We start from the raw sequence: 41,830 nt of genomic DNA, 5'->3' as shown, positions 1-41,830 counted from the left end.
GTGGAATTCGAGCGCTGGCGGGTCAACTGTCCGGGCTGCGGCGGCGTGCACGTAGAGCGGCTGGACTGGCTGGCGAAGAACCCGCGCTACACCGGTCGCTTCGCCCTGCACGTGGGCAACCTGTGCCGGAGCATGACCAACAAGGCAGTGGCCGAGATGGAGCGGCTGCACGACAGCACGGTCAAGGACCTGTCCAAGCTGTACATGGCCGAGCAGGTGCGTCGGGCCGGGATGCCGGCGCCGCGGGCGTTCGGCATCGACGAGATCGCCATCCACAAGGGGCACGACTACCGCGTCGTGGTCAGCGACCTGGAGCGCAGACGGCCGATCTGGTTCGGCGGCAGTGGCCGCACGGAAGCGGACATTGGCCAGTTTTTCGCCGATCTTGGGCCGAAAAAGAGCGCTCGCATCGATTTGGCGGTGATGGACATGTGGCGCCCGTTCCGCACCTCGGTGGGCAAGAACGCGCCCAACGCGGCCATCGTGTTCGACAAGTTCCACATCATGCGCCACCTGTCCGACGCGCTCGACCAGGTGCGACGGGACGAGTGCAAGCGTCTGCAGGGCCAGGATCGCAGCTACATCAAGGGCCAGCGCTACACCCTGCTATCCAACCGCGAGAACCTCAGCCTGGATGGGCGTAAAGCACTCAAGAAGCTGTTGGCGGCCAACAAGCGCCTGAGCACGGCTTACCTGCTCAAGGAATCCTTCGGCCAGTTATGGAGCTATCGCACCGAGCGTGGCGCACGGGCGTTCTTCGAGCGCTGGAAGCAGAGCCTGCGCTGGCAGCGGCTGGTGCCGTACCAGAAGTTCGCGCGAATGATCGAGCGGCACTGGGATGGCATCGCCGCCTACTGCACACCCGGCAACAAGGTCAGCCTTGGCCTGGTGGAAGGACTGAACAACAAGATCCGTGTCATCCAGCGCAGCGCCTACGGCTATCGCGACGAGGACTACCTCAAGCTCAAGGTCATCGCCAGCTTCCTGCCAGCGCTACCCCAAAACGTCCGTTTGGACCCACACTGATCCGCGAAGACCCTCAAAAGTAGAACCTCCGGCGGCTTTCTGGCGGAACTCGGCGGGCGTCAGGTCGCCCAGGGAATCGTGCGGTCGCTCCTCGTTGTACTCGGTCATCCACGTCCATGCGGCTTCCTGGGCGTCCTGGATCCGCAGGAACAGGTGCAGGTCCAGTACCTCATCCCTGAAGGTGCGGTTGAAGCGTTCGACGTAGGCATTCTGGTTGGGCTTGCCCGGCTGGATGTACCGGATAGCCATGCCATGGGCTTTCGCCCACGCCACGAAGACTTCGCCAAGGAACTCCGGGCCGTTGTCCGTGCGGAGGACCTGCGGAAGGCCCTGATCGCGGCGCAGCTGCTCGAAGATCCGCACCAGGCGAGCCGAGGTGATCGAGGTATCGACCTCGATATGCAGCGCCTCGCGGTTGAAGTCGTCGACGACGTTGAACGTCCGGAAGCGGCGACCACAGGCCAGGGCGTCGGACATGAAGTCCGCCGACCACACGGGGTCCGGCAGCTTTGGCACGTACAGCGGCACGCGCTCGCGCTTGGGCAGGCGTCGCGTCGCAGCTCGGCGCAGGTTCAATTGCATCGCCTTGTACACCCGGTAGATCCGCTTGTGGTTCCAATCCGGCCGCGACTTGCGCAACAGCTTGCGGCACTTCCAGAAGCCGCGCGCCGGACGGTTCTCGACCAGCCCTGCCAACGCGGCGATGGCGCTGGGCGCAGCGGCTAGCGGCCGCGGAATCGCCGTCGGCCAGCGCGGACTTCAAGCGCGTGCAGCGAGAAGTGGCGCGCTTCTACATCAGCAAGATCCTGCCGCGCGCCGACTTCCACGCCGCGGCCCTTCCGCCGGGCCGACGTCGCTGATGGCGCTGGCGGACAGCGAGGTGGGCCGGGGTGCGTGAATTTCAGCGCGCCCGCGTCAGGACGCAGCACGATCACAAGCGGTAAGAATCAACGACGTCAAAAGTCGAACTGCGCTAGATTCGCTTCGGCCGGGCCCGCTCCCGCGGGCCCGGCCAACGGACCCGCGGCCGCCTGGCGGCAACGAGGCAACCCGACTACTGGTGACAATGATGAAGACGCCTCGCCGCTGGATCCTGATTCTGTCGCTCCTGGCAGCGGGCGCCCAAGCCCAATCCGGTATTCCCGTGCGAATCGCCGAGGTCAGCGACACACCCCAGGTGGTGCGGGTGAACGAGGTCCTTCCAGAACGCTTCGTGGCCCAGGTCTCGCGCACGGACAATGGCGCCCCCGTGGGCGGCGTCGAGGTGATGCTGGAAATCAATTACATCATGTGCATGCCGATGCAGCCCAACTGCGGGGCGCCGCCACATAGTGTGTATGGGCGGTTCGAATCCGGGCCATCAATACGGCTGGTAACCAATGCACAAGGGCTGGTGACGGCGCCACCGTTCTCCGCCGGCGAGACTGCCGGCAGTTACTCGCTGTATGCGATGGTGCCCCGGAACCAGCCTTCAGGGATCAATATCGGTCCCGACCCTTTCGAATTACGCGCGTTTCGAGATCGAGCAGGTTCAGCTTGGCAGCGGTGCATCGGCTGCAGTGCCGACCCTGTCGACCTGGGCACTCCTGATGCTGGCTGCATTGTCGGTCCTTGCCACATTCGTGCAGATGCGGAAGCCGCGCAAGGCCTGACGCGCGCGCCTCACCGTACCGCCTGCCGGCAGGCGCGACACGGCTGCGGTTGCGCCCAACCCAGGGAATCAGGCTGCCCGTGAAGGCGCCGGCCAGTCGGCCGGCGTCAGCGGCGGCAAACCGTGCGCGGCACGGGCGCGATCACACTGCGCGCTGGCTTCGCCGTTTTCCCAGGCCGGCAACAGTTCGCGGCAGGGACTTGGGCGCTGAGCATAGATCCCGCAGCTCGCGGCTTCGCCGATCGTTCCAACGAGCGCCACACAGCGCGTCGGACAGGACCGCGTCCCGCGCATTACCAGCCGGTGGGCATCCAGCCGTTCTGTGAGTTCGGGCGGCGTGACGCCGCCGGCGAAGTTGTCGGCTTCCAGCCAGTGGAAAGCCACGCGGAAGCAGGCGCAGCATGCGCCACAACGCAGACAGGGATGCTCCATCGGTACGGTCTGGACGTTCAACCGGGCGCGGATCTTAACGATGTCACGCACGCCTTGGCAGTCCCCCTCGCCGCTTGGTTGCGGCATCATGCCGGCCATGACGAACCATCGACTCGCGCTTGCCCAGTTCGCCTTTCCCGTTGGCGCCATCGACACCAATGCCGCCCGCATCATCTCGCTGATGCAGGAGGCCCGCGACCGCCATGGCGCCGGGCTGGTGCTGTTCCCGGAGCTCGCCTTGTGCGGCTATCTCCCGGAGGACCAGCTGCAGCGCCAGAGCCTGCTGGCGGCCTGCGAGCAGGCGCTGGCCCGCATTGCCGCCGCCGCGGTCGGCATCGAGGCAGTCGTCGGCCATCCGCTGCGGATCGGCGATGTGCTCTACAACGCCGCCAGCTGGCTTCGTGACGGCCGCGTCCTCACCACCTGCCGCAAGCAGGCCTTGCCTAACTACGCGGTGTTCGACGAGAAACGCTACTTCGAACCCGGCGACGCGCCCTGCCTGGTGGACTGGAACGGCCTGCGCTGTGGCCTGCTGATCTGCGAGGACCTGTGGACGGCGCGGCCGATCGCCCGCGTCGTCGAAGGCGGCGCCGAGCTGGTGCTGTCGGTGAACGCCTCGCCGTTCGAAAGCGAGAAGGCCGACGCCCGCCAGGCGCTGCTGAAGTCACGCGTCGCCGGCCATGGGCTGCCACTGGCCTATATCAATGTGGTCGGCGGCCAGGACGACCTGGTTTTCGACGGCGGCGCCCTGCTCGTCGATGCCGACGGCCGCGTCCATGGTCCGGCGCCCGCCTTCAGTGACGAACTGCTGCTGTGCGACTTCGACCAGGCGACCCGGAGCTGGCAGCCACCGGCCTGGGTGCCGGCGGAGCACCCCGGGCCCGACGAAATCGTCTGGCGCGGACTGGTCCGGGGACTGCGTGACTACGTGGAACGCAACGGCTTCCCGGGGGTCGTGCTCGGGCTGTCGGGCGGCATCGATTCGGCCGTCACCCTCGCGCTGGCCGTCGATGCCATCGGTCCCGAACGCTGCCACGCCGTGATGCTGCCCTCGCGCCACACCAGCAGCGAGAGCGTCGAGCTGGCGACCCGGCAGGCCCGGGCCCAGGGCGTGCGCTACGACGTGATCGCCATCGAACCGGCCTACGAGGCCTTCCTGTCGATGCTCGCCCCCAGCTTTGCCGGCCGCGAACCGGACCTGGCCGAGGAGAACATCCAGGCCCGCTGCCGCGGCGTGGCACTGATGGCACTGTCGAACAAGTTCGGCCATCTCCTGCTGACCACGGGCAACAAGAGCGAGGTCGCGGTCGGCTACTCCACCCTGTATGGCGACATGTGCGGCGGCTTCGCGCCGATCAAGGACTGCTACAAGACGCAGGTCTACGCCCTGGCCCGCTGGCGCAACCGCCAGGGTGACGGCGAGGTGATCCCGGCGCGGGTCATCGAGCGCCCGCCCACCGCCGAGTTGCGTGATGGCCAGCTCGACCAGGACTCGCTGCCGCCCTACGAGGAACTGGACGCCATCCTGCACCGCTTCATCGAACTGCAGCAGTCGCTGGAAGAGATCGCCGCCGCGGGCTTCGATGCCGCCACCGTCAACCGCGTCATCGGCATGGTGTACCGCGCCGAGTACAAGCGCCGGCAGGCGGCGCCCGGTCCCAAGATCACCGCCAAGGCGTTCGGACGCGACCGCCGCTACCCGATCACTTCGGCCTGGCGCTGAAGGCGACCCGCTTCCGCGGCATCTGGACGCCGTCCGGCACGGCGTCCCGGCGATGTTAAGAAAGTGTTGCAGGAAAGCGACACGCCTGTTGCATTTTCTTCCCGCTCAGGGATCCCTGTGCTAGCATCCGGCCGTCTTTGTCTTTGCCGCCGGAGCCAGCGCGCCCTGATGCTGCGCCAGAAAACGCTCAAGAACATCATCCGCGCCACGGGCGTCGGCATCCACACAGGGGAAAAGGTCTATATGACCCTGCGCCCTGCGCCCGTGGATACCGGCGTGGTGTTCCGCCGCGTCGACCTGCCGGAACCCGTCGATATTCCCGCCTTGGCCGACTATGTCGGCGAGACGACGATGTCTTCCACACTGGTCAAGGACGGCGTGCGCGTCGCCACGGTGGAGCACCTGTGCTCGGCGCTGGCCGGCCTCGGCATCGACAACGCCTATATCGACCTGTCGGCCCCGGAAGTACCGATCATGGACGGCTCCGCCGGCCCGTTCGTCTTCCTGCTGCAGTCGGCCGGCGTCGAGGAGCAGGCCAAGGCCAAGCGGTTCTTCCGGATCCGCAGGCCGGTCCGGGTCGAGGACGGCGAGAAGTGGGCGCAGTTCGAGCCCTATGACGGCTTCAAGGTCGGTTTCCAGATCGATTTCGATCACCCGGCCATCGACCGCCGGCACTCCGAGGCGGTCATCGATTTCAACGCCACCTCCTTCGTCAAGGAGGTCAGCCGGGCCCGCACCTTCGGCTTCGTCCGCGACATCGAGGCGCTGCGCAGCCGCAATCTTGCGCTGGGCGGCAGCATGGACAATGCCATCGTGCTGGACGACTACCGGGTCCTCAACGAGGACGGCCTGCGCTACGAGGACGAGTTCGTCCGCCACAAGATTCTTGACGCAGTTGGCGATCTTTATTTGATCGGCGGCAACATCCTGGGCGCGTTTTCGGGGTATAAGTCTGGCCACGCGCTGAACAACCGTCTGGTGCGTGCGGTCCTGGCGGATGCCACGGCCTGGGAGAAGGTCAGTTTCGAAGACGAGGCCAGGGCGCCGGCCAGTTACGCCGGCGGCGAAGCGGTCGTGTCGGCGGGCTGACGGGGAGAACCGAGGAGATCCGACGGACCGGCGGCAACGGTCAGCGCAACAGTTTGGCGGCCAGGTCCAGGTGACGGGCAGCCGATTCGGAAAGTGGTCTTGCAGGTGCCAGAGGCTGGGAGGCCGGCGCCGGTGGAGCCACTTTCACCACAAGTTCCGACGCGCCGAGGCCGAGCTGCCGGGCGGCTTCCAGGACCAGGGCCTGCGTATAGCGCAGGCGCGTGGCCCACGCGGCGGAACTGGCGAGAAAAACGAGCCTTCCTTCGCGCAGGTCGGCAAAACGGACCTGGGCAGAGAGAGCAGACGGTAGAACGCGGCTCAGCCGCGCTCCAAGGTCGGCCAAGGCGCCGGCCCGCGCCGCAAGACCGGCGATATCGTTGGAGAGGACGATATCGGCGACCGGTTTGAAGGTGTGATGGGGCGTGTGCTGGGACATGAGGGACGAGTTGGTTGCCATGAACATTATCATTCTGTCTGACAAACTGTCGGCGCCGCGGCGCATTGCCCTGAACGGCCGACGCCTGACACTGATCGCGGTTGCCGCGATCACCGCCATGGCCACGGTCAGTGGCCTGGCTTTCGTGGGTGGAACGCGGGTGGGCCAGTCGCAGCAGACGGCCAGTGCCGAAGTGCAGAAGCTGCGCGACCAGCTGGCCCAGTACGAATCGGGTCTGGTCGATGTCCGCCAGGCATCCCAGCGCGACATCAATGCCCTGGCCCTCCGCCTTGGCGAGCTCAAGGCCGAAGCGACCCGCCTGAACGCCCTTGGCGAGCGCCTGACGGCGGTTGGCAAGCTGGACCAGGGTGAATTCAATTTCCGCGAGGCGCCTGCTGTCGGTGGCCCGCAGACCCTGCCCCAGGTCGGCAGCATCGATCCGGAGGACTTCCTGAAGTCGCTGGGTGACCTCGAACGCCAGTTCGCCGAGCAGAGCTCGCAGCTGTCGCTGATCGAGGAGTTCCTGCTCGGTCGGGACGTCGAGCGCGACCTGACCCCGGCCGGCTGGCCGATCAAGCAGGGCTACATCTCCTCGAGCTTCGGCTACCGCAGCGATCCGTTCACCGGCGGCCGCGACCTGCATACCGGCATCGACTTCCCGGGCAACATCGGCGACGACGTCTATGCCGTTGCCGACGGCGTGGTCGCCTTCTCCGGCATGCACTTCGGCTACGGGAACATGGTCGAGATCGACCATGGCAACGGCTACCGCACCCGCTACGCCCACCACAGCAAGAACCTCGTCCGCGTCGGCGACGTTGTCAAAACGGGCCAGAAAGTCGGCGAAATGGGCCGCACCGGCCGCGCCACCGGCGTCCATCTGCACTTCGAAGTCTGGCACAATGAGCGACCGGTCAATCCCCTGACCTTCGTCAAGGCCACCCGCGAGGGCCAGCAGGCCTCTTGATCCGGCACTGATCGACCCCATGAGTTGTCAGGGCGAGGCCGCATTGCGGCCTCGCGCGTTTTCAGACCGACGGCTTTTCGCCGTCATCGGCCCCACGGCCGACCCGCCACCACCCGGTAAAGCACGCCCATGTTCCAGAAAGTCCTGACCCGCCTGTTCGGCAGCCGCAACGAGCGGCTGATCAAGCAGCTTTCCAAGACCGTCCAGCGCATCAACGACCTGGAACCGGGAATGCAGGCCCTCGACGACGAAGCCCTGCGCGGCAAGACCGCCGAGTACCGGGCGCGGCTGGAGAAGGGCGAGACGCTGGACCAGATCCTGCCGGAAGCCTTTGCCACCGTGCGCGAGGCGGCACGCCGTGTCCTTGGGCTGCGCCACTACGACGTACAGATGATCGGCGGCATGGTGCTGCACATGGGCAAGATCGCCGAGATGCGCACCGGCGAAGGCAAGACCCTGGTCGCGACGCTGCCGACCTACCTCAACGCCATCAGCGGCAAGGGCGTGCACGTGGTCACCGTGAACGACTACCTGGCCAAGCGCGACGCCGGCTGGATGGGCAAGGTCTATGAATTCCTCGGCCTGAGCGTCGGCGTCGTCTACCCGGGCATGCCATTCACCGACAAGCGTGCCGCCTATGCTGCCGACATCACCTACGGCACCAACAACGAATTCGGCTTCGACTACCTGCGCGACAACATGGCGCTGGCCAAGGAAGACCGCTACCAGCGCGGCCTCAACTTCGCCATCGTCGACGAAGTGGACTCCATCCTGATCGACGAGGCGCGCACGCCGCTGATCATTTCCGGCCCTGCCGACGAATCGCCGGAGCTGTACATCAAGGTCAACCGGATCGTCCCGCACCTGGCGCGCCAGGAGAAGGAAGACTCCGCCGGCGACTACTGGGTCGACGAGAAGGGCAAGCAGGTGCACCTGTCCGAGCAAGGCATGGAGCACATCGAGTCGCTGCTCAAGCGCGACGGCATCCTCGGCCCCGAGGACAAGCTGTACGACGCCAGCAACATCTCGGTCGTCCACCACCTCAATGCCGCACTGCGCGCGCATTCGTTGTTCCAGCGCGATGTCGACTACATCGTGCGTGACGGCGAGGTGATCATCGTCGACGAATTCACCGGACGCACCCTCCCCGGTCGTCGCTGGTCCGACGGCCTGCACCAGGCGGTCGAGGCCAAGGAAGGCGTGCCGATCCAGCGCGAGAACCAGACGCTGGCATCGATCACCTTCCAGAACCTGTTCCGCATGTACAACAAGCTGTCCGGCATGACCGGTACGGCCGACACCGAAGCCTACGAGTTCCAGAGCATCTATGGCCTGGAAGTGGTGGTCATCCCGACGCACCGCCCGATGGTGCGCAAGGACGAGGCGGACCTGATCTTCCTGAAGAAGGAGCCCAAGTACCGGGCCATCATCCAGGACATCAAGGACTGCTACGAGCGCGGCCAGCCGGTGCTGGTCGGCACCACCTCCATCGAGGTGTCGGAATACCTCTCCGCGCTGCTCAAGCAGGACAAGCTGCCGCACGAGGTGCTGAACGCCAAGCAGCATGCGCGCGAGGCGCAGATCGTCGCCCAGGCCGGCAAGCCCAAGGCGATCACCATCGCCACCAACATGGCCGGCCGCGGCACCGACATCGTGCTCGGCGGCAACCTCGAGGTCGAACTGGCCGAGCTGCCGGAAGACGCCTCCGAGGCCGAAAAGGCCAAGGTCCGCGAGGAATGGCAGCAGCGCCACGACCAGGTGCTCGCCTCGGGTGGCCTGCACATCATCGGCACCGAACGCCACGAATCCCGCCGCATCGACAACCAGCTGCGTGGCCGTTCCGGTCGCCAGGGCGACCCGGGCTCCAGCCGCTTCTACCTGTCGCTTGAAGACACGCTGATGCGCATCTTCGCGCCGGACTGGGTCGCGAAGCTGATGCAGTTCGCCGGCATGAAGGAAGACGAGGCGCTGCAGGACCGCATGGTCAGCCGCCAGATCGAGAAGGCGCAGCGCAAGGTCGAGGCGCACAACTTCGACATGCGCAAGCACCTGCTCGACTTCGACGACGTCGCCAACGACCAGCGCAAGGTGATCTACCAGCAGCGCGCCGAGCTGATGGAGTCGGAATCGGTGCAGGAGGCGATCGACAGCATCCGCGAGGATGTGGTCGCCGACGTGGTGCACACCTACGTGGCACCGGATTCGGTGGACGAGGCCTGGAACCTCGCCGGCCTGGAAAGTGAACTGGCCTCGGATTTCGGCATCCAGCTGTCGACCCGCTCGTGGCTGGAAAGCGGCGAGGAACTCGATGCCGCCGGCATCGAACGCCGCGTGCAGGAAGCCGTCGAGCGTCATTTCCGCGAAAAGGAAGCGATGATCGGCAGCGAGATCATGCGCCAGCTCGAGAAGCACATGATGCTCAGCGTGCTTGACCAGCAGTGGAAGGAGCACCTGGCCAGCATGGACTACCTGCGCCAGGGCATCCACCTGCGCGGCTATGCGCAGAAGCAGCCGAAGCAGGAGTTCAAGCGCGAGTCCTTCGAGCTGTTCTCGGCGATGCTGGATAAGATCAAGCGCGAAGTGATCTCGCTGATCTCGCGCGTGCGCATCCGCAGCGACGAGGAAGTCGCGCAGCTGGAAGCGCAGCAGCGCGCCGCGCAGCAGAACGCGCCGCTGCAGATGCAGCACGCCGCGCATGCCGGCATTGGCGGTCCCGAACAGGCGGCGCCCCCGGTGAACGTCCAGGCATCCGGCATGGGCACGGTCACGCGCGGCGAGGCCAAGATCGGCCGCAACGATCCCTGCCCCTGCGGTTCCGGCAAGAAGTACAAGCACTGCCACGGGCAGATCGCCTGAGCGCGCGGCGGTCGCCACCGCCGCGCATTGCAGTCGAATGGCCCGACCGGCACTGGAAGTGGCCGCAGGCATCCTGCGTGATGCCGGCGGACGCGTCCTGCTCGCACGTCGCCCGCCCGGCAAGCCGCTGGCCGGCCTCTGGGAATTCCCGGGCGGCAAGCTCGACGAGCACGAGGATGCGTTCGCGGCCCTCGCCCGCGAACTTCGCGAGGAACTGGGCATCATCGCCCGCGCCGGCCGCCCGCTGTTGACCTGCAGCCATGAGCTGGGCGACCGGCGGCTTCGCTTGCATGCCTGGACGGTCGACGACTGGAGCGGCGAACCACAGGCGCTCGAAGGCCAGGAACTGGCCTGGCACGGCGTCCACGCCCTCGACAACCAGCCGATGCCGGCGCCGGACTGGCCGATCGCCGCCGCACTGCGCCTGCCTCCGCGCTACGCGATCACACCGGAACCGGGCGCCGATCCCGACGCCTTCGCGCGCCGCCTCGACCGCCTGCTCGCCCACGGCGGGCAGGTCGTGCAGCTGCGCACCCGGAGCCTGGACGACGTCGCCCATGCCGCCGTCGCCACGCGCGCGGCACTCGCCGCCCGGCGCCACGGCGCCGACCTGCTGCTCAACGATCGCGCGCACCTGGCCGCCCGGCTGGGCGTGGGCCTGCACCTGCCCTCGGCGCGCCTGCGCGACTGGGCGCAGGGAGCGGGAGACCCGCAAGATGGCCGGGAAGCCTGGCTGCCGCGTGGATCGGATGGCCGGATCGACGTGGGCGCCGCCCTGGAAGCAGGCGCCACCGCGCCGGCCCGGCTGCGCCGACAGGCGCGCGGCTGGCTGGCGGCGTCCTGCCACGACGCCGACGAACTGCGCATGGCTGCCCGCATCGGCTGCGATTTCGCCACGCTGGCGCCGGTGGCATTGACCGCCAGCCATCCGGGCGCGACGCCACTGGGCTGGGCGCGTGCCGGCGCCCTGCTCGCCAACGCCAGCCTGCCGGTCTATGCCCTGGGCGGACTGGGGGCCGACGATCTCCCGCGGGCCCAGGCGCAGGGCGCCTTCGGCGTGGCCGCGATCCGGGCGTTCTGGCCGGACTGAGCGGCGCGCTTGGCGCCTGCACCGCCTGCACTGCGATGCCGCCACGCTGGCCATGCATCCGGTCGCACCAGCACCGCATCGCGCCACCGTCCAGTCAGCGCGTTGACCGGCAACTGCGCCCGCCAAGCGGATCGGGTGTGCCAGGAGCAACAGGCCCTGGGTCCGCGGTGCTGACTCCCGCTGCCAAGGGCAGCGTGGCCGTGATCGACACCTCGGCGCGGGATGCCTACGCCTGGTCCTGTCCGGCGAGCAGGCGCTGCCAACGCGATGGCGCCAGTTCGCCCGCCTGCTTTGCACCCGCCAGTTCGAGATAATGCCGGTGCAGCCGCGCGGCGCGTTCCGGCAGTGCTTCCAGGGGCGCGGCGGCATCGTGGACATCGTCGGCAATGACCAGCCGCTGTTCGCGCGTCGCCTGCGCCGCCAGCATGGACTCGGCCAGCGTGCGGTCGATGCCGTCGCGACGCATCAGCCGTTCGATCTGCAACGGGGCGGGCACATCGACGACCAGCACGCGATCGACCCAGCTGTAGGCGTCACCGGATTCGACCAGCAGCGGGATGGCCAGAAGGCCGTACATGGTCGTCCAGCTGTCCACCGCATCGCGTAGCCATTGCCGCACGCGCGGATGGATGATCGCCTCCAGCCGTCGCCGCGCGTCGGGATGGGCGAAGACGCGTGCGCGCATCGCGCGGCGATCCAGTGCGCCGTCGGCCGCCAGGACATCCGGTCCAAATGCTTCCACGACTTCGGCCAGCCCGCTGCTGCCGGCGGCGATGACCTCGCGCGCTGCGATGTCCGCGTCCGCCACCGGCACGCCGAGGGCTCCGAAGGCGGCCGTCAGCGCGCTCTTGCCGCTGGCGATACCGCCGGTGACCGCGACGACCAGCGGCGTGGACCGGCCTGTGTCCGTCGCCGCCGCCATCACATGCCCAGCAGGGCGTAGTAGCGCGCCAGCAGCCAGTCGCCCGCGATCAGCTGGATCCAGCCGGCGATTGCCAGATACGGGCCGAACGCGAACGGCTTCGATTCGCCACCGTGTTTCACGGCCAGATAGATGCCACCAATGACTGCGCCGCTGAGGCTGGCGATCAGGACGATCGGCAGCAGGGCCATCGGGCCCAGCCAGGCGCCCAGTGCCGCCAGCAGCTTGAAGTCGCCATAGCCCATGCCTTCCTTGCCGGTGGCCAGGCGGAACAGCCAGAACACGCTCCAAAGGCTGAGATAGCCCAATGCGGCGCCAAGGATCGCCTGGGCAGGACCGACGAACAGCGGCTGCAGGGCCAGCAGCAGCCCTGCCCACAGCAGGCACAGCGTCAGCTGGTCCGGCAGCAGCTGGGTGCGGAAGTCGATGCCGCACAGTGCCACCAGGGTCCAGGTGAAGCCGAGCGCAGCGACCGCTTCGAAGGTGAAACCGAACTTCAGGGCCACCGCCAGCGACGCCAGCGCGGTCAGCAGCTCGACCAGCGGATACTGCCAGGAGATCGCTGTCCGGCAGGAGGCGCAGCGGCCACGAAGCAGCAGCCAGCTGATCACCGGAATGTTCTGCCAGGCGCGGATCGGCGCCTGGCAGGACGGACATCGCGAGTGGTCCATGACCAGTCCGGGCGGTGCCGCCGCAATGTCCTCCGCCGGCTCGCCGAGGAATTCCCGCGCCTGCTGCCGCCACGACCATTCCAGGCGCAGCGGCAGGCGCAGGATCACCACGTTCAGGAAGCTGCCGACGATCGCACCCAGCGCGGCGGCGATCCACGGCCACCACGGCTCCAGCGGACTGAGCTGAGCGAACACCCCTTCGAACATCGAACTCTCCCGTTTCCTTGGCGGTGATTGTGCGGCCTCGACGTCGCCGCGGCCAGCGCCAGGCTCAGCCGAAGAAGGCGTAGGTCACCGCGATTGCCGCGACAACGCCGGCCGCTTCCGCGACCAGCGCGCAACCGACCGCATGCCGGGCGTGGCGGATGCCAACCGCGCCGAAGTACACCGCCAGTACGTAGAACGTCGTCTCCGTACTGCCCTGGATGGTCGCCGCCGCCAGCGCCGGGAAACTGTCGACGCCATGCGTCTGCATGGTCTCGATCAGCATCGCCCGAGCGGCGCTGCCGGAGAAGGGCTTCACCAGCGCGGTCGGCAGGGCATCGACGAAACGACCGTCGCAGCCAAACCACAGCACCAGTGAACGGATGCCGTCGAGCAGCAGGTCGAGCGCGCCGGAAGCCCGCAGCACGCCGATCGCGCACAGCATCGCCACCAGGTATGGCAGCAGGTCACGCGCAACCTCGAAGCCGCCGCGCGCGCCTTCGATGAAGGTCTCGTAGACGGGAATGCGCCGGACCACGCCGGCGACGAGGAACAGGATGATCACGCCGAACAGCACGAGATTGCCCAGCAGCGACGACAGCGCCGCCAGCGCCGTGCTCGTCAGCGTCACCAGCACGAACATGAAACCGCCCAGCGCCAGCGCCGCGCTGCCCAGCCAGGCCAGCACGACCGGATCCCACAGCTTCAACCGCTGCGCCAGCGCCACCGCCAGCAATCCGGCCAGCGTCGATGCACTGGTCGCCAGCAGGATGGGTAGAAACACCAGCGTCGGATCGTCGGCGCCCTGCTGGAGGCGGTACATGAAAATGCTGACCGGCAACACGGTCAGCGACGACGCATTCAGCACCAGGAAGAGGATCTGCGCATTGCTGGCCCGGTCCGGCGTGGGATTGAGCGTCTGCAGCTCGCGCATGGCGCGCAGGCCGATGGGCGTTGCCGCATTGTCCAGGCCCAGGCCGTTGGCGGCGAAGTTCAGCGTCACCAGTCCGATCGCCGGATGGCCGCGCGGCACTTCCGGCATCAGGCGCGCGAACAGCGGTCCAAGCAGTCGCGCCAGCGCATCGACCAGGCCCGCGCGTTCGGCGATCCGCAGCAGGCCCAGCCAGAGCGTGAGCGTGCCGAACAGCACCACCATGATCTCGACCGACACCCGCGCCATGTCGAACAGCGCGGTGACCATCGCGGCGAAGACTTCCGGCTCGCCGCCGAACAGCCAGCGCGCCGCCGCCGAGATGGCAGCCACGAGGAAGAATCCCACCCACAATCCGTTGAGCATCGGCGCGGCCCGGCCTCTCCCGGCGAAGTTTGCCGGATCAGCGCTCGCGCATCACCGGAGCCGGGTCGAAGCCGTTCCGGAAGATGACCTCACCGCCGCGGTAATTCTCAAGGCGGGCGACTTCCGCTGCCGTCAGCGCGCGGTTGAACAGGCGGATCCGCTTGACCGCGCCTGGCGAGGTCTCGAAGTTGCCCGTGGAGTCGTCATCCCGGAAGAACGTCAGCAGGCGCTCGGCGGAAATCATCGCGTAGCCAGCGACATCGTCATCCAGTGAAAACTGCTCGACGCCATCAAGGTAGACCGTGACGAGTCCGGACAGATCGCGCGTCATCACGAACTGGTACCACTGGTCGGCCTCGACCGGCTCCGCGCCGGACAGGGCCGAGGGATACAGCTCGACGAATCCCGCGTGGACGTACAGCCCTTCATCGCGGGCCAGTGCCGTGGTATCGATGAATTTGTTCCAGCCGCCCACCGCCGCGAAGCGCGCCAGCACCGCGAAACTGTAGTCCTGGCCGTCGATGAGGCCGTCCAGCGCCAGCGACAGGCCCGCGCCCGCGGAGAATGCCAGCGCGGAGCCGGCGGCGCCGTCGAACGATACCGGTATGAAAGTCCCGTCGCCGGGGACCAGTTGCGTCAGTGCCGGTGCATTGCCAAGGCTGTCCCCGAGCGAGCCATTGAAACGGTAGTCGGCGACCGCACCGGGTTGTGCATGGACCGCAATCGAGGCGCCGGCAATGAGAATGCCAGCAAGGATCCGGGCGACCCGGCCGGTGGAAACACGAGTGGACATTGCGTCCTCCCAACGCGACAGGCGTCCATTGTGACATGGGCTCCGTACGACAGGCTGCGCCTTCGCGACCGTGCCACGACGGGCAACCGCCGCCCGCGTGCGCATTGGTCCGCGATAAGGGCTTCACAGCCTGGCGAGCATCAGCGGGACGGCAATCCGGAAAGACGCTGTTCCAGATAGCGCCGTTCAGGCGTCTGCCGGACCAGCGCCAATGCGCGGCGATAGGCCGAGCGCGCATCGCCGAAACGTCCCAGCCGCTCGCACAGGTCCGCACGCGCCGCATGCGCGAGGTGGTAGTCGGCCAGGTCCCCGCGTGCCAGCAGTGCGTCGATTAGGTCCAGTCCGGGCTGCGGGCCGTCGCGCATCGAGACGGCGACCGCGCGATTCAGTTCGATCACCGGCGACGGGTCGGCGCGACGCAGGATGTCGTAGAGGGCGATGATGCGCGACCAGTCGGTATCTGCCGATGTCGTTGCGCGTGCGTGTTCGGCGGCGATGGCCGCCTGCAACGTGTAAACGCCGATGCGTCGCGTGGCCATCGCCCGCTGTACCAGCGCTTCGCCTTCGGCAATCAGCGCACGGTCCCAGAGCCTGCGATCCTGTTCCGGCAACAGCACCAGGTCGCCGTCCGCGCCAACCCGCGCTGCGCGCCGCGAGGTATGAAGCAGCATCAGCGCCAGCAGGCCCATGACCTCGGCATCCTGCAGCAGCGTGAGCAGCAGCCGCGCCAGGCGGATCGCCTCGCCGGTGAGGTCCCGCCGTTCGATGGAATCACCTGCGGTCGCGCTGTAGCCTTCGTTGAAGACCAGAAAGATGACCCGCAGCACGCTGTCCAGCCGCTGCGGCAACTCGGCATGGCCCGGCACTTCGTAGGGAATGCCGGCATCGCGCAGGCGATGCTTGGCGCGCACGATCCGCTGCGCCACGGTCGGAGTCGGGACGAGGAAGGCGCGGGCGATTTCCTCGGTGGTGAGGTCACACACTTCGCGCAGGGTCAGCGCGATCTGCGCGTCCGGCGCCAGAGCCGGATGGCAACAGGTGAACACCAGGCGCAGGCGGTCGTCTTCGACCTGGTCGAAGTCGCGGTCGGCCGGGTCGGCGTCCGCGGCCGCCAGCCCCTGCACGATCGACTCGAAGTCGCCCTGGAAACGGGCATTGCGGCGCAGCCGGTCGATCGCCTTGAACCGGCCGGCGGAAACCAGCCAGGCACGCGGATTGTCCGGGACGCCCGTAGACGACCATTGCTCGACGGCTGCACGGAAGGCGTCGTGCAGCGCTTCCTCGGCGACATCGAAATCGCCGAGCAGGCGGATCAGCGTTGCCAGGACACGGCGTGACTCGCTCCGGTAGAGCGTATCGATCCGCGCCTTCAGCGCCGCCTGCGCACTCAGTGCGACCATCGTTCCATCAGCGCCGACGCGGGTGCGTCAGGGCAGCGACTGCGCGATCGGCCGCACTTCGACACTGCCGGTCTTCGCCCACGGGAATCCGGCCGCCAGTCGGATCGCCTCGTTCAGGTCGCGGGCCTCGATGACATTGAAACCCGCGAGGTATTCCTTGGTTTCCGCGAACGGGCCGTCGGTGACCGACATCGCGCCATCACGGATGCGCACGGTCGTCGCCGTGTCCGGCAGCTGCAGACGCTCGGACGACAGCAGCCGCCCTTCCGCCATCAGTTCATGGGCGCGCTCGTAGCAATGCGCCAGTTCCCGGTCGAATTCCTCCTTGCGCATGGCACCGAGGCGGTCGGGGTCGTTATAGATCAGCAGCAGGTATTTCATGATCGCTCCTGGCGGGTTGCGACAGCTGGTCGAACGGCGACCGACGGTTTCGACAGGGCCCGACTATAGGTGCTCGAGCCCGCCATCGCGAACCGGCGGGCCTCCGGCCCACCGCTGTCGAATCCGCTCCGCTGTGTTCGACCAGGTCATGGGCGCGACATCGGCCCGGCCATTGCCACGGAGACCTCCATCATGAGCAGCTACATCGACGGTTACATCCTGCCGATCCGCAAGGACCAGGTCGAAGCCTATCGCCGCATCGCCAACATGGCCGCCGGCCTGTGGCGCGAGCACGGGGCGCTGTCCTATCGCGAATGCGTGGCCGAGGACCTGGCCGCCGAAGGCATGACGCCGTTTCCCGTGCTGGTGAACGCCAAGGCGGATGAAACCATCGTCTTCGCCTGGATCGAGTTCGCGTCCCGGGCCGATCGCGACCGGATCAACGCGGCGGTGATGAACGACCCGCGGATGACGGGGATGAGTCCGGACGACGTGCCGTTCGACTGCAGGCGCATGGCCTACGGCGGCTTCGAAACACTGGTGCAGCGCTGAAGCCGGGCCGCGGCGGACGGCGTCATGAGCCGAATGCCGGCCACCCGGCCCTCCGGCGTGAACAGGAATGCAGGACCCGGGCCTCCGCCGCCGCAGCCGCGCCGGGGAAGGGCACCATGCACCCAGGTCGGTCGGGAACCGCCTGGTCGCGTAGGCCCTGGCCCGGCCTGCGCCCCTGTCTTCTGGCAGGTACGGGGCCGCCGTAACGCGGCTACGCTGGGGATTCCCAATCACCGCGGGAAACGATGATGCGTCGAACCTTCCATTTCTTGCCCACCCTTCCGGCCTTGCTGCTGGCCACGGCCGTTTCCGCAGATACGCCGCCATCCCCACGAACGGTGGCGGCCGAAGCCACACGCCTGCTCGAGCAGCATGTCCCGGCCGATGGCCCCGGCATGGCGGTCCTCGTGGCGCGGGGCGACGAGATCCTGTATCGCGGCGCGCGCGGCAAGGCGAGCATCGAACTGGGCGTGCCGCTGTCGCCCGACCACGTCTTCCGCATCGGTTCGGTGACCAAGCAGTTCGCCGCCGCCGGCCTGCTGAAGCTGGTCGACGAGGGCAAGGTCGCGCTGGACGATCCGCTCAGCCGGTTCCTGCCCGACTATCCGAACGGCGATGCCATCACGGTGGCGCAGTTGCTCAACCACACCTCCGGCATCCAGAGCTACACCAGCATTCCCAGTTACATGGACCAGGACATCCGTCGCGACGTCGATACCGACGCGCTGATCGCGGTGTTCAAGGACAAACCGGCGCCGTTTGCACCGGGCAGCGACTGGGACTACAACAATTCCGGCTACGTGCTCGTTGGCGCCGTCATCGAAAAGGCCAGCGGCAAGGGCTGGTCGGCGTACCTGGACGAGGTGCTTTTCAAGCCGCTGTCGCTGGACCATACGCGCGACGGCGCTGGTCTGGCGATCGTCGCCGGCCATGCATCCGGCTACAGCACCGGCAGCGACGGTTTTTCGCGAGCCACCCCGATCAGCATGACGCAGCCGCACGCGGCCGGCGCACTGCTGTCCACGGTCGACGACCTGTGGCGCTGGAACCGCGCACTGCATGGCGGCAAGGTGCTGTCGGCCGACAGTTACATGCGCATGACCACGCCTGAAGGCAAGGCGGCGGAAAACGGGCGCAACTACGGTTACGGCATTTTCCGCACGACGGTCCGCAACCGCACCGCGTTCGAGCACGGCGGCGGCATCAACGGCTTCCTTTCCGATCTGTTCTACCTCCCCGACAGTGGCGTGAGCGTTGCCGTGCTGCGCAACGCCGATGGCGAAGGCGGGGCGACGGTGGGCCTGATCGCGCGAAAGCTCGCCGCGGTCGCCATCGGCGATCCCTATCCGGAGCAGGTCGCCGTGGCGATGGCGCCGGCCGAACTGAAGGCGCTGGAAGGCGTGTATCGCAAGGATGCCGACAATGCCCGGGTGCTGCGTATGAGGGACGGGGCGTTGACCTCGCAGCGCAGTGGCGGCCCGGTGTTCACGCTGGTGCCCCTGGGCAACGACCGCTTCGGTTTTGGCGACGGCTCACTGAGCCTGCTGGAGATCGACCGCGATGCATCTGGCGCGCCGACCGGCCTGCGTCTGATCTCCGGTGGCGAGGGGGAAGGCGAACTGTGGACGCGCAGCCAGGAAGCCCTGCCGGACGCTCCGGTGACGGTCGAGTTGCCACGCGAGGCGCTGGATCGCGTGGTCGGCCAGTACGAGGCCGAAGGCATCAGCTGGCGGGTGTTCTTCGATGATGCCGGCATGCTGCGCGTGCAGGTTCCGGGCCAGCCCGCATTCGCGCTGCTGCCGATGTCGCCAACGCTGTTCCGGATTGCCGAGGTGGATGCGCGCTTCGAATTCGGGCCGGAAACCGGGGACGTGCAGACCTGCAGGCTGGAACAGGGTGCGGTGCGTATCGAGGCGCGACGCAAGCCGGATTGACCGCCCCCCCTCGGCAACGAAAAGGCCCGCTTGCGCGGGCCTTTCGTCCTGCTTCACCGGTCGCCGGGCGTCACGCAGCGCGCGAGGCTGGCAGCGCCGGCTGGCGCCAGCGCACGAGCAGTTCGTCCCAGCGCGCACGGGCCTTGGCGTAGTGGGCCTCCTTCACGTGGCCGAAGCCACGGATGTGCTCGGGAATGCGGGCGAGTTCCACGGCCAGTGCGTGGTTGCCGGCCTCCAGGCCCTTGAGCAGTTCCTCTACGGTGGCGAAGTAGTCGACGATCAACTGCCGTTCCATGCGGCGTTCGGCGGTGCGGCCGAAGATATCGAAGAATCCACCGCGCAGGCGGCGCATCTTCGCCAGCACGCCGAAGGCGCGCAGCATCCACGGGCCGTATTCCTTCTTCACCAGATGGCCGTTTTCGTCCTTGCGCGCCAGCAGCGGCGGCGCCAGGTGGAAGCGCAGCTGGTAATCCCCCTCGAAGGTCTGCTCGAGGCGACGCTTGAACTCGCCGCTGGTGTACAGGCGCGCGACTTCGTATTCGTCCTTGTAGGCCATCAGCTTGTAGGCGTAGCGCGCCACCGCCTCGGCCAGCGCGTGCTGGCCCGGCAGCACGCGCGCTTCGGCATCACGCACGCGCTGCACCAGGCTGCGGTAGCGTTCCGCGTAGGCGGCATCCTGGTAGTCGGTGAGCTGGACGACGCGACGCTGGATCAGCTCATCCAGCGAACCGGACAGCCGCAGGTCGTCCATCGGCAGGTCGATGACGGCTTCGCTGGCCGCCTGCACGGCGGCGCGCACGCGCGACGGGTCATGCGCCGCCATGCGGCCCCAGGCGAAGGCCTTCTTGTTCATCTCTACGGCGGCGCCGTTGAGCTCGACCGCACGCATCAGCGCGTCGAGGCTGACCGGCACCCAGCCCTTCTGCCACGCGTAGCCGAGCATGAACAGGTTGGTGGCGATGGCGTCGCCCAGCAGGCGGGTTGCCAGTTCGGTGCCATCGATGCACTCGGGATCGCGACCACCCAGCGCCAGTTTCACCGCCTGGATGATCTGCGCCGAAGGGAACTGCATGTCCGGCTGCCGCGTGAAAGTGCCGGGCATCGCCTCATAGGTATTGAGCACCACGTTGGAGCGCTCGGCGCGCACCTTCGACAGGGCCCAGTAGTCGTTGACCACGACCATGTCGCAGCCGAGGACCAGGTCGGCCTCGCCGGCCGCGATGCGCACGGCGTGGATGTCGGCCGGTGAACGCGCGATGCGCACGTGCGTGGTCACCGCACCACCCTTCTGGGCCAGGCCGGTCTGGTCGAGCACGCTGGTGCCCTTGCCTTCCAGGTGCGCGGCCATGCCGATCAGGGCGCCGATGGTGACGACGCCGGTACCGCCGATACCGGTGATCAGGATGTTCCAGGGCTGATCCAGCGCCGGGGTCGCCGGCATCGGCAATGCCGTGAAGTCGACCTCGCCCGCGGCCGGCTTCGGCTTGCGCACGCTGCCACCATGCACGGTGACGAAGCTCGGGCAGAAGCCGTTGACGCAGGAGAAATCCTTGTTGCAGTTGCTCTGGTCGATGCTGCGCTTGCGTCCGAATTCCGTTTCCAGCGGCAGTACGGACACGCAGTTCGACTTCACGCCGCAGTCGCCGCAGCCTTCGCAGACCGCGGAATTGATCATCACGCGCTTGGCCGGATCGACCATCAGCTTGCGCTTGCGGCGGCGGCGCTTTTCGGCGGCGCAGGTCTGGTCGTAGATCAGCACGGTCACGCCCGGCGTTTCGCGCAGGCGCTTCTGTACGGCGTCCAGGTGGCTGCGGTCGATGAACTCCACGCCGGACGGGAAGATCTCCGGCTTCGACCACTTGGCGATGTCGTCGGACATCACGATGATCGTCTGCACGCCCTCGGCGCGCATCTGCTGCGCGATATCCGGCACGGTCAGCGTGCCATCCACCGGCTGGCCGCCGGTCATCGCCACTGCGTCGTTGTACAGGATCTTGTAGGTGATGTTGACCTTGGCGGCGATCGCCTGACGGATGGCCAGCGAGCCGGAATGGAAATAGGTGCCGTCGCCGAGGTTCTGGAACACGTGTGGCGTATCGGTGAATGGCGCCTGCCCGCACCAGGTGGCACCTTCGCCGCCCATCTGCGTGAAGGTGTCGGTACGACGGTCCATCCAGGTCACCATGTAGTGGCAGCCGATGCCACCCAGGGCGCGAGAATCTTCCGGCACCACCGTCGAGGTGTTGTGCGGGCAGCCGGAGCAGTAGTGCGCCGCGCGCGGGAAGGCCGGGCGCGGCAACGCCAGTTCGGCTTCCTTTTCCTGCATCCAGCGCAGGCGCTGTTCGATGGCCTCGCTGGTGAAGAAGCGCTGCAGGCGCCTGCCGATCACCTGCGCGATGGTCGCCGGCGTCAGTTCCGACGTGCTCGGCAGGATCCAGTTGCCGGCCTCGTCGTACTTGCCGACGATGCTCGGGCGACGCTCGTGGTCCCAGTTGTACATCGCTTCCTTCATCTGTGATTCGATGAAGGAACGCTTTTCCTCGACGACGATGATGTCCTCCAGGCCACGGGCGAATTCACGGATGCCCAGCGGTTCCAGTGGCCAGGTCATGCCGACCTTGTAGACGCGGATACCGATGTCACGACAGGCCTCGGCGTCAATGCCCAGGTATTCGAGCGCCTGCAGCACGTCGAGGTAGCTCTTGCCGGTGGTGACGATGCCCAGGCGGGCCCGGGGCGAGTCGAACACCGTGCGATCGATGCCGTTGGCGCGCGCGAAGGCGATGGCGGCATCGACCGCGTACTGGTGCAGGCGCATTTCCTGGTCCAGCGGCGGATCCGGCCAGCGGATGTTGAGGCCACCCGGCGGCATCGGGAAATCGGCCGGCACCACGATGTCGAGCTGGTGCGGATCAACGACCACGCTGGCTGACGACTCGACGGTTTCGGCAATGGTCTTGAAGCCGACCCAGCGGCCGGTGAAACGGCTCATGGCCCAGCCGAGCAGGCCCATGTCGAGGATATCCTGCACGCCGGCCGGGTTCAGGATCGGCATCAGGGCGGAGACGAACTCGTGTTCGGAGCCGTGCGGCAGCGTCGAGCTGCGGCAGGCATGGTCGTCGGCGGCCAGGGCGAGCACGCCACCGTGCTTCGACGTTCCGGCGGCATTGCCGTGCTTGAAGACGTCGCCGCAGCGGTCGACGCCCGGGCCCTTGCCGTACCACATGGCGAACACGCCATCGTGGCGCGCCCCCGGGAACAGGTTGACCTGTTGCGAACCCCAGACCATCGTCGCACCGAGGTCCTCGTTGAGGCCGGGCTGGAACTGGATCTCCGCCGCCTGCAGGTGTTTCTTGGCTCGCCACAGCTCGAGGTCGAAACCACCCAGCGGCGAGCCGCGGTAGCCGGAAATGAAACCGGCGGTGTTGAGCCCGGCGGCACGGTCGCGCATCTGCTGCATCAGCGGCAGGCGGACCAGCGCCTGCACGCCACTCAGGTAGATGCGCCCCTGTTCGCGCGTGTACTTGTGGTCAAGCGTGTATTCGGCGTCGATCGATGGCGCGCGCGAAAGGTCGATGTCGGACATGGCGACGGCGGATCCGGTTCGGAAGTCAGCCGCGCATTGTAGCAGCCGGCCCCCGGCAGCCCGTTCAGCCAATACGTCTGTCAGGCCGCCTGCGCCAGCGCGGCAACCCCGGCAAGGGTGAAGAATTCGGCCACCATACGGCGCTGTATGGCGGCCGTGTCGACGCGGCTCACCGCGCTCCAGAAGGACTGCGCGTCGGCATGGGCCTGCGTGTACCAGCCGATGTGCTTGCGGGCGATGCGCACGCCCATGTGTTCGCCATAGAACGCGTACAGGTCGTCGAGATGACCCAGCAGGATGGCGCCGGCCTCGGCACGTGTTGGCAGCGGAAGGCGTTCGCCGGTGCGCAGGAAGTGCCCGATCTCGCGGAAGATCCACGGCCGGCCCTGCGCGGCGCGTCCAATCATCACGGCATCGGCCCCGGTCGCGGCGAGCACCTGCCGGGCCTGTTCCGGCGTCGCGACGTCGCCGTTGGCCATCACCGGGATCGACACGGCCGACTTGATGCGGGCGATGGTGTCGTACTCCGCCTGGCCGAGAAAGCGATCGGCGCGTGTGCGCCCGTGCACCGCCAGTGCGGCGATTCCGCAGTCCTCGGCGATCCGGGCGATGGTTTCGCCATTGCGGCGGTCCGGCGACGGACCCGTCCGGATCTTCAGGGTGACCGGCACATCGACCGCGCGCACGACGGCATCCAGGATACGCGCCACCAGCGGTTCGTCCGCCAGCAGCGCCGAGCCGGCCTCGCGTTTGCAAACCTTCTTGGCCGGGCAGCCCATGTTGATGTCGATGATCTGCGCGCCTTCGTCGACATTGAAGCGCGCGGCATCGGCGAGCATCTCCGGATCGTAGCCGGCGATCTGCACACTGACCGGCTCCGGCTCGCCGGCGTGGTCACGGCGCAGCCTGGACTTGCGCGTCTGCCAGACCGACGGATCGGACGCGGTCATCTCCGACACACACAGCCCTGCACCCAGGCGCTTGCACAGCACCCGGAACGGCTTGTCGGTGATGCCGGCCATGGGCGCGAGCACCAGCGCCGGCTCGATGTCGTAAGGCCCGATCTTCATCAGGCCACCATTCTAGCGGCGTTTGCGAGGCCCGCATCGAGCGTTCAGCCGAAACGGGATTGGACTTCAATCAGCGTAGGCATCGATGGGGCCGCGCCGAGCCCTTCCACCGACAGCGCCGCGCAGCGGTTGGCGTGGTCGATGGCCTGGCGGAACGGCGCACCGGGCTCGCGCAGCAGCGCGGCCGCCAGAGCGCCGTTGAAGGCGTCACCGGCGCCCGTACTGTCGACCGGCTTGATCGCCATCGCCGGCACGCGGTAACGATCGTCATCGGTGCCGGCCCAGCGGCTGTTGGCGCCATGCGAAACGAAGCAGCCGTGACTGCCGAGCGTGATGACGACAGTACCGACGCCCAGCTTGCGCGAATAGGCGTGCAGCGCGTCGTCGCTGAGCGCCGCGACCTGAGAGGGATCGATCGGGGTCCCGGCGATCTGGGAGACCAGGGCCGCGAATTCGGTTTCATTCGGCGTCAGCAGGTCGACGCCGCCAAGCAGCGTCGAATCGAGGTCGGCGTGCATCGGAGCCGGATTGAGCTGCACCGTCACCTGCGCCTGCACGGCCAGCGCCACCAGCGTGCGCAGGGCATCGAGGTTGTTCTCCAGCTGCAGCAGCAGCAATGACGCACCGGAAACCAGTTCACGCAGGGGCTCGGGATCCAGCTGCTCGTTCGCGCCGAGCGCCACCAGGATCTGGTTGCGGCCGCTGTCGTCAACTACGATCCCGGCGGCTGCGGTCGGTGCATCCGCGCAGACCTGCCAGCGGCAGGGCAGGCCTGCCTCGCGCGCGTACGCCTGGGCGAAGCGGCCCAGCGGATCGTCGCCGATCACGCCGACGAACTGAACCGGTGCACCCTGCCGGTGTGCGGCAATCGCCTGGTTGAAACCCTTTCCGCCGGGTGCGGTGGCGAATCCGTGCGCGCGCCGCGTTTCGCCCGCCATCGGCAGGCGTTCGGTCTGCCAGACGTGGTCCTGGACGTAGGAGCCCACCACCAGCAGGCCTGACTTGGATTCCATCGCATCGCATCCTCTGGAAACACGCCATGACAGCGGTGCAGGCGGATGCTGTCAATAGCGCCACGACACCCGTCCGCCGTCTATGATCGCCAGCGCGGAACGTTCCGCGTCACCAGGGATTACAACTAAAATGGAACAATTTCTTCCCTACATCATCCAGGCCATTTCCGGCCTGGTCGGCGGCAACATCGCCGGCCTGCTGGCCAAGGCCAAGAGCCTGGGGCCGATCCTGAACAGCATTCTGGGCGCGGTGGGAGGCATCGGCGCAGCACAGGGTGCGCAGGCGGCAGGCATCCTTGAAGCCATCGGCCTGGGCAGCATGGGCGGCACCGGCGCCGACATCGGCCTGGGCGCGATCGGTGGCCTGGTCCTGCCGCTGCTGGGCAGCCTGTTCAAGAAGAAGTAAGCGACACCGGGGCTGCCGTGAGGCAGCCCCTTTTCCGACCCTGGCAGCGGGCTCTGCCAGGCGCCCATCGAACCACGCGCTGCGGGTACCGGTCCGGCGACGCACCATCGGCAGCGCCGACGTCGCTTGTCCGACGCCGACCGCCGGACAGGCCGGCACACGGCGCAGGTACCAGGCCAGCATGATCGCAACCGACCGGCCACGGCCATCGCCATGGCAAGCGGACCAGCGAAACGCCCACCGCGACGGTGTCACACCAGCCGCAGATCCGTATGTGGCAGCGCACCCTCCAGGCGCAGCAGGAATGCCTTGATCGGCAGGCCACCGGCGAAGCCGGTGAGCGCGCCGCCGGTACCGATCACGCGGTGGCAGGGCACGACGATGGGCAGCGGATTGCGTCCGTTGGCGGCGCCGACGGCGCGCGAAGCCGAGGGATTGCCTACGCGCCGTGCCAGTTCTCCATAGCTGATCGTCCGGCCGTAGGGAATGCGCAGCAGTTCGTCCCAGACGCGGCGCTGGAATGCCGTGCCCCGCGGCGACAACGGCAGGTCGAAGGTATTGCGGCGCCCTTCGAAGTAGTCGCGCAACTGCGCCGCGGCGGCATCGAGGATCGGGCTGCGCCCTTCGAGCCAGGACTCGCCGCTCGGTGGAGCCGGTGGGCGCAGCGGCGGAAACTCGATGCGGTAAAGGCCCTGGGTATCCGTCGCCACACGCAGGCTGCCGATGGGGCTGTCGATCACACACCAGACCACAGACATCTTCATTACTCCGGTTGTACGGCGGGCGCAGGCATCGAATCCCGCCAGAGGTGGATGACCGCATAGGCACGCCAGGGACGCCAGGCCTCGGCGCGCGTGGCCAGCGCAGCGGCACCCAGTCGGGCGCCGTCGCCGCTGGCCGCCTTCTGCAGGACGAGATCACCGGCTGGAAACGCGTCCGGGTGGCCCAGTGCGCGCAATGCGATGTAGTGCGCCGTCCATGGCCCGATGCCCGGGAGCTCGCACCAGCGCGCGACGAAGTCGTCAAGCGTGCGTTCGCCGCCGGTATCGACATCGCCGGCCAGCACTGCGCGCGCAACGGCGCGCACGGTGTCGGCGCGCTTGCGCGGCAGGCCGATGCGTTCGACGTCGGCATCGGCCAATGACCCGGGCGTTGGAAACAGGTGCTGGAACCCGTCACCGGCATCGCCCGGCAGCGCACTGCCGAACTGCCGGGCCAATCGGGCGGTGAAGGTGCGCGCCGCCGCAACGCTGACCTGCTGTCCGAGCACGGCCCGTACGGCAATCTCGAAGCCATCCCATCCGCTGGGGATGCGCAGGCCGGGACGGCGGCGCAGGAGCGGACGCAGTCGCGGATCGCGTGACAGCACGGCGGAAATCGCCAGCGGATCGGCATCCAGGTCGAACATGCGCCGCACGCGGGCGACGATGTCCAGCAACCGGTTGGGCGGTGCGCCGCGCACGCTCAGTCGCAGCGCGTGCTCGTCGCCCGGCCAGGGATCGACGCGCAGCCAGGCCGGCGCCGTCGCTGGCCCGATGACGCGCGTATAGCCCTGCGCATCAACCTGCTCTATACCGGGCAATGCCCGCCCGCGCAGGAAATCGAGCATGGCGGCAAAGTCGTAGGGCGGCCGGTACGCCATGCGCAGGCTGAGCAGGTCACCGCCGCCTGTCGATGCACTGATCCTGCGACGCAGGTCGCGCGGTGCCAGCGCATAGGCACGGACGAAGGCGTCGTTGAAACGGCGCAGGCTGCCAAAGCCGGCGGCCAGCGCGACTTCCGTCACCGGCAGCCGTGTTTCGGTCAGCAGTTGTTTGGCGAACAGCAGGCGGCGCGTGCCATGGACACCGATCGGTGGTGCGCCAAGCCGCTCGACGAAAAGGCGCCGAAGATGACGTTCGCCGACATGCAGCCGCTGCGCCAGCGCGGCCAGCGGCTGGCCTGCCAGGGCGCCCTGCTCGATCAGCTTGAGGGCCCGGGCCACAACGGCATCACCGCGACGCCACGTACCATCCTCGGGCGACAGTTCCGGCCGGCAGCGCAGGCAGGGCCGGAAGCCCGCCGCTTCGGCGGCAGCCGCGGTGACGTAGTAGGTGACATTGCGTGCCTTCGGCGTCGGCGCCGGGCAGACCGGCCGGCAGTAGATGCCCGTGCTCTTCACCGCAGTGAAGAACAAGCCATCAAAACGCGGGTCTCGACTCAGCCGCGCCTGCTCGCAGGCCTGCGGATCGAGCGTCCTCTGTGCGGCTACGGCATCGGCGTCCATGCATGCAGGCTAGCACCGCCATGGAGGCCGGACTGGCCATTTCCGGACATCAATGGCGATCGCCGTCGCGCGGCAAGCCCGGCCTCAGAACGCCGGCAGCACGGCGCCCTTGTAGCGTTCCTGGATGAACGTGCGCACCGCATCGCTGTGCAGCGCGGAGATGAGCTTACGCACGCGCTCGTCCTCGCGTTTTTCCGGCAGGCCGACCAGGAAGTTCACGTACGGCGAATCGGCGTTCTCGATCACCAGCGCGTCACGCGTTGGATCCAGGCCGGCATCCAGCGCGTAGTTGGTATTGATCAGCGCCAGGTCAACCTGGTCGAGAACGCGTGGCAGCATCGCCGAATCGAGTTCGCGGAACTGCCAGTTATGTGGATTGGCGGTGATGTCGCGAAGGGTACTGAGCGCGTTGTCCGGATCGGCGAGCTGGATGGCACCGGCGGCGTGCAGCAGGATCAGCGCCCGGCTGTTGTTGCTGGGGTCGTTGGGAATCGCGACCTGCGCCCCATCCGGCACCTCGGCCAGCGTGGCATGGCGGCGCGAATAGGCACCGAAGGGTTCGACATGGATGCCGGCGAACGTCGTCAGCCTGCTGCCCCGGTCGCGGTTGTAGGCATCCAGATAGGGTTCGGTCTGGAAGTAGTTGACGTCGATCAGGCCCTGTGCGACCTGGTCGTTCGGCTGCACGTAGTCGTTGAAGAGTCGCACCTGCAGCTCGACGCCCTGCTCCTTCAGGATCGGCCTGACCACTTCGAGGATTTCCGCATGCGGCACGGCGGTCGCGGCGATGCTCAACCGCGACGAGCCGGGCTGGCCAGCACCGGAACAGGCGCCCATCACCGCGGCCAGCAGCAGCACGGACAGTCGCGGGAACAGTGTGTTCATGGGCACTCCTTGGTAACGGGAACGGAAAGAAATCAACGCCGGGTGAAACGCGCAACCAGCCGGTCGCCCACCATCTGCAAGGCCTGGACCAGCACCAGCAGCAGGACGACGGTGACCACGGCGACGTCGGTGTGCGAGCGCAGGTAGCCATCGCGATAGGCCAGGTCACCCAGTCCGCCTGAACCGATCGCGCCACCCATGGCGGTGAAACCGATCAGCGCCACCGTTGTCACCGTGGCGCCAGCGATCAGGCCGGGTCGCGCCTCGGGCAGCAGCACGCGCCAGACGATCTGCCGCGTTCTCGCTCCCATCGCCAGGCTGGCCTCGATCACTCCGCGATCGACCTCGCGGAGCGCGGTTTCGACCAGTCGCGCATAGAACGGCGCGGCGCCGATCACCAGCGGCAGGATCGCGCCACGCACGCCCAGCGACGTACCCATGGCCGCCAGCGTGACCGGGATGAGCACGATCATCAGGATGATGAACGGTACCGAGCGCAAGAGGTTCACGAGCAGCGCCAGCACGCCGTACAGCGCCGGCTTCGCGTGCAGGCCGCGCGGGCCGGTGAGGAACAGGCAGATGCCCAAGGGCAGGCCGATCAGGATGGTCAACGGCAGCGATCCGCCCAGCATCAACAGCGTGTCGAGGGTGGCGGTACCGATTTCCGCCCACTTGCCGGCATCCAGGTGTTCGAACCAGCCGCTCATGCACGGATCTCCTCGACATGCACGCCGGCATCGGCAAAGGCCGCCTGCGCGGCGTCGGCATTTCCGCCCTGCAGGGCGACTGTCAGCTGCCCATAGGGCGTCTCACGGATGTGTTCGATGCGTCCGGAGAGGATGGTGAAGTCGATGCCGGTGTCGCGCGCGACGCGGCCCAGGACCGGACGGAAGGTGCTCTCGCCGAGGAAGGTCAGGCGCAGGATGCGGCCCCTGATGTCGGAATACCGCACCCGCGTCGCCTCGCCCGTTTCATCGTGATCGGCCTCGGCGACGAACCGGCGTGTCGTCGGATGGCGCGGATGCAGGAAGACTTCGGTCACCGGGCCGGTTTCGACAAGGCGACCCTGGTCGAGGACGGCGACGGCGTCGCAGATGCGCCGGATCACGTCCATCTCGTGCGTGATCAGCACGATGCTCAGGCCCAGGTCGCGGTTGATGCCGGACAGCAGGTCCAGCACCGAGGCCGTGGTCTGCGGGTCGAGGGCGCTGGTCGCCTCGTCGCAGAGCAGCAGGCCGGGCTCCGTGGCCAGCGCGCGGGCGATGCCGACGCGCTGCTTCTGTCCGCCCGACAGCTGGGCGGGGTACTTGTCGCGTTGCGCGGTCAGCCCCACGCGCTCGAGGAGCTCGTCGACGCGGGCGCGGATGCGCGCCGCCGGCAATGCCGCCAGTTCCAGCGGAAAGGCGATGTTGCCGGCAACGGTGCGCGCGCTGAACAGGTTGAAGTGCTGGAAGATCATGCCGATGCGCTGGCGCAGTCCACGCAGGCCGGCACCATCGAGGGCGGCGACATCGGTCCCGTCGACCAGCACGCGGCCACTGCTCGGACGCTCGAGGCCGTTGATCAGGCGAAGCAGCGTCGACTTGCCGGCCCCGGACTGGCCGATGATGCCGAACACCTGCCCGGCTGGAATGGCCAGGTCAAGCGGATGCAAGGCCACGACATCGCCGGCGGCCGTCCTGTAACGCTTTTCGATCTGCTGGAATTCGATCACCGCGGGGTCCTGCAGGCAGCCTTTGGAGTGTAGGGCCCAAGGCCAGGGCCGCGACGCGCTGAACGCCCTTCGCCGCCCGGCCCGGCCGGAAGCCGCATTCTGCTATGCTTCGCGCCCGATTTGTTGCAACGCATCATCGCACGGAGTTCCCATGCCGCTTGAGGCCATCCCGTCCGGCGCCGACCTGCCGCACGAAATCAACGTCATCATCGAGATCCCCAAGGATTCCGACCCGGTCAAGTACGAGGTCGACAAGGCCAGCGGCGCGATCTTCGTCGACCGCGTGCTGACCACGCCGATGCGTTATCCCTGCAACTACGGCTACGTCCCGCACACGCTGTGCGGCGACGGCGACCCGCTCGACGTGCTGGTCGTGATGCCGGTTCCGCTGATCCCCGGATCGGTGATCCGCTGCCGCCCGGTCGGGATGCTGAAGATGACCGACGAGGCCGGCGAGGACGAGAAGCTGGTCGCCGTGCCGGTCAGCAAGGTGTTCCCGGGCTACCGCCATGTCGCCAGCGTGCGCGACCTGCCGGAGCTGACGCTGGACCGCATCGCCCACTTCTTCTCGCACTACAAGGATCTCGAGAAGGGCAAGTGGGTGAAGATCGAAGGCTGGCGCGACGAGACGGAAGCCAAGCGCACCGTCATGGAATCCGTCGCCCGCTACGAGGCGGAGCCGGACAAGCCGGCGTTCTGACCGCGCCGACGCTGGCCGGGGCCTACCGCGCCAGCGTCACCACCGGCGCGAAGCCGCCGTAGATCAGGCGCTTGCCGTCGAAGGGCATGGGATTGTGGTCCGGCGACATCGCCGGGTCGTCCATCATCGCCGCCATGCCCTTGTCGCGGGTGGCCTTGTCCGGCCACTCGACCCAGGAAAACACCACGGTTTCCTCCGGTGTCGCCTGCACGGCGCGGCGGAAATCGGTGAGCACGCCATCGGGCACCTCGTCGCCCCAGCACTCGACCACGCGCAGCGCGCCGTATTTCAGGAACACCGGGTCGCCCTTGCGCGCGTGTTCGATGAAGGCCGCCTTGTTGGCCGTTGGCACCGCCATCACGTAACCGTCGACGTAGGACATTGCTCGCTCCCTGCGGTTGCCCGAGTGCTGCCTGACGGAAAGCCCTGCCGGAAGCAGGGACAGTGCTGGTGCCGCTTGTCCGATTCGAACGGACGACCTACCGCTTACAAGGCGGTTGCTCTACCAGCTGAGCTAAAGCGGCAACGCCGCGCAGTTTATCAGTCCGTGTCGGCCGGGGGAAAACCCGGGGCCTGCGGGCGCCACGGCGCGCGGCCAGGTCCGGGCCCGGCGCCGCGTCGAGCGCCGATCAGGCCGGCAGGCCCAGCGCCATGCGCAGCAGCGCGCGATGCCGCTGGATATCGACCGCCATGACGAGGTCGGCGTTGTCGGGACGGCCGCTGCGACGGTTCCAGTCCACCACGGTCTGGCCGCGCGACAGCGCGCCGGAGAGTTCGACCTTCAGCGGCCGCGACTGTCGTTCCAGCGCGGCGGCTTCGTCCAGCACCACGGTCATGGCCAACGCATCGGCGGGCGCGAACTCGTTGCGCTCGTGCTCGCGGTAGAACGCGCGCGTCTTGCGCGAGATCGCGCGGTAGAAACGCGCGGCCGGCGTGTCGGCGTCCAGCCATTGCTCGAATTCCTCCAGGGGCACGCCGTGGCGGCAGACCAGTTCCCAGTCCACCACGATCGCGCGCGGACCGCGGGCGAAACAGATTTCCGCGGCCTCCGGATCGAAGGCGACGTTGAACTCGCTGGTCAGGTATTCGGTGTTGCCGTGGCCGGTGACGGCACCGCCCATGCACACCCACCCGGCCAGGCGAGCGGCAAGGCCCGGGTCGAGGCTGAGTGCCAGCGCGAAGTTCGTCAGCGGTCCGAGCGTCACCAGCAGGACTTCGCCGGGATGGCGCAGGGTGGCATCGATCAGCGCCTGCGCGGCATGCCCGGCCGCGGGCGTGCGCCGCGAGGGACGGCTGCCGATATCGCCGAAGCCGTCGCGGCCATGCACATGCCCGGCATCATTGGCCAGCGGCGGCAGCAGCGGGTCGCCGGCGCCGACATGCACCGGCACGCCGTCGCGGCCGATCGCATCCAGCAGCTTCAGGGCGTTGCCGGTGCAGGCATCCAGGCCGACATTGCCGCCGACGATGCCCAGGCCGAGCACATCGGCATCGGGATGCGCAAAGGCCATCAGGAGCGCGAGGGCGTCGTCGACGCCCGGGTCGGTATCGATCCAGAGTTTCATGGCGCGATTGTCGCATGCGCCGGCCAGCCGGGCGTTTCGCGGCAGCGATCAGGCGCCGGCGTAGCGCTCGGCCTGGCCGATCCAGCGCCGTGTCAGGCGCTCGGCATGATCGGGGTAGTCGGCCAGCATCTCGTCCGCGAGTGCGGCGACAGCCGGCAGCTCATGGCCGTCGCGCGACAGGTCGGCGATGCGGAAGCCGAGCACGCCGGTCTGCCGCGTGCCCAGCAGTTCGCCTGGCCCGCGCAGTTCCAGGTCCTTCTCGGCGATGCGGAATCCGTCGTTGCTGTGCCGGAGCACGTCCAGGCGCTCGCGCGCCAGGCCGGACAGCGGCGGCTCGTACAGCAGCACGCAGCTGGACTCGGCGCGTCCGCGGCCGACGCGGCCGCGAAGCTGGTGCAGCTGCGCCAGGCCGAGGCGCTCGGCATTCTCGATCACCATCAGGCTGGCATTGGGCACATCGACCCCGACTTCAATCACGGTGGTCGCGACGAGCACGTGCAGGTGGCCGTCCTTGAACGCCGCCATCACCGTCTCCTTTTCAGCCGGCTTCAAGCGGCCGTGGATCAGGCCGACGCGAAGATCGGGCACTGCCGCGGTCAGCTGCGCATGGACCTGCTCCGCCGCCTGGGCCGCCAGCAGTTCGGATTCCTCGATGAGGGTGCAGACCCAATAGGCCTGCCGGCCTTCGGCACAGGCGGCGTGGATGCGCGTGACCACTTCGTCGCGACGTGCCGCGGGCACGGCGACGGTCGTCACCGGCGTGCGACCCGGCGGCAGCTCGTCGATCACCGAGACATCCAGGTCCGCGTAGGCGGCCATCGCCAGCGTGCGCGGGATCGGCGTGGCGGTCATCACCAACTGGTGCGGCACCAGGCCGGCGCCCTTGTCGCGCAAGGCCAGGCGCTGGTGGACGCCGAAGCGGTGCTGCTCGTCGATGATCGCCAGGCCCAGGCGCGCGAACCCGACGCCTTCCTGCATCAGCGCATGGGTGCCAACGACCAGCGGCGCGCCGTCGGCGATCGCCGCCAGCGCCTGTGCGCGCGCCCGGCCCTTCACCTTGCTGGCCAGCCAGACCGGCTCGATGCCCAGGCAGGCGAACCAGTGCGCGAAGTTGCGGCGGTGCTGCTCGGCGAGCAGTTCGGTCGGCGCCATGACGGCGACCTGGCAACCGGCTTCGATCGCCTGCGCCGCGGCGAGCGCGGCGACGATGGTCTTGCCCGATCCGACATCGCCCTGCACCAGCCTCAGCATCGGTGCCGGCTTCGCCAGGTCGGCACCCACTTCGGCCACGACACGCTGCTGCGCGCCGGTCAGTGCGAACGGCAGGCCGGCACGAAGTCGCGCCGCCAGTTCGCCCGTTGCCGAGAGCTGCGGCGCGCGCTGCGCCTGCTGGCTGAGGCGACGTCGACGCAGTGCCAGGTGATGGGCCAGCAACTCCTCGACGATCAGCCGCCGCTGCGAGGGATGGCGGCCGGCCTCGATGTCCTCGATGCGCACCGATGGTGGCGGCGCGTGCACGTAGCGCAGGGCGGCGGCCAGGCCGGGCAGTTTCAACCGCTTCAACATCGACGCCGGGACGAGTTCAAGCGCCCCGTCATCGGGAAGCAGGCGCAGGGCGGCGGCGACCCAGGCGGCCAGGCGCCGGCTGTCCAGGCCTTCGGTCACCGGATAGACCGCACGCAGGCATTCATCCACCGGCACAGCGGCCCCGTCGTCGAGGCGCCGATAGCTGGGATGGACCATCTCGAAGCCGAGCTGCCCGCGCCGCGGCTCGCCAAAACACAGCAGCCGCTGGCCGACTTCGAAGCCGCGCGCCTGTGCCTGGTTGAAATGGATGAAGCGCAGCAGCAGCGTCGCGCCGCTGTCGTCGCCGAGGGCGACACGCAGGAAGGGCCGGAAACGGAAACCGCGTTCGACGGCCAGGACACGGCCCAGCACCTGCGCCTTGACGCCGGCATCGAGCGCGGCGATCGGTTCAATGCGCGTGCGGTCCTCGTAGCGCAGCGGCAGGTGGAACCACAGGTCGGCAACCCGTTCGATGCCGAGCCGCGCCAGCAGCTCGGCGCCCCGCGGTCCGACCCCGGGCAGCCATTGCACCGGCGATTCGCCGGACAACACCGGTTGCGTCTTCGTCCGTACAGGCGCCGGCATGGTTAGGACCTCAGCACGCGGCGATGCCGGGCCGCTGTTGGCGCCCGACCTGAACGCGATCGCACCGCTGCGCTACATCGCGTACGCCGCCAGGCTCGCGATCAGTCGAGCACGAGCACGCCATCGACTTCGAAGCGTGCGCCACGCGGCAGCTGCGCGACGCCGATCGCCGCACGCGCCGGATAGGGCTGCGTGAACAGGCGTTCCATGACGGCATTCACCGACGGGAAATGCGACAGGTCGGTCAGGTAGATGTTCAGCTTGGCCAGCTTGGCCAGCGAACCGCCGGCCGCTTCGCAGACGGCGCGCAGGTTGGCGAACCCGCGTTCGATCTCGGTCTCGATGTCGCCGGTGAAAAGTTCGCCGGTGGCCGGATCAAGCGCGATCTGGCCGGACAGGTAGACGGTATTGCCGGTGCGCACGGCCTGGGAATAGGTGCCGATGGCGCGCGGCGCGGCATCGGTATGGATCACATCGCGCATGGAAGCTCCTGGAGGGAACAGCGGTGCCGATGAGCATAGCCGGCGCCGGCGTGGCGCGTCAGCCCGAACCCCGGGCCGCGGCTGTCAGCCGATGGCGCGCTGCACGGAATGCACCACCTCGGTGTGCCGCACGCTGCGGATCACGGCGGCGAGATGGCGGCGATCACGCACTTCGATGGTGAACAGCAGCACCGCCGCCTCGAGGTCGCGCTCGGTGTACTCGACATGGGCGATGTTGGAACCGGCTGCGGCAATCGCGGCGGCGACACCGGCGAGCACGCCAGGCTTGTTCATGACGACGATGCGCAGCTGCACGCGGAAGTCGCCCTCGACATGGCGGTCCCACGCGATCGCGACCAGTCGTTCCGGCGCCTTGCGGTATTCCGGCATGTTCCGGCACACGGTCTGGTGCACGACCACGCCCTTGCCGGCCGACAGGTAACCGATGATGTCGTCGCCCGGCACCGGATGGCAGCACTGGCCGAAACTCACGACGCCACGCTCGCGGCCGGTGATCAGGATGCGTTCGCCGACAGCGACGGGATGGGCGACGGCGTCCTCGGCCGGCGGCGCGTCGCTGAGCAGTTGTGCCGCCACCTGTTCGGCGACGCGGTTGCCGAGCGCGATGTCGGACAGCAGGTCTTCCAGGCGCTTGAACCGCAGGTCGGCGAGGTACTGCTCCAGCCGCGGCCCGGGCACCAGCTCGATGGATCCACCGCGCGCCGACAGCGCGCGATCGAGCATGCGATGTCCCAGCTCGACGGCGTCCTCGTGCTGCAGGCGCTTGAGGTGGTTGCGGATCGCGGTGCGTGCGCGGCTGGTGGCGACGAATTCCAGCCAGCCCGGATGGGGCTGGGCGCTGGGCGCGGTGACGATCTCGACCGTCTGGCCGTTGTCGAGCCTGCGGCGCAGCGCGGCGAGTTTCCTGTCCACGCGCGCGGTGACGGCATGGTCACCGACGGACGTGTGCACGGCGTAGGCGAAATCCAGCGCCGTCGCGCCTCGCGGCAGGCTGAGGATGTCTCCGCGTGGCGTGAACACATAGACCTCGTCCGGAAACAGGTCGACCTTGACGTTCTCGACGAACTCGATCGACGAGCCGGTACGCGCCTGCGCCTCGACCAGGCCACTGAGCCAGTCGCGGGCGCGGTTCTGCGCGTTGCTGCCGGTGCCGTTGGTCTTGTACGACCAGTGCGCGGCGACGCCACGTTCGGCGACGACGTTCATGTCCTCGGTGCGGATCTGTATTTCGATCGGCGCATCGAAGGGCCCGATCAGCACCGTGTGCAGGGACTGGTAGCCGTTCGCCTTGGGGATCGCGACGAAGTCGCGGAAGCGCCCGTCGACGGGTTTGTAGAGCCCGTGCACCGCGCCCAGCGCCTGGTAGCAGTGCATCGAGGTGTCGGTGATCACGCGCACGCCATAGACGTCCATCACCTGCGACAGCGGCTTCCGGTCCTTCAGCATCTTCTGGTAGATGCTGTAGGGCGACTTGACCCGGCTGACGACGCGGTGGCGGATGCCTTCCTGCTTCAGGCGGCGGGAGACCGCTTCCTCGATGCGTTCGATGGCCTGCTTGCGGTTGCCCTGCAGCTGGCGGATGTGCTCGGCGATCACGCGATGGCGCATCGGATAGAGCGCCGAGAAACCCAGGTCCTGCAACTCGGCCTTGAAGCGGTTCATGCCCAGCCGCTGCGCGATCGGCGCGTAGATCTCCAGTGTTTCCCGCGCGATTCGGCGGCGCGATTCCGGCGCCATGCTGCCCAGCGTGCGCATGTTGTGCAGGCGGTCGGCCAGCTTGATCAGGATGACGCGCAGGTCGCGCGCCATCGCCATGACCATCTTGCGGAAACTTTCGGCGGTCGCTTCCTGGCGGTCGCGGAAATTGACCTTGTCGAGCTTGGTGACGCCATCGACCAGCTCGACGACATCGCGTCCGAATTCGGACTCGATCTCCTCGCGGCTGAGCGGCGTGTCCTCCAGCGTGTCATGGAGGATGGCGGCGACGATGGCTTCGCCATCCAGGCCGATCTCGGCGAGGATGTGCGCGACGGCAACCGGATGGGTGATGTAGGGCTCGCCGCTCTTGCGGGTCTGGCCCTCGTGCGCGGCGGCGCCCACTTCATAGGCGCGCCGTATCCTGTGCAGCTGGTCGCGGCGCAGGTAGCGCTTGAGGCGCTTGAGAAGACTTCGCACATCGTCCGGCAGGCCGCCGGACGATGGCATCATGGCGTTGAGCAGGGCGCCCATGGCCGGCTCAGCCCCTGGCGCCCGGGGTGAAGCCCGGACAGTCGGCCTGGCGGTCTCCCCTGCTCAAGCGCGCGGCCTCAGATGTCGTCGCCGCCCTTGTCCTCGTCGAGTTCGGCAGCGGCCCATTCAAGGGCTTCACGCTCGGCGCGCTCGCGCTCGGCGCGATCGATCTCGTCGACCATCTGCATGTTGATGCGACGTTCGGCGATCTCGCGCAGGGCGAGCACGGTGGGTTTGTCGTTCTCGGTGTCGACGGTGGCCTCGATACCCTTCGACAGCTGGCGGGCGCGCTTGGACGCCATCAGAACCAGCTCGAAGCGGTTATCGACCACCTTCAGACAATCCTCAACCGTAATTCGCGCCATGACCGGAAGAAACCTTTTCGACAGAGACAGTTGCGCAGATTCTATCCAAATCATGCCGCACTGCGCAATGGGCACGATGCAGCCCGGCCCGGACCTTGCGCCACCGGCGGATCGCGTCAGACCGCCGGGTCGCCCAGCAGCTCGGCGATCAGCCCGGCATGGCGGTCGGCCTGCAGGCCCTGGCGCAGGCGCTGGGCACGGATGACGGCCTTGATGTCGGCCAGCGCGGTCTGGAAATCGTCATTCACGACGATATAGTCGAATTCGTGCGCGTGGGCGATTTCCTCGCGTGAATTGGCCAGCCTGCGGGCGATCACCGCCTCGCTGTCCTGGGCGCGGCTGCGCAGCCGGCGCTCCAGTTCGGCCGACGACGGCGGCAGGACGAAAATGCTGCGGCAATCGGCCTGCTGCGCCCGTACCTGACGCGCACCCTGCCAGTCGATCTCCAGCAGCACGTCGCGACCGGCGTCCAGGAAGGGCTGCACTGCCGAGCGCGCTGTGCCCTTGAGGTCGCCATGGACCTCGGCGTACTCGTAGAAGTCGCCGGCGGCGGCCATGGCCAGGAAGACCTGCCGGTCGACGAAGTGGTAATGCACGCCGTCGGTTTCGGCCGGGCGCGGCGGCCTGGAGGTGTAGGACACCGACAGGGCCAGCGACGGATCGTCCTCGATCAGGGCGCGTACCAGCGACGTCTTGCCGGCCCCGGAAGGCGCGGCAACGATGAACAGGGTTCCGGTTTCGGTCATGGACGAGGATCGCAGGGCAGCACGGCCGCCCATCTTGCCTGCAACGGCAGGCCCTGTGGCAAGCCGTTGCGTACGCGGGCGTTCTTCACAAGTGTAGGCCCCTCGGTTCGGCGCGCGCTATAGTCGCCCTGCCCGGAAGAGGAGCGGGCCTGGCGGCACTGGCTGCGCCCCGCGCAGCGATGTCTCCAGAACAGCTCAGGGAGGAGCGGAGTCCGTCGGCCCCAGGCCGATGCCGGTTACCAGTGCCGCACCGGTACTGTCCGCACGAGGGAGGGTTCAATGCGTCGTTTCCTGTTCACCCCGTTACTGATGGTGCCCGCGCTGGCACTGGCACAGACGGACGACTACCGCTGCGTGGTGTCGTTCGACAGTGCGAAGCTCGACACCTGCGCCAACGAGGTCCACGCCAACACCAAGGGGCTGCCGGCCCTGGCCGACCTCGACGCCTTCAAGGATTCGACGCTGCGCGTCGTCAAGTTCGACGGACCGATCCGCGACGAACAGCGCCGTGCGCTGCTCGCCACCGGCGCGGAGATCATCGGCTACGCGCCCTACCACGCGTACCTGGTGCGCATGTCGCCAGCCCTGGATACGGCGGCGCGTGCGGTCCCCGGCGTCAGCTGGACGGGCCCGTACCTGCCGATCTGGAAAGTGGACATCAACCTGGCCAATGACATCGGCGGCATGGAAATCGTCGAAGCCGGCGGGATTGATCAGCTCAACATCGCCCTGCGCCCGGGCAGCCAGCGCGCGGCCGCGCAGGATCTCCTGTCCGGCATCGCCGGCCTCGATTTCCGCTTCCATGAATCCGGCGTCGACCACGACCGCCTGATCTATGGCTTCGACTACAGCAGCCTCGCCGACGCGGTCGAACAGATCGCGCGCCTCGATGACGTCGTCACCGTGACGCTGCGATGGCCGGCCGAGTTCATGAACTCGCAGGCCGGCTGGCTGCACCAGAGCGGCACCAACAACCAGTTGCCGGTCTTCGAGCAGGGCCTGTTCGGCTGCGGCCAGATCATCGGCGCCGCCGACTCCGGCCTGCAGGCCACGCACTGTTCCTTCAGCGACACGGCCTACGGCCAGCCGGTCACCTCGGTCTGTGCCTCCGGTTCGACCTGTGCCGCGGGCACGCCCGACTTCGCCCATCGCAAGATCGGCATCCACTACAAGTGGTCCGGCGACGCCGGCACCGCACCGGCCGACGGCCATGGCCACGGCACCCACGTGATGGGCTCGATCGCCGGCAACAATCCGGCTGTCGCCGTGGACTGCACGACCTTCTCGTCGCCGGGCGGCACCACCGATCTCGACGGCACCGCGCCGGGCGCCAAGCTCATTTCCCAGGAAATGGGCGCCAGTCTGCAGTACCTGAACAGCCTCGGCGGCAACCCGTACCACGCCGGTACCATCGCCTACGCCGGCGGCGCGCGCATCCATTCCAACTCGTGGGGATCCAGCTGCCGCAATGCCCTGGGCTCCTGTATTGCCAACTGCCAGGTCGAATACCGCTCCACCTCGCGCGACGCCGACCTCGTGGTCTGGGAAAACCCTGACCTGGCGGTGCTGTTCGCCGCTGGCAACAGTGGCGGCGGCAGCGGCACGTCCGCGGGCTCCGCGGGCTGCGGTCCGGGTGCGGACACCGGTGCGGCCGGCAATGCGAAGAATGTCTTCTCCATCGGCAGCAACAACCGCGGCGCCTCCGGCAACGCGATGTCGACCTTCTCGTCCCGCGGCCCGACCCAGGACCGCCGCACCAAGCCGGACATGACCGCCCAGGGCGGCTCCATCATTTCCGCTTCGCGCTCCGCCTGCGGCACCACGTCGATGAGCGGCACCTCGATGGCCACGCCGACCGCTGCCGGCCTGACGGCGCTGGTCCGGGAATACCTCAACCGCGGCTTCTATCCGACCGGCATGGCCAATGCAGGCCATGCCATGCCGACGCCGTCCTCGGCGCTGCTGAAGGCGATCCTGGTCACCGGCGCGGAGACCATCACCGGCTCCGGCACCGGCGTGACCGCGCCGAGCACCGCGCAGGGCTGGGGCCGGATCAATCTCGACAACGTGCTGTATTTCGACGGTGACAGCCGCAACCTGTGGCTGCACGACAGCACAGCCGGGCTCACGACCGGTGGCCTGCACACCCACAACCTGACCGTGACGGGCACGGCGCCGCTGACAGTGACCCTGACCTGGCACGACTTCCCGGCGCTGGTGAACGCCAACCCGGCCTGGGTGAACCAGCTGCGCCTGGAAGTGGTCGCGCCCAACGGTGACGTCTGGACCCAGAAGCTGCCCGCCGGTGGTGGCCTGACCAGCCCGAATCCGTTCCAGGACACCACCACCTCCAACTACGACGACATCAACAACGTCCACCGCATCGTGCTGCCGACCCCGGTCGCCGGCGCCTACCAGGTGCGTGTCCGTGGCATCCAGGTGGCGCAGGGCGGCGCGCAGCCGTACGCACTGGCGGCCACCGGCAACCTCAACGTCAGCGTCGAGGCCGACTACATGCTGACCGCCACGCCGGCCTCCGCGGCGATCTGCGCCGGGGAAACGGCCAGCTACAGCATCGGCGCGCTGGGACTGGGTGGCTTCGATGATCCGGTGACACTCTCCGTGACCGGCCTTCCGGCCAGCGCCTCGAGCAGCTTCAGCAGCAACCCCGTGGTTCCGGCCCTGCCGGCCGCGACCAGCACCCTGGGCATCGGCAACACCGCGTCCGTGGCCGCAGGCAGCTATCCGCTCACCATCGACGGCAATTCCGGTGGTCCCGGCTTCCCGGCTACCGCCCGCAACACCGAGGTCACACTGGTTGTCGCCGACGCGGCACCGGCTGCAGGCACGCTGGTCTCGCCGGCAAACAACGCCAGCAACGTGGCCACACAGCCGACGCTGACCTGGAACGCGATCGCGGGGGCGGATTCATACCGGGTCGAAGTCGCCACCGATGCCGCCTTCGGCAATGTGGTGATCGACCAGGTGGTCGCGACGACAAGCCATGCGGTCGCCGCGCCGCTGTCGACGTCCACCAGTTACTACTGGCGCGTGACCGGCAGCAATGCCTGCGGTACCGGCACGGTCTCCGCCGTGTACACGTTCCGCACGGTCGCGGCGCCCGGCGACTGCGGCGTCGACCAGGTGGCTGTCAGCCTGCTGGGCGAGGACTTCAGTGGCGGCCTGGGCGCCTTCACCACCACCGGC

General features: G+C 67.9%; 36 protein-coding genes and 1 tRNA gene. 12 read left to right on the top strand and 25 right to left on the bottom strand.

What is annotated here, in order from left to right; translation table 11 throughout:
- A partial coding sequence (locus EDC25_RS12955; RefSeq protein ID WP_132577607.1) for an ISL3 family transposase occupies window positions 1–1,026 on the top strand: 1,026 nt, incomplete at its 5' end.
- On the opposite strand, the gene EDC25_RS12950 is transcribed toward EDC25_RS12955, so the two are convergent.
- Window positions 994–1,722 carry an IS3 family transposase gene (locus tag EDC25_RS12950; protein ID WP_164484150.1) on the bottom strand — a complete coding sequence of 243 codons (729 nt, stop codon included), beginning with the start codon at window positions 1,720–1,722 and terminating at the stop codon, window positions 994–996. The two genes, EDC25_RS12955 and EDC25_RS12950, sit on opposite strands and share 33 nt — an antisense overlap.
- 373 nt (window positions 1,723–2,095) lie before the next feature.
- Here EDC25_RS12950 and EDC25_RS15060 point away from each other — a divergent pair, with 373 nt between their 5' ends.
- Window positions 2,096–2,761, top strand: coding sequence for a hypothetical protein (locus EDC25_RS15060; RefSeq protein WP_240639722.1), 666 nt, complete (start codon window positions 2,096–2,098; stop codon window positions 2,759–2,761).
- On the opposite strand, the gene EDC25_RS12940 is transcribed toward EDC25_RS15060, so the two are convergent.
- Entirely contained in the window at window positions 2,747–3,208 is a 462-nt protein-coding gene (locus EDC25_RS12940; protein ID WP_338108961.1) for a YkgJ family cysteine cluster protein, read from the bottom strand. The genes EDC25_RS15060 and EDC25_RS12940 overlap by 15 nt on opposite strands.
- Here EDC25_RS12940 and EDC25_RS12935 point away from each other — a divergent pair.
- Both EDC25_RS12935 and lpxC read left to right on the top strand, forming a co-directional pair.
- Window positions 3,207–4,832 carry an NAD+ synthase gene (locus EDC25_RS12935; protein WP_123522889.1) on the top strand — a complete coding sequence of 542 codons (1,626 nt, stop codon included), beginning with the start codon at window positions 3,207–3,209 and terminating at the stop codon, window positions 4,830–4,832. The genes EDC25_RS12940 and EDC25_RS12935 overlap by 2 nt on opposite strands.
- Before the next feature lie 168 nt (window positions 4,833–5,000).
- Window positions 5,001–5,921, top strand: coding sequence for a UDP-3-O-acyl-N-acetylglucosamine deacetylase (gene lpxC, locus EDC25_RS12930; protein WP_123522888.1), 921 nt, complete (start codon window positions 5,001–5,003; stop codon window positions 5,919–5,921).
- Between the two features lie 40 nt (window positions 5,922–5,961).
- On the opposite strand, the gene EDC25_RS14770 is transcribed toward lpxC, so the two are convergent.
- Complete coding sequence (locus EDC25_RS14770) at window positions 5,962–6,378, bottom strand: DciA family protein (protein WP_164484148.1); 417 nt, start codon at window positions 6,376–6,378, stop codon at window positions 5,962–5,964.
- Here EDC25_RS14770 and EDC25_RS12920 point away from each other — a divergent pair.
- From EDC25_RS12920 to EDC25_RS12910, 3 genes are all read left to right on the top strand, one after another.
- Window positions 6,377–7,324 carry a M23 family metallopeptidase gene (locus tag EDC25_RS12920; protein WP_164484147.1) on the top strand — a complete coding sequence of 316 codons (948 nt, stop codon included), beginning with the start codon at window positions 6,377–6,379 and terminating at the stop codon, window positions 7,322–7,324. The genes EDC25_RS14770 and EDC25_RS12920 overlap by 2 nt on opposite strands.
- Before the next feature lie 129 nt (window positions 7,325–7,453).
- Complete coding sequence (secA, locus tag EDC25_RS12915) at window positions 7,454–10,180, top strand: preprotein translocase subunit SecA (RefSeq protein WP_123522886.1); 2,727 nt, start codon at window positions 7,454–7,456, stop codon at window positions 10,178–10,180.
- Window positions 10,181–10,217: 37 nt separating this feature from the next.
- Window positions 10,218–11,270, top strand: a complete 1,053-nt coding sequence (locus EDC25_RS12910) for a thiamine phosphate synthase (protein WP_123522885.1) — start codon at window positions 10,218–10,220, stop codon at window positions 11,268–11,270.
- Between the two features lie 226 nt (window positions 11,271–11,496).
- Here EDC25_RS12910 and coaE read toward each other — a convergent pair whose 3' ends face one another.
- The 6 genes from coaE to EDC25_RS12880 all read right to left on the bottom strand — a co-directional run bounded on the left by coaE (window position 11,497) and on the right by EDC25_RS12880 (window position 16,938).
- A complete protein-coding gene (coaE, locus tag EDC25_RS12905; RefSeq protein ID WP_123522884.1) occupies window positions 11,497–12,192 on the bottom strand; it encodes a dephospho-CoA kinase in 696 nt (231 codons plus the stop codon).
- The gene (locus EDC25_RS12900; protein WP_132577606.1) at window positions 12,192–13,070 is read right to left on the bottom strand and encodes a prepilin peptidase; all 879 of its coding nucleotides are present in this window, start codon (window positions 13,068–13,070) and stop codon (window positions 12,192–12,194) included. The genes coaE and EDC25_RS12900 overlap by 1 nt, the downstream gene beginning before the upstream one ends.
- Before the next feature lie 64 nt (window positions 13,071–13,134).
- Complete coding sequence (locus tag EDC25_RS12895) at window positions 13,135–14,346, bottom strand: nucleoside recognition domain-containing protein (RefSeq protein ID WP_240639721.1); 1,212 nt, start codon at window positions 14,344–14,346, stop codon at window positions 13,135–13,137.
- Between the two features lie 55 nt (window positions 14,347–14,401).
- Window positions 14,402–15,157 (bottom strand): LamG domain-containing protein, encoded by a 756-nt coding sequence (locus EDC25_RS12890; protein ID WP_164484145.1) that lies wholly within the window; start codon window positions 15,155–15,157, stop codon window positions 14,402–14,404.
- A 140-nt stretch (window positions 15,158–15,297) separates the two neighbouring features.
- The gene (locus EDC25_RS12885) at window positions 15,298–16,557 is read right to left on the bottom strand and encodes an RNA polymerase sigma factor (protein WP_123522881.1); all 1,260 of its coding nucleotides are present in this window, start codon (window positions 16,555–16,557) and stop codon (window positions 15,298–15,300) included.
- A gap of 27 nt (window positions 16,558–16,584) precedes the next feature.
- Window positions 16,585–16,938 (bottom strand): YciI family protein, encoded by a 354-nt coding sequence (locus EDC25_RS12880; protein ID WP_123522880.1) that lies wholly within the window; start codon window positions 16,936–16,938, stop codon window positions 16,585–16,587.
- Window positions 16,939–17,130: 192 nt separating this feature from the next.
- Here EDC25_RS12880 and EDC25_RS12875 point away from each other — a divergent pair, with 192 nt between their 5' ends.
- Together EDC25_RS12875 and EDC25_RS12870 are read left to right on the top strand one after the other, a co-directional pair.
- Window positions 17,131–17,490, top strand: a complete 360-nt coding sequence (locus EDC25_RS12875) for a DUF1428 domain-containing protein (RefSeq protein ID WP_123522879.1) — start codon at window positions 17,131–17,133, stop codon at window positions 17,488–17,490.
- Window positions 17,491–17,738: 248 nt separating this feature from the next.
- Window positions 17,739–19,424, top strand: coding sequence for a serine hydrolase domain-containing protein (locus tag EDC25_RS12870; protein WP_165910909.1), 1,686 nt, complete (start codon window positions 17,739–17,741; stop codon window positions 19,422–19,424).
- Between the two features lie 70 nt (window positions 19,425–19,494).
- Here the strand turns inward: EDC25_RS12870 and EDC25_RS12865 are convergent, their stop codons facing one another.
- The 3 genes from EDC25_RS12865 to EDC25_RS12855 form a co-directional block, all read right to left on the bottom strand.
- On the bottom strand, window positions 19,495–23,010 hold the full coding sequence (locus EDC25_RS12865; RefSeq protein ID WP_123522877.1) for an indolepyruvate ferredoxin oxidoreductase family protein: 3,516 nt from the start codon (window positions 23,008–23,010) through the stop codon (window positions 19,495–19,497).
- 80 nt (window positions 23,011–23,090) lie between these two features.
- Window positions 23,091–24,080: a tRNA dihydrouridine synthase DusB gene (dusB, locus tag EDC25_RS12860; RefSeq protein ID WP_123522876.1), complete on the bottom strand. Its 990-nt coding sequence runs from the start codon at window positions 24,078–24,080 to the stop codon at window positions 23,091–23,093.
- Window positions 24,081–24,124: 44 nt separating this feature from the next.
- Window positions 24,125–25,093, bottom strand: a complete 969-nt coding sequence (locus EDC25_RS12855) for a ribokinase (RefSeq protein ID WP_123522875.1) — start codon at window positions 25,091–25,093, stop codon at window positions 24,125–24,127.
- A gap of 130 nt (window positions 25,094–25,223) precedes the next feature.
- Here EDC25_RS12855 and EDC25_RS12850 point away from each other — a divergent pair, with 130 nt between their 5' ends.
- Window positions 25,224–25,499: a hypothetical protein gene (locus EDC25_RS12850; RefSeq protein ID WP_123522874.1), complete on the top strand. Its 276-nt coding sequence runs from the start codon at window positions 25,224–25,226 to the stop codon at window positions 25,497–25,499.
- 251 nt (window positions 25,500–25,750) lie between these two features.
- Here EDC25_RS12850 and EDC25_RS12845 read toward each other — a convergent pair whose 3' ends face one another.
- From EDC25_RS12845 to EDC25_RS12825, 5 genes are all read right to left on the bottom strand, one after another.
- The gene (locus EDC25_RS12845; protein ID WP_123522896.1) at window positions 25,751–26,257 is read right to left on the bottom strand and encodes a methylated-DNA--[protein]-cysteine S-methyltransferase; all 507 of its coding nucleotides are present in this window, start codon (window positions 26,255–26,257) and stop codon (window positions 25,751–25,753) included.
- Between the two features lie 5 nt (window positions 26,258–26,262).
- Window positions 26,263–27,765 carry a DNA-3-methyladenine glycosylase 2 family protein gene (locus EDC25_RS12840; RefSeq protein WP_123522873.1) on the bottom strand — a complete coding sequence of 501 codons (1,503 nt, stop codon included), beginning with the start codon at window positions 27,763–27,765 and terminating at the stop codon, window positions 26,263–26,265.
- A gap of 84 nt (window positions 27,766–27,849) precedes the next feature.
- Window positions 27,850–28,650, bottom strand: coding sequence for a MetQ/NlpA family ABC transporter substrate-binding protein (locus EDC25_RS12835; protein ID WP_123522872.1), 801 nt, complete (start codon window positions 28,648–28,650; stop codon window positions 27,850–27,852).
- A gap of 32 nt (window positions 28,651–28,682) precedes the next feature.
- Window positions 28,683–29,357, bottom strand: coding sequence for a methionine ABC transporter permease (locus EDC25_RS12830; RefSeq protein WP_123522871.1), 675 nt, complete (start codon window positions 29,355–29,357; stop codon window positions 28,683–28,685).
- The gene (locus EDC25_RS12825) at window positions 29,354–30,364 is read right to left on the bottom strand and encodes a methionine ABC transporter ATP-binding protein (protein ID WP_123522870.1); all 1,011 of its coding nucleotides are present in this window, start codon (window positions 30,362–30,364) and stop codon (window positions 29,354–29,356) included. Before EDC25_RS12825 ends, EDC25_RS12830 begins: the two co-directional genes overlap by 4 nt.
- Window positions 30,365–30,515: 151 nt before the next feature.
- Between EDC25_RS12825 and ppa the strand changes: the two genes are divergently transcribed.
- The gene (ppa, locus tag EDC25_RS12820; protein ID WP_123522869.1) at window positions 30,516–31,064 is read left to right on the top strand and encodes an inorganic diphosphatase; all 549 of its coding nucleotides are present in this window, start codon (window positions 30,516–30,518) and stop codon (window positions 31,062–31,064) included.
- Window positions 31,065–31,086: 22 nt separating this feature from the next.
- Here ppa and EDC25_RS12815 read toward each other — a convergent pair whose 3' ends face one another.
- The 8 genes from EDC25_RS12815 to gmk form a co-directional block, all read right to left on the bottom strand.
- A complete protein-coding gene (locus EDC25_RS12815; RefSeq protein WP_123522868.1) occupies window positions 31,087–31,446 on the bottom strand; it encodes a DUF1428 domain-containing protein in 360 nt (119 codons plus the stop codon).
- 66 nt (window positions 31,447–31,512) lie between these two features.
- Window positions 31,513–31,588: transfer RNA gene (locus EDC25_RS12810), tRNA-Thr, on the bottom strand.
- Between the two features lie 105 nt (window positions 31,589–31,693).
- Window positions 31,694–32,629 carry a nucleoside hydrolase gene (locus EDC25_RS12805; protein ID WP_123522867.1) on the bottom strand — a complete coding sequence of 312 codons (936 nt, stop codon included), beginning with the start codon at window positions 32,627–32,629 and terminating at the stop codon, window positions 31,694–31,696.
- Window positions 32,630–32,677: 48 nt separating this feature from the next.
- Entirely contained in the window at window positions 32,678–34,780 is a 2,103-nt protein-coding gene (gene recG, locus EDC25_RS12800) for an ATP-dependent DNA helicase RecG (protein ID WP_123522866.1), read from the bottom strand.
- A gap of 101 nt (window positions 34,781–34,881) precedes the next feature.
- Window positions 34,882–35,262 carry a Rid family detoxifying hydrolase gene (locus tag EDC25_RS12795; RefSeq protein ID WP_123522865.1) on the bottom strand — a complete coding sequence of 127 codons (381 nt, stop codon included), beginning with the start codon at window positions 35,260–35,262 and terminating at the stop codon, window positions 34,882–34,884.
- Between the two features lie 84 nt (window positions 35,263–35,346).
- A complete protein-coding gene (locus EDC25_RS12790) occupies window positions 35,347–37,512 on the bottom strand; it encodes a RelA/SpoT family protein (protein WP_132577604.1) in 2,166 nt (721 codons plus the stop codon).
- 77 nt (window positions 37,513–37,589) lie between these two features.
- Window positions 37,590–37,877 (bottom strand): DNA-directed RNA polymerase subunit omega, encoded by a 288-nt coding sequence (rpoZ, locus tag EDC25_RS12785; RefSeq protein WP_123522863.1) that lies wholly within the window; start codon window positions 37,875–37,877, stop codon window positions 37,590–37,592.
- A gap of 116 nt (window positions 37,878–37,993) precedes the next feature.
- Window positions 37,994–38,623 carry a guanylate kinase gene (gmk, locus tag EDC25_RS12780; RefSeq protein WP_123522862.1) on the bottom strand — a complete coding sequence of 210 codons (630 nt, stop codon included), beginning with the start codon at window positions 38,621–38,623 and terminating at the stop codon, window positions 37,994–37,996.
- A 279-nt stretch (window positions 38,624–38,902) separates the two neighbouring features.
- On the opposite strand from gmk, the gene EDC25_RS12775 reads away from it, so the two are divergent.
- On the top strand, window positions 38,903–41,830 hold a 2,928-nt coding region (locus EDC25_RS12775; RefSeq protein WP_132577603.1), incomplete at its 3' end, for a S8 family serine peptidase.

Source organism: Pseudofulvimonas gallinarii, assembly GCF_004343305.1.
GTDB lineage: Bacteria > Pseudomonadota > Gammaproteobacteria > Xanthomonadales > UBA2363 > Pseudofulvimonas > Pseudofulvimonas gallinarii.
Note: the sequence above shows the minus strand (reverse complement) of the source record. Positions and strands in the feature narration are given on the sequence as shown.

Excerpts from the sequence above, each read along its gene's own strand:
- EDC25_RS12865 (WP_123522877.1), bottom strand. The coding sequence starts at position 23,010 with ATGTCCGACATCGACCTTTCGCGCGCGCCATCGATCGACGCCGAATAC.
- lpxC (WP_123522888.1), top strand. The coding sequence starts at position 5,001 with ATGCTGCGCCAGAAAACGCTCAAGAACATCATCCGCGCCACGGGCGTC.
- EDC25_RS12900 (WP_132577606.1), bottom strand. The coding sequence starts at position 13,070 with ATGTTCGAAGGGGTGTTCGCTCAGCTCAGTCCGCTGGAGCCGTGGTGG.
- coaE (WP_123522884.1), bottom strand. The coding sequence starts at position 12,192 with ATGGCGGCGGCGACGGACACAGGCCGGTCCACGCCGCTGGTCGTCGCG.
- EDC25_RS15060 (WP_240639722.1), top strand. The coding sequence starts at position 2,096 with ATGAAGACGCCTCGCCGCTGGATCCTGATTCTGTCGCTCCTGGCAGCG.
- EDC25_RS12870 (WP_165910909.1), top strand. The coding sequence starts at position 17,739 with ATGCGTCGAACCTTCCATTTCTTGCCCACCCTTCCGGCCTTGCTGCTG.
- EDC25_RS12855 (WP_123522875.1), bottom strand. The coding sequence starts at position 25,093 with ATGGAATCCAAGTCAGGCCTGCTGGTGGTGGGCTCCTACGTCCAGGAC.
- recG (WP_123522866.1), bottom strand. The coding sequence starts at position 34,780 with ATGCCGGCGCCTGTACGGACGAAGACGCAACCGGTGTTGTCCGGCGAA.
- EDC25_RS12815 (WP_123522868.1), bottom strand. The coding sequence starts at position 31,446 with ATGTCCTACGTCGACGGTTACGTGATGGCGGTGCCAACGGCCAACAAG.
- EDC25_RS12875 (WP_123522879.1), top strand. The coding sequence starts at position 17,131 with ATGAGCAGCTACATCGACGGTTACATCCTGCCGATCCGCAAGGACCAG.
- EDC25_RS12920 (WP_164484147.1), top strand. The coding sequence starts at position 6,377 with ATGAACATTATCATTCTGTCTGACAAACTGTCGGCGCCGCGGCGCATT.
- EDC25_RS12790 (WP_132577604.1), bottom strand. The coding sequence starts at position 37,512 with ATGGGCGCCCTGCTCAACGCCATGATGCCATCGTCCGGCGGCCTGCCG.
- gmk (WP_123522862.1), bottom strand. The coding sequence starts at position 38,623 with ATGACCGAAACCGGAACCCTGTTCATCGTTGCCGCGCCTTCCGGGGCC.
- secA (WP_123522886.1), top strand. The coding sequence starts at position 7,454 with ATGTTCCAGAAAGTCCTGACCCGCCTGTTCGGCAGCCGCAACGAGCGG.
- EDC25_RS12835 (WP_123522872.1), bottom strand. The coding sequence starts at position 28,650 with ATGAACACACTGTTCCCGCGACTGTCCGTGCTGCTGCTGGCCGCGGTG.
- EDC25_RS14770 (WP_164484148.1), bottom strand. The coding sequence starts at position 6,378 with ATGGCAACCAACTCGTCCCTCATGTCCCAGCACACGCCCCATCACACC.
- EDC25_RS12940 (WP_338108961.1), bottom strand. The coding sequence starts at position 3,208 with ATGGCCGGCATGATGCCGCAACCAAGCGGCGAGGGGGACTGCCAAGGC.
- EDC25_RS12845 (WP_123522896.1), bottom strand. The coding sequence starts at position 26,257 with ATGTCTGTGGTCTGGTGTGTGATCGACAGCCCCATCGGCAGCCTGCGT.
- EDC25_RS12885 (WP_123522881.1), bottom strand. The coding sequence starts at position 16,557 with ATGGTCGCACTGAGTGCGCAGGCGGCGCTGAAGGCGCGGATCGATACG.
- rpoZ (WP_123522863.1), bottom strand. The coding sequence starts at position 37,877 with ATGGCGCGAATTACGGTTGAGGATTGTCTGAAGGTGGTCGATAACCGC.
- EDC25_RS12795 (WP_123522865.1), bottom strand. The coding sequence starts at position 35,262 with ATGCGCGATGTGATCCATACCGATGCCGCGCCGCGCGCCATCGGCACC.
- EDC25_RS12890 (WP_164484145.1), bottom strand. The coding sequence starts at position 15,157 with ATGTCCACTCGTGTTTCCACCGGCCGGGTCGCCCGGATCCTTGCTGGC.
- EDC25_RS12805 (WP_123522867.1), bottom strand. The coding sequence starts at position 32,629 with ATGAAACTCTGGATCGATACCGACCCGGGCGTCGACGACGCCCTCGCG.
- EDC25_RS12935 (WP_123522889.1), top strand. The coding sequence starts at position 3,207 with ATGACGAACCATCGACTCGCGCTTGCCCAGTTCGCCTTTCCCGTTGGC.
- dusB (WP_123522876.1), bottom strand. The coding sequence starts at position 24,080 with ATGAAGATCGGGCCTTACGACATCGAGCCGGCGCTGGTGCTCGCGCCC.
- EDC25_RS12840 (WP_123522873.1), bottom strand. The coding sequence starts at position 27,765 with ATGGACGCCGATGCCGTAGCCGCACAGAGGACGCTCGATCCGCAGGCC.
- ppa (WP_123522869.1), top strand. The coding sequence starts at position 30,516 with ATGCCGCTTGAGGCCATCCCGTCCGGCGCCGACCTGCCGCACGAAATC.
- EDC25_RS12830 (WP_123522871.1), bottom strand. The coding sequence starts at position 29,357 with ATGAGCGGCTGGTTCGAACACCTGGATGCCGGCAAGTGGGCGGAAATC.
- EDC25_RS12910 (WP_123522885.1), top strand. The coding sequence starts at position 10,218 with ATGGCCCGACCGGCACTGGAAGTGGCCGCAGGCATCCTGCGTGATGCC.
- EDC25_RS12850 (WP_123522874.1), top strand. The coding sequence starts at position 25,224 with ATGGAACAATTTCTTCCCTACATCATCCAGGCCATTTCCGGCCTGGTC.
- EDC25_RS12880 (WP_123522880.1), bottom strand. The coding sequence starts at position 16,938 with ATGAAATACCTGCTGCTGATCTATAACGACCCCGACCGCCTCGGTGCC.